This is a genomic window from Streptomyces turgidiscabies Car8 (assembly GCF_000331005.1).
In the GTDB taxonomy this organism is placed as follows: domain Bacteria; phylum Actinomycetota; class Actinomycetes; order Streptomycetales; family Streptomycetaceae; genus Streptomyces; species Streptomyces turgidiscabies.
In genome coordinates this window covers 1-49,267 of sequence record NZ_AEJB01000630.1, presented here as the reverse complement: position 1 = coordinate 49,267, position 49,267 = coordinate 1, and the positions used below count along the sequence as shown (strand labels likewise).

Here is a 49,267-nt window from a genome sequence, read left to right as displayed (position 1 = left end):
CCGCACCGCCCCGGCCCCGGTGCCGACCGCGCCCCGCCGCGCGGTACGGCGGTGGGGTCGGGGGTGTGCCAGGCACAGTCGGCGGCACGGCAGGCGCACCATGCCTCGGCGCGCGGCCCGCCGCCCGAGCGGACGTGGGCCAGGTGCATGTTGATGTGTTCGACGGCGGCCTTGCGTCCCGTGGCGGCGCCGCCGGGAAGACGTTGATCGGCGCAGGTCTGGCGGGAGCAGGAGAGCCGGACCGCGCCGGCGGCAGGGCGGCCGTCCGGGTCCAGACGCACCGTCCACACCCGCCCCGCGACGCGCTCGTCCTGCTGAGTGCCGGCCTCCACTGCCATGTGCGTACTCCCCGTGTTCCTTGATCCGTTGCGTCAGGCAGTCCCCATCATCGGGGATAGCGGACGATCAGTCCCGGTAAAGGAAGTTTCTGACCGGAGTGCGCGTGTCGGCGGACACGGATGCGGGCACTGCGGGCTCCTGAACCGGGCCGCGGCAGTTGGCCAGGGCTCAGAAACGGTGAGGATCGCGGAACTTGACGCGTCGGGTGCGGGGACGACGGACTACGGCACGTCGCGGAGAGGCGGGAACCGTCGGCCTGGATGTGTCCCCGGGTCCGGCTGTGACCGGAACCGGGGACGGAACTGCCGGGCTGTGGCTCAGGCGTCGATGATGACGGGGATGATGAGAGGCTTGCGGCGGTGGGTGCGGAAGGCCCAGTTCGCCACCGCGCGGGCGATTAGCTTTTCGAGCTGGTGTGCGTCCCCGATACCTTCCTGGGCCGCGGTGGCCAGAGTCTTCTCGATGACGGGGATGACGGACTCGAAGGTGGTGTCGTCGTGGACGAAGCCCCGGGCCAGGAAGTCCGGGGTTTCGGCCAGGGCGCCGGTGTCGGCGTCGACGATGGCCACGACCGTGACGACGCCCTCCTCGGCAAGGGTCAGACGGTCCTTGAGGGAGGCCTCGGTGGCGCCGCCGACTTCCATGCCGTCCACATAGACGTTGCCCGCGGGCACCTTGCCGGTGATGGAGGCACGCCCGTCGACGAGGTCGACGACGACCCCGTCCTCGGCGATGACGACCCGCTCGGGATCGACTCCGGTACGGATGGCGAGGTCACCGTTGGCCCGCAGGTGACGCCATTCGCCGTGCACAGGCATGACGTTGCGGGGTTTGACGATGTTGTAGCAGTAGACGAGTTCACCGGCGCTCGCGTGTCCGGAGACGTGCACCTTGGCGTTGCCCTTGTGGACCACGTGCGCGCCCCAACGGGTGAGGCCGTTGATCACCCGGTAGATGGCGTTCTCGTTGCCGGGGATGAGGGAGCTGGCGAGCAGGACGGTGTCGCCCTTGCCGATGCGGATCATGTGGTCGCGGTTGGCCATGCGTGACAGCGCGGCCATCGGCTCGCCCTGCGAACCGGTGCACACCAGCGTGATCTTGTGGTCCGGGAGCTTCTCCAGCTCCTTCGTGCTCACGACCAGACCGGACGGAACCTTCAGGTAGCCCAGGTCACGGGCGATGCCCATGTTGCGCACCATGGAGCGGCCGACGAAGGCGACCTTGCGGCCGTGCTGGTGGGCGGCGTCCAGGACCTGCTGGATGCGGTGCACATGGCTGGCGAAGCTGGACACGATGACGCGGCGCGGCGCGGTGCGCATCACCTGCTCGATCGCCGGGTTCAGTTCACGCTCGGAGGTCGTGAAGCCGGGTACCTCGGCGTTGGTGGAGTCGGTGAGGAACAGGTCGACGCCCTCCTCTCCGAGGCGGGCGAAGGCACGCAGGTCGGTGATGCGCTCGTCGAGAGGGAACTGGTCCATCTTGAAGTCGCCGGTGTGCAGCACCATCCCGGCGCGGGTGCGGATCGCGACCGCGAGACTGTCCGGGATGGAGTGGTTGACCGCCACGAACTCGCAGTTGAAGGGCCCGAAGCCACGCCGGTCGTTCTCGCGCACGCGCACTGTGCGCGGGCGGATGCCGTGTTCCTTGAGCTTGGCCTCCAGGAAGGCCAGCGTCAGCTTGGAACCGACGACGGGGATGTCGGACCGCTCACGCAGCAGGTACGGTACGCCGCCGATGTGATCCTCGTGGCCGTGGGTGAGCACGATGGCCACGATGTCGTCCAGCCGGTCCCGGATCGAGGTGAAGTCCGGCAGGATCACGTCCACACCGGGCTGGGTCTCCTCGGGGAACAGCACGCCGCAGTCGACGATGAGCAGTTTGCCGGCGTGCTCGAAGACGGTCATGTTGCGGCCGATCTCACCCAGGCCGCCCAGGGCAATGACCCGCAGCCCTCCCTCGGGAAGGGGCGGGGCGGCTTTCAGGTCGGGATGCGGATGACTCATACCCTGACGGTACCCGGAGCGGGGGACAGGTTGATCCATTGCCCCGGTGATCTCTCACCACGATGCGGCCCGGCGGCGGTGCCGTCACGAGGTGCGGGAGAGCTGCCGTACAACCCTTTGCGGGGCCAAGGGGTCGCACCTTGTGTCCGAAGTGTTCCGGGGAATCCGGAGGTGGCCGCTTCGTGCCACGGGGACCTGCGCTGACCACGCACGCCTTTCGGCGTCTCCCGCTTCGGAGCACGTCTCAGCACGTGTCATGACACCGGTCACGACACGTGGCTCAACCACGACGAGCAGGGGGAACCACCACATGCGTCATCTCAAGAGCACCACTGCGGCACTGGCCTGCGCCTTCGCTCTCATTCCGGCCGGCATCGCCACCGCCGGAACCGGCCCGGCGCCCGCACCGACCGCCCGCACCACCACTGCGGCGGCCTCCACCGCGCCGTCCGCCGACGGCAACCCGGCGAGTCTGCGGGCCAGGGCGGCCGGGGTGTGCGCGGACGCCTATCAGATCGGCTCCACCGGCTACATCACCCGTGGGGGCAAGACCGCCGCGTCCGTCAAGCAGTTCTACTCGCCGTCCTGTGCCAAGAACTACGGCTACGTCTGGGTCTGGCAGAGCTTCCGCGACGCCGTCGGAGACTACGACGTGACCGCCGCTGTCTACAGCTACTCCCAGGACGAGGTCCTCGGCAAGCACTCCTGGACGAACACCGACGGCCAGGAGTTCTGGTCCAGCGGCACCAGCACAGTGAACGAGTGCACGGCGGGGTCGGGCACCGTGCGTGCCGCCGGTGACCCCGCCCCTGTGGGGGGTTACTCCAGCAAGCGCTGCTGATCCCACGCCCACGGCGAGGGAGGAGACCAGCGGCTTCCCCCGCCGGAGGGCCTGGCCGAAAGCGTGCGAGCCGGTCCTGCACCGCTGACACAGGGATCGGACGCCCCCCCCGGCGCCACTCCGCCGACCGGCTCACCGCGTACGTACGGTCTGTGGCTGACCGGCCACTGTCTGGCCGGTCAGAACTGATGTAGAAGTGAAGGCTGTGCGACGTCCGGTCGGCCCGTGCCTGGGGAGGGCGCAGTGGTCTGCCGAGCCGTGTTCGTCTTCGGTCGACCGTTTCAGGGGGGCATCATGCGCATACGTTTACGTGCCTGGATTCTGGTGGGTGCGGGGCTGCTGGCCGTGAGCGCCGGTCCGGCGTACGGGGCTGACGTGTCGTCGGGCGAGCCGGGGGCGGGGTCCGCGCAGTACACCGTGCGGGACCTCGGCACGCTGGGTGGCACCCGCAGCGAGGCGACCGCCATCGACGGCAACACGGTGGTCGGGAGTTCACAGACGAGCGGCGACGCTGCCGAACACGCCTTCGCGTACGACCTGCGCGGACACACCATGACCGATCTCGGCACGCTGGGTGGCTCCAGCCGGGCGACGGACGTGGAGGGAAACCACGTCGTTGGTAGGTCAGGCCTCTCCGCCGGCGGTCCCGCCCATGGATTCGCCTACGACCTCCGGACCCACCGGCTCGTGGACATCGGCACTCTCGGCGGCAGCAGCACCGACATCACCGGCCTCAGCGGTGACACCGTGGTGGGGACGTCGTCGCTGCCCGGCGACCTGGTGACCCACGCCTTCGCGTACAGCCTGCGCACCCGGACGATGACCGATCTCGGCAGCCTCGCCGGACCGTCGGGCACCAGCACCGCGGCGGCCGTCAGCGGTGGGATCGTCGTGGGCAGTTCCTCCCTGCCGGACATGCCCGCCACCACCCTGCACGGCTTCGCCTACAGCCTGCGTACCGGGTCGATGACCGACCTCGGCACCCTCGGCGGACGCTCCAGCACGGCCAACGACGTCAGCGGTTCAACCGTGGTCGGTCAGTCCCGGACGGCCGCCAACGGCTTGACCGGATACGCCTACGACCTGCGCACCGGAGTCCGCACCGACCTGGGGTCCCGCTTCCTGACCGCGCAGTTGGTCAGCGGGACCACGGTGGTCGGCGGCGACGGCCTGCTGTCCAGCTCGTTCGACCTCACGACGCACACGAGTGCCGTGATCGGTTCCGGGCGTGGTGTCACCGAGGTCAACCAGCTCGCCGGGAACGTCGTGGTGGGTGACAACTTCGCGCCCAACTCCTTCGCCTTCGTCGCCCGCGTCGGCAACGGCGAGTTCACCTATCTGCCCTCCCTCGGCGGTCTCAACTCCTCCGCGACGCAGGTCAATCGCCGTGGCGTCGTCGCGGGCAGCGCGGCACTTCCGCCCGCCGACCCGGTCACCGCCAACGGTCCTTTCCACGCCGCCGTCTGGGTCCCGCACGCGCTGGCGTAAGGGAGCGCGGCCGCGCGCGGCGGGGGTCGTCACGCCGGGCTGTCGCCGGCACAACCGTCCGGCGGGGAGAAGGGTCTTATGAGTGACCAGGCAATGGCGGGGGCGAACACAGAACCTCCGCAGCGCCTTTGTGGACGACGGGGAGTTGGCATGAAGACAGGTATGTACCTCAAGATCACGGTCGTGGCGGCGCTCACGGCGGCCACCGTGACCGTCGCCCCGGCCGCGGTCTCGGTGGCGGACGGTGCGGCGCCCGCCGTAGCGGCCCCGAACAAGGTCTCGGCTCCGGCCTGGCGCACCTCTCTCGCGGGGACGCTCTCCGACAACTCCGCGCTCTTCGACATCGCTTCGGTCGGTCCTGACGCCGCCTGGGCGGTGGGAGCCCAGTACGTCGACGGCGTCGGCCAGGGTGTGATCCTGCGCTGGAACGGCAGAACCTGGCAGCAGCAGTCCACCCCCGACGTGCCGGCGACCGGCGTGTGGCACGCCGTGGACGCGGTGTCCGCGCACGACGTCTGGGCGTACGGGTGGGACCAGGAGGGCGAGACCCTGGCGCACTACGACGGCAAGCGGTGGACGCGGACGCCACTGCCCGCGGAGCAGGGCTTCGGCTTCGCGAAGCTCGCCGCCGTACCCGGCAAGGTCTGGCTGGTGAGCGACACCGCGATCAACTCGTACGCCCATGGCGTCTGGCAGAGCACACCCCTGAAGAGCGGCGTTTCCATCAACGCCGTCGAGGCGCGGAACTCCCACGACGCCTGGGCGGTCGGGCAGTTCGCGTACGCCGGCCAGCCGGTCCGGTCCGTACTCATGCACTGGGACGGCCGTACCTGGACCGAAACCGCTCCGGCCGGCAGCAACCTTGTGGTCTCGGCCGTGTACCAGGAGTCCGCCCGCAGCGTCTGGATCACCGCTCTCACGCCGTACAACGAGGACGAACCGCAGCAGACCAAGGTGCTGCACTGGAACGGCCGCACCTGGCGCGACGTCACCGGGCCCGTCGACGGCCTGTGGGCCGATGCGATCACCGGCGACGGCAAGGGCACCGTCTGGGTCTCGGGCGACCCCTACGGCTACGAGGGCACCGCCCTCTACTGGCGCCTGCGCGGCGGCGTCTGGACCTCCGTGCAGGGCGACGCCGTCCCCGGCGGCCAGACCCAGTCGTACGAGATCGCGGCACTCGCTCCCACCGGCCGTACCGGACAGTTCTGGTCGGTCGGCTCCTACGGACTCATCACCGGCGAGTCCACGTCCGCGCAGTACGAACTGATCCAGCGTTCGACTCGCTGAACCCGTCCCAGGAGCAACGACCTGATCCGTAGGTGATGTCGGCCCGGCGCCGACGACGGGGCCGACATGACCTACGACGCGGGAACGACGGGTAGTCGGTCAGGCGACCAAGGGCAACGCCCCGCTCATCCCCTGCGCCGACCCCGTCGGAGTGTGAACAGCACTGGACGACATGTCAGAGCCGTGCAGCAAGATACGCGTACGCGCGTAGGAGGGGATGCTGTGGGAATCGGCTACAAGACGTCGTGGCTGGCTGTGCCCGACGGTGACAACGAGCAAGTCGCCGACGCACTCGGGTTGCTCAGGCGAGTGACCATGGACTGGGAGGCGGGGACCGACGCGGCGTACCGGCGAGGCGTCTTCGTAGCCTCTCCCGTGGACGGCTGGACACTGGCTCACGGCCGGATCCACCTCCCCTTCGGGCTTGAGGACTACGGCCCGTCCTTTCTCTCCTGGCTCCGGTCACTCGGCTTGCTCCTGAGCGACTTTCAGTTCTTCACCACCGACCGCATCGGTGATTGCCACGCCTGGGCGCGAGTGGAGGCCGGCCGAGTCGTCCGTGCCTACTGCTACGACAGCCACGCCGGTGGCGGGCCTCTGCGGCTCGGAGAGCCGACCGAGATCGAGCGGCGGCTCGGTGTGGGAGTCAGGGGCGCGGAAGAGGGAATGGCGTCCTGGGGCGAGGCCGAGTGGGACGACTGGTACGCCGCCATGCCGTCCGAGAGGCACGTCATGGCCGTCGCCAGGGACTGGGGAATCTGTCCTCTCGAGATTCCGGAAGCGCCACCGGCGGGCGACGGCATCTACGGCTTTCCACCCGGAGCCGAGTGACCTTCGGTACCGCGACAAGCGGACCGTCGACAAGCGGGCTCGGCTCCTCCCGTTGCCCGGCGGCGGGGCACCTTCGTGCTCTGCCGCCGGGCTGATTGTGTTCGTGGGTGCGGCTGCCTGAGCTGTACTCACGGTCGGTGCTGAAGCGCGATCCAGATTTTTCGGAGTTCGGCGGTCTGGGGATGTCGAGAACGTGCCATCGGCTCCGTCCCAGGAACAGCAGCGGCCACCACCGGCCGCACGAGGACGAAGGAGAAGCCCAGCATGGCGATTCAGCGGATGGACAACGTCGGCATCGTCGTCGAGGACCTGGATGCCGCCGTCGCGTTCTTCGTGGAACTCGGTATGGAGCTGGAGGGCAGGGCGGAGGTCGAAGGCCTCGTCGCCGACCAGTGCACCGGACTCGACGGCGTCCGCTGCGACATCGCGATGGTCCGGACCCCGGACGGTCACAGCCGGCTCGAACTGGCGAAGTACCGCAGCCCCGCGGCGATCAGCTCCGGCCCGCGCAACCAGCCGCACAACATTCTGGGCACGCACCGCGTCATGTTCGCCGTCGACGACCTGGCGGACACGGTTGCCCGTCTGCGCCCGCACGGCGCCGAGCTCATCGGCGAGATCGCCCGCTACGAGGACAGCTATCTGCTCTGCTACGTCCGCGGCCCGGAGGGCATCATCGTCGGACTGGCCGAGCAGCTGAGCTGAGGTGGAGGAACCGGGGACCGTAGGCGTGCTTACGGACGCGGCGGGCTCCGATGTCTACCACGACGGGCGGCTGGCCCAGGCGCACAACCGACGTAGCGGCTGGTGAAAATCTACCAGCGGTGGTGAGCCGGACCCACGCGCCCGACCCGGCGCGCTCCCTACCGTGGTGGACATGACGACACCCAGAGAGCGCCTGCTCAGCTCTGTGCAGATGGCGCACTTCGTCGCCCACGGCTCGCTGCGCATGGACGCCGTAGTGCCCACGGAGTTGAACACCGAGGCCATGGAGGTCTTCGCCGCCGGCATCCCGCCGGTGCCGTACGGCACGCCGGTTACCCAGGCCTGTCCCGAGGGTTCCTTCATGCGGCGCCTCGTCGAAGTGCCCGAGGTCGCGGGCGCGCTGCGCAGTCTCGTCGGACCTGAACCGAACATCGACCACCACTTCGTGCACGTCCGGGAGCCCCACGAGGGCGCGGCACAGCCTCTGCACGGGGACGCGGTCATCGACGTCCGCCCCGACGCGTTCGACGTGCAGCTCATGTACTACCCGCAGCAGGTGACGCTGGAGATGGGCGGCACGCTCAGCGTGCCCGGCAGCCATCTGCGGCGCACGAACGAGAGCGACACCGGCCGGTACCAGAACCTGCGCGGTCAGAGCCGACTGGTCTGCCCGGCGGGCACCGTGGTGCTTCTGCACCACGGCCTCTGGCACGGTGGCCGGCGCAACGACAGCGACACCCGCCGCTTCATGTTCAAGATCCGCTTCAATCCGACGGTACGGCAGCAGCGGCTGTGGGACACCTCGGACCTGTCGGACCCGCGTGTGGCCCAGGAGTTGAACACCGTGTTCCCCTGGTACGAGCAGGCGACCGGCCGCCTCGAACTCATCAACCGCGTCCTGCTGTGGCGTGCGCTGACCGGCGACGAGGGCTTCGACCTCGACCACTGGGTCACCCGCGTCTCCAACCGACCGCAGGAGGTCCCCGCGTGACCACGAACGCCCCGGCCCCCTCCTCGGCCCCTTCCTCGGTCCGCCAGCAGGTGCTGGTGCTGTACCCGGGCACGTCGGCCCTGGACTCCCCGGTCGTCGGCTGGTCGATCTACGACGGCACCGGCCGCACGTCCCCCACCACGGGCGACAGCGACGAGCCTCCCTACGAGACGGGCCTGGCCGCCCTGTGCGACGGCTGGCGCCTGATCCAGGCGTCTCAGCTGATCCCGCCGTATCCGGGGCACGAATACGACGTGTCGTTCCTGAAGCACGAGTTCTTCTTCGAGAAGCTCGTGGATCTGGACGAAGCAGGGCAGTGATCGCGCCGGGCGGGGCTTCGGCCATCGGCGTGGCACGCAGTCCGGACGGCCCACGCGACACCGCCTCGATATGAGGACGCAGCGGACAGCGGCCACGCCGTACGGCCGCTCACTGCCGGATGGACGCGTGCGTGACAGGGCTGAAACCCACGGGGCCTGCCATGGCTTTCGTGCGAAGATCTACAGGCCCCATCGGGCTCCACTCTGCCGCAGTAACGATTTCCCCGGAGCGTCCATGCGCCATGCCCAACTCCTCTCCGCCGCCGTCCTCCTGCTCTGCACTGCCTGTTCCGGCGGTCCGGACAGTGACTCGGGGCAGAGTGCGAAGCAGGCCCTGGATCACGGGGCGGCTGTGCGCGCCGCGATCGAGAAGGCGAGCGCGACCAGTGCCCGCGTGGACGAGCAGATCGAACTGCGGTCCGCCGACAGCCCCACGACGTACGTATTCGCCATCGCCGGCGCCTTCGACCTGGCGGGGGACAAGGGTCGGCTCATGGTGGAGCTGAAGGACAGCGGCATGGACCCCGTCGAGGAAATCTTCGCCGACGACACCGTTTACATACAGGGCTCGCGGGCTGTGGGCGAGGGCAAGTGGGCCTCGGCTGTCCGGAGCGAGGCCCTGACCAGCTATTTCCTGCGGGCGCCGCTGAACGACCCCGAGCACCTGCTCCGCCAGATGAAGGCGATGCGGCAGGTGTCGAACGAGGGCAAGGAGCAGGTGAAGGGCGTCCCTGCGGTGCACTACCGGGGCACGATCGACCATGCCACCGCGACGCTGCGGATGACGGCGAAGACGAAACAGGGACTGGATGACCTGCGCGAGAAGCTGGGTGACAACGTGCCCGTCTACGCAGACGTGTGGGTCGACGGGAAGGGACGTGCCGTCCAGGCCCGACTGTCCTACTTCGGCGGTATGAAGGCCATGACGACGATGACACTGTCGGACTTCGGAACGCCGGTGAAGGCCGAAGTGCCACCGGCCGAGCAGGTCGTCCCCGTGACGGCGGGCGAGGACGTCCTACTGGCCTGAGTGCCGGCGAACCATACACGGGGCTCTCTGCGCGACAGCCCGACCGAAGAAGATCGCGACATTGCTCATAGCTGCGGGTGAACATCACAGACAGCAGGGAGCCCCGGCTGGACGGGGGAGGCCAGCCGGGGCGGTAGGTGGTGGCGTGCGGAGGGCGGTCGCCTCGCGGCGAAAGGCTCCATGGGGCTTCAGCCGAACGATCTTCCCCATGGGCTATGGGTGAGGCCCGGGGACACTGTCCCCTCCGCAGCCACATACAGATGAACCGTCAACCACCCCTGGATGTTCCGCCGTCGAGGCCACGTGGCGTGTGAACTGGGGCACCCTGATTGTCTCGGGCACCATCGGCATGAGAATCCAGAGCGCACGATCGAGCCGACACACATGTCGCACTCCGGCGCCCTGGGATGAGGGTGATCCGCGGCTTGCGCTCGGATAGCGTGCCCGCATGATGGGCTCCCAGCGCACCGACCACACCCGGCCGTACCCCCTGTGACGGACGAGGTCGGCGTGCGCCTGCCGCGGCTGCGCCTGAAAGACGTTGTGGTGCGCGGCACACGCCCGGGGACTCTTGCCGTCGTCCTGCTCTGTGCGGTCGCGGCCTTGTCACCGGCCATCATGGACTGCGGGGGAGCTCAAGCGCGAGAACGACGGCGATGAACGGGACCGTACCTTCGTACCTTCGTACCTTCGTACCTTCGTGGCAGACGTGAGGCCGACGTCTACGATCAACTGGAGCGCTGTGGGGCCGCCCGCACCCCGGCTATCGAGGAGGAAAGCAGAACATGACCAGGCAACGCGATCGGTGGGCAGAACTGACAGGCGGACAAGCCGGCGAAGAGTATGCCGAGCGCTTCGCGAAACTCGCCGCGTCGGGCCACGACATTCACGGTGAGGCCACCTTCTGCGCCGCACTGCTGAAGCCCCCCGCCCGAGTACTCGACGCCGGCTGCGGCACCGGCCGGGTCGCGATCCGGCTTGCCGAACTGGGCTACGACTGCACCGGTGTCGACGTCGACCCCTCCATGCTCGCCGTCGCCCGCCGCGACGCCCCGACGCAGGAATGGCTCCACAGCGACCTGGCCCGCCTGGACACCCTCGGCCTGGATCCGGACTTCGACCTGGTGCTCGCCGCCGGAAACGTCATCCCCCTGCTGGCCTCCGGCACCGAACCCACGGTCGTCCGACAACTGGCTGCCGTACTGCGCCCCGGCGGACTGCTGGTCACCGGCATGGGACTGGACGCGGCACACCTGCCACTGCCGGACCCGACAGTCACCCTGCCGGACTTCGACCACTGGTGTACCCAGGCCGGCCTGATTCTGCGCCACCGATACGCCACCTGGGGCGGAGATCCCTACCAGCAAGGCGGCGGCTACGCAGTGAGCGTGCATGCTCGTCCCACCGCCTGAGCTGGCCAGGGCACCGACGAGCTGACGACGCACAACTGCAGACGATGCAGCGGGGCTGTTCCCACACCCCGGGTCCACCGCCCTGTTGGGTGTGCCCCGGGTGGGAAGGGTGGGAGCCGCCCGGCGGGACGCGACCCACTCGGCTGCCTCAGATCCTGGTGTCAGCGACGAGGGTGGGGGAGAGGTGTCCCGCCGCAGCGCGGAGGTCCGTATCACCGATCTCTCATCCCGCTGCTCTCGCTGGAGCGTCTTCGGTGGCTCACCGACGCGATCAAGCTGGGAGCCGTGCTCTGCACGCCGCCGAGACCACTGCAGCCCTGCCGCCGGACGCGGTACAACCGCCGCGGCAAGCCGAACCCGCCGTGGAACTGCAATTGGGTGTGCCGGTCGTCATCGATGAATTGCACCGGGTGTCCGTGGCGGGGTGCCGGAACCGTGATCGAGGCCGACGACGCGGCGGTCGACGGTCCGGTCCATGAAGCGGCGAACGGTGTATCGCTGGCGACGGTCGGAGAGGAGCCAGCGGTCGATGTCGTCCTGGTGCAGCAATGCGATTCGCGTGCCGTTCTTTGCCGGCGCAGTCGAAGACGTCTCGACACCGAGGGAGGTATCAACCGCTGTGTATCCGGCCGTCGACGGCCCCGTGGTTCGCACGGCCGCGACGGCCCCGGTGGCCGATCGCTCAGGCCCATTACGTCACCGCCGGTGGAGAGGTCGCCGTCGGCGTTGTGGCGACTGGCGCGAGCCGCGATCGTGAGCGGGCCGGATATCGCATGATGGGCCGAGCACATCCAAGGGCTACGCACGGCAACGAACCTCCGCGTGCAAATGCGTCGCCGGGACCGAGATGCCGTTGCCCGCACGATGTCGACCTGACCACCGTCGTATCCCTGAGGTGCGGAACCACTGATCGCAGCGCACCATTTGGAGTAGGGGACCGACGAGTTGTGCGGGTGGTTCTGACGAGCCGTACGGGTGGGGCTTCGGCCACGGCAATCTGGTTCCATTCGCTGCTGAGCCTGCGGAGGAGTCGCCATGCCGATGCTGCTTATCAAGGGCTTCTACGACATCAAAGGCTCGCAGCCGGACGGGGACACGGTTCATTTCACGGCCGACGACCCGTCGCAGTGGAGCCTGGTGGGCGGCGGGCTCGGCCGCGCCGTCGAGCACAGCGCAGGGGGGCGCGCGAAACTGCGGCTGGACGCGATCGACGCGCTGGAGACGCACTACGGCGCCAACCGGGTCCACCAGCCGTTGCAGTTCGCTCACGCCGCACGCGACGAGTTGTTGAACTGGCTCGGCTTCACCGATGTCCAGCGCCAGCCGGACGAGAGCGTCACCGCCACGACTCCGGACACGGTTCCTGGGTTCGTACTCACCCGCGGTTCCGATGTCCACGGTCGTTGCATCGCTCTGGCAGGGCGCGGAACACCGCCAGGGACCAGCGGCCTGGAGATCGACGTCGACGTCACTGTGCTGAGGACGACGGTCAACCACCATCTGCTCACGACCGGGTTGGTGTACCCGACGTTCTATCGCAGCCTGTTCACCAGCCTGCGGGTGGAGATGGCCACCGCCGCAAAGCAGGCTCGAGAGGCGGGGCGGGGTCTGTGGCCGAGCGATGTCACGACGACCGGGGCGAAGATCACTGGCCTGGCCTCGCTCACGGAGGACGCCGTGCTGTTGCCGAAGCTGTTCCGCCGCTTGGTCGACTACCTCGAGCTCGCCATGCCCCTGACGTGTGTCCCCGCCTACCTGGCCGGTGCCAGGGACCGCTACTCCATCCTTTCCACCGGTGAGCGCTGCGTAGGCCTGCACAGGGTCGTGGAGGTCACGAACGGCCAGACCGTGCGGATGACACATCCGTCCGAGGACCTGCTGTTCGAGGACACCTGACAACTCGGTGAGAACGGCGTCTCGACGCCACGCCCGATGCGCTCCCGGCTGGGCCCGGGTGCCACCGGCAACCTCTTCATCGAGGACTGACAGGCTGCGTCGAGCCCGGCCAACCTGTTCCCCGTCGACCGGGGCTACGGCCATCGCCACCTCCACCGGAAACGGGAACCGTGACGACAGGTGTCTGCCGAAGCGACGACGTGACCGATGGCGACCAGGAGACCCCGCAACTCGTGAGGGTGAAGGTCTGCGGTGGCAGCGCGACTTTCGACATCTCACTGCCGGTCGGTCAGCCGGCCGATCGGTTGCCAGCCGACCGGATCGGCCAGACGCAAGGAGGTGCCGCAATGAGTGAGCCGGGTACCGTGGCGCTCCGGGTCGCGCACGAGGGATCGGTCGAGGCAGTCGCCTTCAGCCCGGACAGCATCCGCTTCGCCGGAGGCGGCAGCGATACGTTGCTGCGGGTGCGTACGGTCGGTATCGGCGCCGCGTTGGACGTGGCCGTCGACGGATCCGTCACCGGCATCGCTTTCAGCCCCGACGGCAGCGAGCTCGCCGCGGCCGACTTCGAAAAGGTTTCCCTGCGGGACAGCTCGACCGGCTCGGCAGTCTGGGAAGGCCCGCTCGACCCGGGCAACTCGGTGAACACCGTGCAGTTCGGTCCGAACGGGCAGCTGATCGCAGCCACCGACACCCTGGTCGCCGTGCTCGATCAGGCCACCGGGACGATCACCCGGCGGATCACCGTCGAACGGCCGCTGATCGCTGGTGTCGACCTGAGCCGGGACGGCACCCGGGTCGCGCTGGCAGTGGACGAACGGCACGGCGGCGACCACCGGTCCGCCGGGTCCGCGCGGGTGGTGGAGCTGGCCACCGGCACCGAAATCGGCCGACTGACCCCCGACAACGCCGTGTTCGCGGTCGCGTTCAGCCCGGACGGCAAGCTGGTGCTGTGCTGCTCCGCCGACGACACCACCCGGATGTTCGAGGCGCAGGACGGAGCACAGGTGTGGCCGACCCCGGAGGATGTCGACGACCAGATCACCTCCCCCAACTGCCTGGCGTACGACCCGAAGGGCAAGTGGACCGTGGTCGGAGGTGCCGACGGGTTCGCCCGGGTCCTGGACGCGGACACCGGCGTCGAGAGGGGCCGGGCACCGAAGCTGACCCCCGGTGCCCCGGACCCCGGGTTCGGAGCCGTCACGCAGGTGGCGTTCAGCCCCAACGGCAGGCTGGCGGCCAGCGCCTCGATCGACAACGTCGTACGGCTGTTCAACATCGACGGCAAGGAGCTGTACGCCGTCACCACCGAAGAGGTGCTGACCATGCGGTTCAGCCCGAACGGCCGCTGGCTGGGCCTGGGCACCATGAACGACGCGCTGGTCATCGACAACGGCGAAGCGAACCAGACGAACCAGAGGTGAGCGGCCATGGACGCCCACGAACTCCTGAACCAGGTGACAGGCCAACTGGGGGCGCTCACCCGGGACGCCGTGGACGGGCTGGTCCGCTCGTTGCCCGCACTCGGTGAGGATCCGTCCGCCGCCGGCACCGTCCTCGCCGGCCGGCTGCTCGCCGTGCACGACCAACTGCCCCCGGGCAACTCGCTGGTGGAGCTCGTACGGGAGATGCTCGGCGATCTGGACTCCGCATCCCCCGTACGCCTGCACGGCTGGCGGCGGGCACCGGGCGCCCAGCTCGGAGTGGCACTGGTGCTGACGGACCCGTCCGGACCGACCGCCGGGCGCGCGGTGCTCGGAGTGACCCCGGACGGGCCCGTGTTCGATGTGGTGGTCACCCCGGGGACGACCTTGAACCCGTCCGCGGCCGGCCGGGCACCCTGGAGTGCGGAGGTGACCATCGCCGCCCCGCAGGGCTGGGATGCCGCCTTCGGCCCCGGCCTGCCCACCGCGCTGCCCGGCGGCACCGCGACGATCCGGCTGCGGCGCACCGGCCGACTGGCCGCCGGAATGGCCGACGGGCCGGGGGTCAGCGTCGACGGCATCGCACTGACCGTGACCGCGAGCCCCGGCACGCCCGCCGCCGCGGAACTGGAGTTGCAGGGCTTCAACGCCGCCGTCCTGCCGGCCGCCCTCGCCAGGCTGCTCGGCCTCGGCGGGGCCAGCCCCATGGCCGGCCCACCCCCGCCGATCACCCTGCGGGCCGACCGGGCAGAGGGTCTGCGTTTTGCCGGCGGCGCCCTGCGCGTCCCCCTCCCCATGCGACTGAACGCCCCGCTCGTGTCCACTCGGGGCGCCGCCCTGGAGCTGCTCTCGGACGGCGGCGAGCCTCGCCTGGCCCTGTCCTTGTCGGCCAGCGCCGGACTGCCGGGTCTGCCGCTCCGCGTCCATCTGGACGGGGCCGGGATCGAGCTGCCGATGGCGCTGTCCCCGGCCACCCGGCCGGGCCTCGACCCGAGCCGGCTGCGCGAGCTGTTCCCGGACGGGATCGGAACCGAGCTCAACGTGCCGCCCATCTCCGGCGGCGGCCTGGTCCGGCGCACTCCCGATCAGGGCTACGGGGGCCTGATCTCGATCGACCTGGGCGTGCTGCGCCTCCAGGCGGTCGCCCTGTTCCGGCCACCGGACGGAAAAGGCTCACCGACCAGCTTCCTGGTGCTGCTCGCCGCCCAGTTCCCGCCCCCCGGCATTCAACTGGGCCTGGGCTTCGCGTTGGACGCGGTCGGCGGACTGGTCGGCGTCAACCGGCGCGTCGACATCACCGCGCTTCAGCAGCTGGTCGGCGACGGCAACGCCGACCAACTGCTGTTCCCGGACCGCGCGGTCGAGCGCGCCACGGAGATCATCGGATCCCTGGGCTCGGCGTTCCCGGTGGCCGCCGGGCGGGTTCTGGTCGGACCGATGGTCCGCATTACGTGGGGCGGCCGGATGGTGTCCCTGTCCGGCGCGCTGATCCTGGAGCTGCCCGCCCCGGCCCGTGCGGTGCTGGTGGGACGGCTGCTGGTCGGGCTGCCCGACCCGGTGGTGCCGCTCATCCGCCTCCAGGCGAGCGTGCTCGGCCGTATCGAACCGGCCGTCCCCCTCGTCGAACTGCTGGTCTCGCTGTCCGGCTCGTGGATCGTCGGGCTCGCTGTGCGCGGAGAGATGTATCTCCTCGTACGAGGCGGCCAGCAGCCACAGTTCGTCCTGTCCGCCGGCGGCTTCCACCCCCGGTACACCCGCCCCGCCGGGGTGCCCGCGCTGCGCCGGCTCCAGGTCGATCTGGCCCCGGGCAACGGCTTCGGACTGCGTATGGAGGCCTACTTCGCCATCACCTCCAACGCGGTGATGTTCGGCGGCCAGGTACAGCTGGACGCGTCGATCGCCGGCTGCGGCGTGCAGGGCTGGCTCGGCCTGGACGCGCTGTTCGTCTTCGACCCGGTGTTCGCTTTCTCGGTCCATGTACGGGCCGGGGTGGCTGTGCGCGCGTTCGGGCGCCGACTGGCGGGCATCGGGCTGGACTTCACCCTGGAGGGACCGGCCCCCTGGCACGCCTTCGGCACCGGCAGCATCTCGGTGCTGTTCTGGGACGTCGAGCTGGACTTCGACGTCCGCTGGGGATCGGCGAAGGCGGTCCGGCAGGAACCCGGACGCAGTCCGCTCGACGCGCTCACCCCCGAACTGGCGAAGACGACGGCCTGGGCGGCGGAGCGGCCTGCCGCCGAACGTACCGCGCTGCTGTTCACCCCCGAGGCCAACGAGAAGCTGAACCAGGGGAGCCTGGTACACCCCGACGCCACCCTGCGCCTCACCCAGCGGGTGGTACCACTGGGCGTGCCGATCTCCCGGTTCGAGCGGCGGCCGGTACCGGCACAGACCTGGACGGTCAAAGAGGTCGCCCTCGGCACACCCCAGCCCCCCGACCAACTCGTCTCGCTGCCCGAACGATTCGTCCCCGGCGAGTTCTTCGACCTCACCGAGGACCAACAGCTCACCGAACCCGCGTTCGTCAGCCACGCCGGCGGGCTGCGGGCGCGTGTCGACGGCGTCCAGGTCGGTGACGGCCACCGGGTCGACGACACCTACGAGACGAAGTACGAACCGCCCCTGCCCGAACGGCAGTTCACGGTGTGGCCGGGGTTCTTCCGGCGCGAGGCCGTCTTCGCGCTCGGCGCAGCCGAGCGGCTGGCGAGGTGGCGCACCCCCGAAGCGGTCGTCAAGGTACGTCCGCCCAGGCTGAGCGTCGCCGCCGCCGCGACCCTCGAACCGCTGCTCGACGACGTCACTCTGGTCAACGCCACAACGGACGCCTGGGACGCCGTACGCGGACAACTTGCCGAACGACAGGACGAGTTGCAGCTCGTCGAGACCTGGGAGCTACGGTCGTGAGCACGCGCTGGTTCTTCTCCTCGGCACGGGTCGGCGCCGGCGCCTCGGCCAACGGCCAGGCTTTGCACACCTCGGTACGGTTCAACCGAGACATCGAGGGCCGCCGCGAGGAGCCGCCACCGGTGACGGGACCGACGCTGTCGCTGGTCGGCCCCGGAGACGTGTTCGGTTTCGACCGTGGCATGGTCGTGCGGGAGGAACCGCCGCCCGGCACGTCCGACGCCGCGGAGAACGTGCTGGCAACCGTCGAACTGGCCCACGCCGACCTGCCCTGGCTGCTGTCCCCGGGACCGGCGTCCACCGGGAGCGGCCCCACCCCGCAGCCCTGGATCGTGTTGATCGTGCTGGCCGAGGACGAAGCGGCCCCACCGCGCCAGGCCCACCCGCTGCCGGTGCTCACCGCCCCGGTCGCCGCGCTGCCGCCGCTGGCCGAGCGATGGGCGTGGGCGCATGTGGAAGCACGCCTTCCTGACACCGTCACAGACGGCCCCGGCGCGAAGCGACGGGTCGAGCAGGGGGGCCGCGACCACTCGGCCGATGTCGTCGCACGGCTGATGTGCCCGCGTCGGCTGCTCCCGGACCGAGGCTGGATCGCCGCCGTGGTCCCCGCCACCGCAGCGGGACGGGACGCGGGCCTCAGGGCGACGGCTGTCGGAGCGGGCACGGCGGACGCCTGGCCGATTCCCGGCCGGGACACCGTCGACCTGCCCGTCTACCACTGGTGGACCTTCCGCACCGGGCAGGCGGGCACCTTCGAGGAGCTGGCCCGCCGACTGCGCTTCCGGCCCGCCGCCGAGGCCGGACTCGGCACCCGGACCATCGACGTCGGCAAGCCCTGGCCCGCCGAGGAATCCCCCGGTCCCGCCATCGTGCCCATGGACGGCGCACTGCGGGCGCCCGGCACCGCGGCGCCGGAGACCTGGAGCGATCCCACCGCTCAGGAGCGCTTCCAGGGCCTGGTGCGGGAACGTGTGGACGCACCGGCCCGGCAGCGCGAGGAGGCCGTGGACGACCAGGACATCGTCGCCGTGGGCCCGCCCCTCTACGGCAGCCACCACACCGGAGAACAGGCCGTGCCCGCCGAGCCGGAGAGCTGGCTGAGCACCCTCAACCTGGAGGTCCGCCGGCGGGTGGCCGCCGCGCTCGGCACCCGGTACGTGCAGCTGGAGCAGGAGTTCCTGATGGCGCGCGCCTGGGAGCAGGTCGGTGAGATCCGGGAGGCCAACCGCCTGCTGGCGGCCGGTGAGCTGGCCGCTGCCGCGGCCGAGCGGGCCCAGCACAAGCACCTCGACGCGCTGGGGGTGGCCGATCTGGTCACCGTCATGGCGCCGGTGGGCGGACGCGTGCCACTGGCCGCCGCCGGACCGGAGGCGAAGACCCTGTCCGCCATGCTGGCCGCGACCGACAAGGTGCCCACGGGAGCCGCCAGCACCTCGTTCGCACGACTGATCCGCGCGGGCGGCGCGCTGGCCCGGCGTGCCCAGCGCGGCGTTGACGGCGAGATTCCCGGCGACCAGCAGCCCGACCCCGTCCTGCTGCGGGGCCTGCAGGACATGGGCATGGACGTCGAGGGACTGTCGGGCGAACTGCGAGACCGGATCAGCCCCACGCGGCTCCAGATGCTGCGGATGGCCGATCGTGTCCCCGGCGACTTCTGGGATCAACGCACGCAGGCCGACGCGCGCCCGCTGCGGCCGATCATGGCCCATCCGAAGTTCACCGTGCCGATCGCCGAGGAGCTCTTTGCCCGCTGGCCGGAATGGGCGCTGCCCGGCATCGGCGCGCTGCCCCCGGACTCGGTGACCCTGCTGGAGACCAACCCCGAGTTCATCGCCGCACTGCTGGTCGGGCTGAACCACGAGTTCAACCGGGAGCTGCTGTGGCGGGAGTTCCCCACCGACCAGCGTGGCACCCCCTTCGCCCGGTTCTGGCCGAGCGACGACGCTGATGTCGAGGAGATCGCGCTGTGGCCGCGGGAGGCCCCGCTCGGCAGCCAGTTGCGCACCGGCGGCGAGGGCAACCTGGTGCTGCTCGTGCGCGGGGAGCTGCTGCACCGCTTCCCCGGCACCGCCCTGCTCGCGGTACGCGGCGCCGCGGGCAAGCTGCCCGAGGCGTTCGACGGAGTGCCGGCCACCCCGCTCGCGCTGGACGAGTCCACCGTGCTCTACCTGTTCTCCGGTCTCGACGCCGAACGAGCCCGTGCCGAGGACTTCTTCTTTGTGTTCCGCGAACCGATGCGCGGCACCCAGTTCGGGTTCGACACCGGTGAACAGCCCGCGCAGATGGAGTCCTGGGCGGATCTCACCTGGGACGGCGTCCATGTGACAGCGGTGGGTTCGTCCGTCTGGGCCACGCCCCCGCCACCCCCAACCCACCGCCGCCCGATCCCGCGGTGTGGGGCCGGGACGCGGCCGACATGGCCCGGATCGCCTTCCAACGGCCCTTCCAACTGGCCTTCCAAGCCACCACGTTGCTGGGTCGCTGAGCACGCACCGAGGACAGGAGCACCTCGCCATGAACGACGCGTTCGCCGCTCGCGCACAGGTGGACCGGGCCCGCACCGAGGCTGACGCCGCGCAGGCCCTCGCGGACGAGCAGCATGCCGTGGTGCGGCGCCTCCAGGACCACATCCGGGCCGGCTTGCCGGACCCCCTCCACATCATCGGCCAGCGCCCCAGCCCCGAACTGCTCGTCGAGGCCGAGGCGGCCCTGCTGGAACTCCAGCGCAGAGCGGAGGAGCTGAACGCCTTGGCGGCCGACGCCGAGGAGGAACTCACCCGCGCCCTGGGCGAGAGCCCGGCCCTGTTCCCCGACGACAACACCGCCCCGATCGCACTGCTGCCGGTGCGGGTGGAGACCATCTGGTGGGAGCCGCGCACCCTGCGAGTGCGGATCTACCCGGACGACATCCTGCTCACGGCCTTCGACCCCCGGCTGACCCCCGGCGAAACGGCGGTCGCCGCCGGATACTGGCGGAACCCGGGCCCGGAGGCCTGGCAGCGGGTGCTCACCGAGCTGCGCCCGGCCCGCGCGTCCTGGGCGGTGCGCGCCGCCCGCCCCGGCGCACCGCCGCCGACGACGCGCACCGACGACCCGGGCCAGCACCGGCCGCGGACGGTCGCGATGCCGAAACGCTGGCGCTTCCTCGGCCTGCTCGACGGCCAGGTGGTGGTGGACAAACCCGGCCGGCCGGTGCCCGATCCGCTGCCGATCGGCCTGCTGCGCGCCGAGGAGGAGGGCTGGGAGACCGACTGGTTCGAGGCGGTCAAGGCCGGTATGGGCATCGAACTGATCTTCCCGCCCGACGGCACCGAGCACCTGGACGAGCTGCTGGTCGTCGGGGTGCGCGACGACTCGGCGGCTGTCGGCGCGACCCGGGTGCGCGACCTCCTGCACGGCCACAGGTTCGGCGGTGGCCTTGGCCTGCTGCCGTCCGGCACCGCCACCAACAACACCCCCCGCACCCGCTCCGGCTGGTCCTCGGCGCCCGCCTACCCGGGCCCCGACCCCGACCCGGAGGTGGGGGAGAGGCCGGTCGCCGACGCGCTGGCGACGGGCATGGGTCTCCCCGACGCCGGCTTCCTGCGCGGCTGTTCCGGCGCAGCCGACCCGGAACCCTCGGCCGTCGCCGCGCTGACCCTGCTCACCTGGCCGACGCTCGGCAAGGGTTTCGCCGAGGCCGCCCTGAGCACCCTCGACCTGGGCACCCGGCAGGTCACCGGTGTGGCACCCGGCCGGCCGTGGCGTGCGGTCCGGGAGCATCTCGCCGAACATGTGCGCGGTCGCGGGCCGCTGCCGACGCTGCGGGTGGGGCGCCAGCCGTACGGCGTCCTGCCCGCCACCGCACTGGACGACTGGCGTGCCGAACGCGTCGGTGACGTGGACGCGTTGATCGCGCCCTGGCTGGAGCGGCTCAGGGAGCGCTGGCGGGCGGCGGTGAAGGGGCAGAACGCCATCGACCCCATCCCCAGAGTCCAGCCGGGCATGCCGGTCGACGGTGTCGCGGTGAGCGCGTTGCAGCGGCTGCCCGTGGCGACCGGGCTGTCAATGTGGCGTATGGACAGCCCGGCGAGGGCCGTGGGGAGGACCGACCGTACCGAGCCCCCCTCACGGCTGGGCCTGCCCGGTCTGGCGCCCCACGGGATGCTGCGCTGGACCACACGGGGCGACGGCTTCACCTCCTTCGGCGGGGACCTGGACAAGAAGACCGGCGTCCCGGAGTTCGTCGCCCGGCTCACCCCGGACCAGGAGGCATTCCCGGCCCGGGCGGCGGCCACCGCGGACTATCTGAAAGCGGTGCGCGACTTCCTGGCGGGCGAGCTGGACGCCGAGGGCTACGACGAAGCGTGGCCGGTGGAGTTGTCGACGGGCCGGGAGACTCCACCCCGCCCCAGCACGTTCTTCGACCTGCCCGGCGCCCAGGAGGAGCCTGTGCCACCCGAGGACCACGGGGAGCCACCGGACGACGGCGAGCCACCGAACGACGGGGAGCCGGAACCCGAACCGGACGCCGGCGGAATGCTCGACGCCCTGCTGTTCCTCCCCAACTGGGCCTTCTTCCAAGGTGACGACGAAGGCACGGACGACCCCGTGCGCCAGGCGCTGGCCGTCACCGCCGACGTGGACCAACTGGTGGCCGACGTACTGGAAGGGCTGAGCGAACAGGAGCGCGCCGAACGGGTCGCGGCAGCCACCCGGGCCGCCGCAGAGCTGCCCCGGCTGGAACAAGCCCTGCGGACCCTGGCCACCGTCGAGGTGACCCGGCTGCCCGAACTCCTGCTGGAGGTCATCGACGTCCACTCGCACCGGCTGGACGCCTGGATCACCTCGCTCGCGTCGCGACGGCTGGCCGCGCTGCGTTCGTCCGGCGTGGAGGGAGTGCGGTTCGGCTGTTACGGCTGGGTGGAGGACCTGCGTCCCCCGGTGCAGCGGGAACAGATCGACATCGTGCTGGACGACGTGGACACCACCGCCGAAGTCTCCGAGAAGGACGGCTACATCCACGCTCCCTCGCTCCAGCACGCGGCGACGGCGGCCGTGCTGCGCTCCGGCTTCCTCAGCGACCCCGACGAGCAGACCTACGCCGTCAACCTCACCTCGCGCCGTGCCCGCATCGCGCGTTGGCTGCTCGGCGGCGTACGCCAGGGCCAGAACCTGGGCTCCCTGCTGGGTTATCGGTTCGAACGGGCCCTGCACGACAACGAACTGGACCACCTCGTGGAGCGGTTCCGCCGCCGCTTCCCCCTGCCGGTCGTGCCCGAACCGCAGGCGGAGCAGCCGGCGGCGGACCTGTGGGCGCGCAGCGCGGAGGCGATCTCGGCACGCAACGTCGTCGACGGCATGGCCCTCGTACGGGCCGGGGCCGGTGCTCCCGGGCTGGCCGGCGTCCCGGACGACGACCTGGCGGCGGTGACCCCACTGTGGGAGGAACTTGCCGACGCCCTGGACGCGGTGGGCGATCTGGTACTGGCCGAGAGCGTGCACCAGCTGGTGGGCGGCAACCCCATCCGCGCTGGCCTGACCGCCGACACCCTGGGCCGCGGCGAGGACGTACCGGACACCTTCCGCGTCCTGAACACCCCGCACCGGGCACGCGCACTGACCCACCGGGTCGCCACGCTGCTGCCCGCCGCTGTCACCCCGGCCGGCTGGCCCGCCGATCCGCTCGCCAAGCTGCAACCCGCCCTGGAGTTCTGGGTCGCGCATCTGCTGGGCCCGGCGGCAGGCTGGACGCTGACCGGCACAGTGGGCCAGGAGTCGTTCACACTCACCGCCGACAGCCTGCCGCTGGGCGCGCTGCGCACCGTACTGGACGCCGCCTCCGCCGAACCGGCCGGGCTGCGCCGCGCTGTACAGACCACCAAGGGCGTCGCGCCGGACACCCCGGTCACCTTCAGCGGGCCCGGCTGGAGCGGTCTGCGGGGCCGCGCGGTCCGGATCCGTTCCCTGCTGTCCACCGCCCAGCCGCTGCTGCCCGCCCACCTCCCCGAGGACTCGGCCGGCCGTACGGTCGACACGACCGGGCTGCGCACGCGACTCGCCGCCTTCGCCGAGAGCGGCCCGGCCGGGGCCGAGCTGCGCGGCCTGGCGGCGGAGCAGGTCACCCCGGAGGAGGCCGAGTCCTGGCTCTCCCGGGCCCGGACGCAACTTGCCGAGGTGCTCGGCGCGGAGATCCCTCTCCTGCCCGACCTCACCGCACCGGCCCCGCCCCCGGCCGGCCGCGCCGACCTGCCCGGCGCCGACCTGGAGGACTGGCTGCGGCGCAACGCGGCCGTACGACCGATGGTGCGCACCCTGCACGAGACACTGCTGCTGGCCGCAGCGGGCACCGACCGGGTCGAGCGGCTGCGCGCGGCACAGCACCCGACGAGCGCGGCCGACGCCTGGATCGGCGGCACCTTCCCCGGCGGGCAGCGCCCGCCCGCCACCACCCACCTGGTCTGGCACGCACCGGCCGACACCCCGCCGGGCACGGCCATCAACGGCCTCGTACTCGACGAATGGATCGAACTGCTGCCCGGCTCCGATCAGCCGCCCCCGTCGGACGGAGCCGCGCCGCAGACCGAACTGACCGGTGTCGCCTTCCACTACGACCGCCCGGACGCCAAGGCCCCGCACAGTGTGCTCATCGCGGTGCCTCCGAACCTGGAACGCGGCTGGACCTCCGACGGCCTGGTGCAGGTAGTGCGCGAGACCCTCGAACTGGCCAAACTGCGCGCCGTCGACCTCGACGACCTGCCGGAACTGGACGATCTGCTCCCCGGCATCCGGATCTCCCCCCATGGCGCGACCGGTCAGGCCCTGTCGAGGATCGAGACCCGCCGGCCGGGCACCGACCCGGAGGGCCCCTTCATGCTGGAGCCCCGCCACCGCACCTCCGACATCGAAGCCGGACTGGCCGCCCGCGTGCACGACCCGCTGTGGCTGCTCACCCGGCAGTGGCAGTTCGGGGAGTTCGCCGCCCAGGACGCCGGTTCCCCCGCAGTGGTCCGCATGGCCGGCGCCAGCTCGCCCATCGACGCCTGGCGGCCGGGCGGGAGCACGGACTGGGTGCCCTACGACCCGCGCCTCGGGCCGTTGGACAGCCACGTCGAGGACGAGCCCGTAAAGGCCGACGAACGGTTGCGCGCCGAGGGCGGTGCCGCCCTGCTGCGGATGTCCGACGACGCCGGGCTGCTCGCCGCCGCCCTCGCAGCACTGGCACCCCACCGGCTGCGGTCCGGCGAGGCGGACACAAGCCTCATCGGGTGGCTCGACGGCCGCCTGCCCGACGCCGCGTCGGTAGCGGCAGCCCTGGACGCGGGCACTTTCGACGGCGGACCGGACGCGCGGCTCGGCGAGGTGGCCGCCCGCTGGCGAACCTGGTGGGCCGGGCAGCTCGCCGAGCGCGGTCCGGACTGCTTCGACCCGCACCGCTTCGAGTACGGCGCCGAACTCTCCACCGGCGGAACCGTGCTGCGCGCCGAGGAGTACCAGGGCGACGGCCTCGACTGGTACAGCCTGGACGTGCACCCCGACCCCGGTGCCGAGGCGGCACCGCAGGGCGAGCGCATCACGTTCACCGAGGAGGGCCTGCCCTCGACGATCCGCTACGGCGGACTGCCCGCCGACCGGTTCTGGGAGATGGAGGACGCGCGCGTCGACCTCGGAGCGACGGACGTGTCCACGCTGGACACGGGCCGTCTGCTGCTGATCTCCTTCGCCACGGTCTTCGGCAACGACTGGTTCCTGGTGCCGTTGGAGGTGCCGACCGCTTCCCTGACCGTCCTGGACCAGCTCCTCGTGCGTGACGTCTTCGGCCGTCACCATCTGGTCCGGCGCGCAGGCCACGACGATCCTGCCTGGTCGATGTTCACCCTGAGCAGCCCGGAGCCGGACCACCCGGCGGCCTCCGGACTGCTGGTCCTGCCCACCGAACGCGGCCAGACGGGCCAGCCGCTGGAACGAGTGGTACTGGCCCGTGACGAACTGGCGAACCTGGCGTGGGCCGTCCAGCACCACTACACCGACGGCCGGGGCGAACAGGTCGACCGCCGGGACCGGTGGGCCCGCACCGCGCCCCCCGAGCCTGCCACGGCCGGAGAACTGCCCGCCTACGCCGTGCAGAGCATCGTGCCCGACTACTGGTTCCCGCTCGTCCCGGAAGCGGTCGGCACCGCGCGGATCCGCTTCCGGCTGGCCAGGCTCACCGGCCCCGGCCTCGACTCGCGCCCGGAGGGTCGGCTCATCACTCCCGGCCTGTGGATGCACGAGGAAGAGGTGCCTCGGGACGGCGTGTTCGTCACCCGGCGCCCGGTGCTGGCCCGCTGGTTCGACGGCTCCTGGCACAGCTGGGTACGCAGGGAGAAGGCCCCCGGCACCGGGGAGAGCTCCAGCGGCCTGGCTTTCGACACGGTGCGGCCCACGGAGCCTTGGCCGTGAGAGACAGTCCGTCATCCGACTCACCCCGCCACACCCACGGCCGTTGTAGCGGAGTCAGTCGATCTTCAACGTTCCCCGGGCCTCGGCAACGTTCCCGGGGTCTCGGCGCAGATCGAGATCCAGGTCAACTCCTTCGAACCGATCACGTACGGGACCGTCTCCGCCCGGCTGGAGACCGCCGTGTTGGGCAGCATGCAAAAACCGGCCACTCTGGCGGCCAACGAACCTCTGACCGCCCTGCCGTCCGTGGGGCTGGGACTACCGGTTACTCGGCCTGCCCCGCTCGGCCGCCACCAGGGCGTTGAGGACGCGTCGGGTCTTGTTCTCGGGGTGCTCGGAGAGCGCCACCCCGTGTCCCCGCACCGTCTCCTCCAGCTTTCGCTGCTTGTGCTCGGCCCGCGTGGTGAACCTCTGGGCGTCGTCCTCGTCCTTGGGCTTTACCCGGATCGAGGTCTCCAGGAACTCCAGACCTGCGACCGACCACGCCTCCAAGTCCACCTTCAGGTCCCCGAGCGGAACGTCGTCGACCTTGGTCGCGCGGATCGGACCCAGCGCGACCAGCCCGCCGAGTTGGACGGCGGGAGCGCAGGCGTGCAGGAACTGGTTCTGCACCGCATCGATCGGCGCGGTGGGATCGGCTCCGGGAATGACCGCGTCCAACAGCGCTCCTGGTGCGTGACCGTGCACCAGGGAGGCGGCCAGAACACGGTGGTTCACCGACCAGTCCTCCTCGATCCTGTAGGTGAACGGCTCGGCGCCGAACGGGGCGGAGAACCGGCCGACCAACTGCTTCCGGGTGCATGGACGCAACTTGACGGTCAGATCGTCCGGACCGCCACCGGTCCTGAACCGCACGATCACGCCAGCGTCCAGCAGCCGTACCTGGCCCTCGGCGGCGCCGTCCCGGTCCTCGGCGAACCAGATCTGGCGGGTTGTCATCAGGCCGTGCGCTGCGCCCAGGAGTGACAGAGCCGCCGCCACGTCGCTCTCGATGTTGACCTTGATCTCGACCGGCAACAGATCCATCGCCCCGCTCCCTACCGTCTTCTGTACCTTGCCCGGGCGCCTTGCAGTGCGGCTGGACAAAGGAAAGGAGTCGAACGCCGTGAGCTGACCCTGCTCCTCCCACGACTGGGCGTCGCTGCTGCCCAGCCTCGATCGGGCCCGATCCGCCATGACCGGAAAGGGACGAACTCAGGGGTGGGGCTTGAGTTGTACGCAGAGGTCATCTCCGTAGGGGAGAACCATCGTCCTGTCCCGGCCGAGCTCCCGGCCCGGCGTGACCAGGAACAGTCGCCAAGCCGGGTTGCGTGACCCCGGTGGGGCAGCGCTGCCTGAGCTCAGGCAGCGACAGTGAACCCGTGTCGACTGCCGAGCGCGGCGAGGGTGGACTCGCCCGGGATGCCGTCAGCGTTCGCTCCGGTGAACCCCTGTTGACGCTGGAAAGCCGCGTAGGCGTCGACGGTATGGGACCCGAAGGATCCGTCACCGCCGAATGTCGGGTCCAGCAGCCCCTCTGCGACCAGGGCAGCCTCCACAGGTCTGACGTCCGCCGGGAACGTCGTGTGCCCCTGGGCAGCGCCCGGGTCGGTGTGTGCGGCAGCGACGACGTGAGACAGGCTGACGCTGACGCCGGCGGGTGAGATGCCGGGCCGTGGAGCGCCCTTCTTCACCCAGGCCTCGAGCGGGTCGCCAGGGCATTTGGTGGCGAAGCCGTCGCGGTGCCCTTTGATCTCCGCTCCGGCGCCGCCCTTCTTTCGCAGCAGGTCGATGGCGTCGCGAATGCCGGCCAATTGAGCTTTGGTCGGATGAACGAGACCGGAGTCGCCCACCATGGCGCACACTGAGTAGTGGTTCAGGTTGAGCTGGTGATTGCCGTTCGCGGCTTGCAGTTTGTGCAGACCACGCCCTTCGAAGACGTGTCCGTGCGGACATACCACGAAGCTGTAGGCGATGTCGGAATAGTTCTCGGTGTGGTTCGCCAGATGAGCAGCCTGGATGGCCCGCACTCGGCCGGTGCACTTGGGGTGGTTTTCCGGTTTGGTGAGATCAGACGGGACGGGGGCTCCCTCATAGTGGACCTTCACGCCACGAGTGGACGCGACATGCACGAGGGGCGAACGGGGCGGTTTGGCCCCCCAATCCGCACGAGTGACGAGACGCATTCCTCACTCCCTTGCGTAGTAGCGGATAGACACCGCCGCATTGGCGACACAAAACCTCGGACCTGCGCTCCAGAGAGCACGGCGGTTGGCTTGTCTGCCAAGCCTGCAGTTCAAAGGTTTCGGTGCGCCGTTTGACTCCGAGCGGTCGGTGTCACAGGAGCTGGGCGGGTCTGTGAGGGCGCAAGAACCTGCGATTCCCACGGACCTTGCGAATCTCACCGCAGACCCGACGGCAATGCTCGTGGCTAACGCGTGGAACATATGTAGCGTCTTTATCAGGGTGCATCTGCACCCTCGGAGAAGTCAAGCAATGCGATCGGCGGCTGAAAGTCGGGTGGGCGCCCGCGTAGTTGCTCGACGGCACGAAGCAGATCCTTTACGACTGCACCGCCATGACACGCCATGACGACGGACAACCGGCCCACCAGCACCGGAACCTGGACGACCCGGACGGCAACCCCACAGCCATCCATCTGGCGCGACAGGATGTTCGGCCTGACGGTTCGTAGGCAGACCCACAACAGGGCCCGGTGCTCCGTTTGCCCCGTTGCTGACACGGTCATACGGTCGAAGTAACGCATATATCGCGCATCGCAGCCTCGCTCTCCATGGTGGCGAGACCGAGAGGCGCCCTGATCCGCTATGTGTATACGCGTCGTTGCAAGCCGTCCCCCGAGCCGGGGATCGGCGGCCGGCCCTGATCACCGAACCGATTTCGTAATGGGCCATGGAGGCATGGCCCCGATGGGAAGTTGGCGGGCATAGGAATGCGAATGAAACTGACCCAGCTGCGAGCCCTCGTCGCACAGGTGGGGTTCACCGGCAGAGACGTCAATATTGCGGCGGCCGTCGCCATGGCGGAATCCCGAGGTGACCCGGCCGCTGTCGGGGACGAGGGGTTGGCCGACAACAAGTGGGGGCCGTCCTTCGGTCTCTTCCAGATACGCTCCCTCAGACACCCAGAGCAGTTCTCACCCCCGGACTCGCTCAGAATCTCCGGAAAGCTCAAGGACCCGCACTACAACGCCAAGACAGCAAAGGCCATCAAGGACGCACACGGCTGGAGACAGTGGTCCACGTTCACGAACGGGGCCTACCGCCAGCACTTGGATGGCGGCACCGCTGTATTCGAGCCGTTCCCTGGTGCTTCGTTCTTCCACACTGGGCAGAAGTCTTCGATCATCACCGCGATGCACCATCGGCTTGTCACTGAAGGATGTAATCGGTATGAGTCTGGCCGTGGCGCCGACGTGTGGGGTTCGGGGGATACGAAGTCCTTCGCCGCCTGGCAGCGGAAGCTCCACTTGACAGGCCGCGATGCCGACGGTGTCCCCGGCAAGTTCAGCTGGGACATGCTGCACGTCCCCAACGTCTGAGCCGGTGAGAGGCCGGCCGCGGCGGTCAGGGGTGCGGAGTGGTCACGGGCCAAGGGGAGAGTCGTGCCCGCCGAGGGCGGGGTGGGCCATGGCCCTTGTCATGTCAGGCGGTGGGGCGATCGCTCCGGCGAAGTGCTGGTTGCCCAGATCCGCCCGCAGGGCCAAACCCGGAGGCTTCGGAGGACAGCCGCTCGTCGAGACCCACCCCCCTCTGCGGAAAATGCCTGGCAGGGTGTTGTCGCAGGCAACTGGGTGGGGACGGCGGGCCGCATCATGCCGTCGCCGAGTGCGCGGTGTGGGGCGGGAGGGCACCGGATCGGGCGATTTGGAGCAACGCATGTCGGGCGCCTGCCGGGGCGAGGCGAAGACCGACGCGCCCGCGACGCCTACGTCATCGCCGAGACCGCCCGCCACCGCAGCGACTTCGCCACGATCGACGTGCCGCCCAGCTGGCCGCCGATCACGCGCTGCTGCCCCACCCCGTACCCACCTCGTGGCCGACCGGGTGGCGGATGATCAACTGGTGTTGCTGACGCGTTACCAGAGGGTCGGCCGCGATCCGTCGCCGAGGCCGGGCGAGGCTGACGGCTGGCTGACAGGCCGTCAGTGTGGCGCGACGCAGACGCAGTCGACGCGGCCGCGCTGGAAGCCGCCCAGGCCCAGCAGACCGCATTCCCTGGCGAGCATGTCGCCGGGCAGATCGTGGCCGACCTGGCCCTGGAGGAACGGCTGAGGCGGATTGAGCAGCAGATCCGCGAGGCTCGTTCCGAAGCCATCACCAGGCGGGGATCATCGAGTCCGTGCCCGATACCCGGCCCCGAGTTCATCATCGCGGCCGGCGACCTGGCGTCGGCGGTCGGGCTCGTGCCCGTCCCGCGTGGTTCCGGCCACGCAGACCAGCATCATCCGCGAGGTACCGAACCGGGACTTCTACCTCAAGCAGCGCGGGGAGGGCTGCAGGCACGTCCAGGCGTGCTGTGGGCGTTGCTGCGTGAGGGACGGGTCTTCACCTCCGCTCCTCCGGTCACGCAAGCGGCTTGACTTCGCCATTGAGACTCCTGATCGTCCACCTACGACGCCGCTAGGCGGACTGGCCGACCCAGCGGATCCGGCGTCAGGATCGCTTAGAGTGCAGGTGCCGACAGCGTCGTTGCTTGCGTGAGCACATAGTCGGACTCGTTCCGCCAGCACATTTACTCGGTAAACACCCGCACCGCCGCATCCTCGGACGAGGTCTGCAGAGAGAGTCCGCACTCACCGGTGTCGGTCACCTGGTCGGCCTGGAGCGGGAAGCCGGTGAACTCGATCCAGGCGACGCCTGAGTCACCGTCGTCCCAAGTGATCGTGCCCTGCCCGAAGAAGCCGTTACTTCCGGACGGGTCGGTCACGGCGACCGTCAGAGAGTTGGCCACGCCCTTGGGGTTCTCGGCCTGGATGTCGACGGTGAGCTTGACCCCGGGACTCGCGAGTGCCGTGTCCGTAACGGGCGCCAGGCTTCCGACATTGAAGGCGCTTCCCAGTCCGGTGGAATTGGTGCCGGTGACCTGGAGAACGGCCACATTGAACGTCTGAGGGCTGACTGAGACTGTCGCCATGATTGCGCCTCCTTCGCCTCAACCCCAGAATCCGACAGCCTGTCCGGAGTTGCAACACGGTGTGTTCTGATCCACGGTGAAGGTGCGAATCGCTGGGTCGTGATCCCATCACGCGAAGGAGAACCGCCATGGGAGAAGACACGGACCTGACGCCCACTCTTGACGATCTCGTGGCGGACTCCGTTGAGTTGTCGCCAGTCTGGGGTGCCTGGTGTCCCGACGAGGAGAGTCAGGTCGCTCAGGACCTGGCAGCCGAATCGGACGGAACCACTGCCGCTGAAGAACATAATCTGGCCACGGGCCACACCGCCGTCGGCACGCTCTCGCTGCCGAACGCGCTCGCGGTCAATACCGACATCCAGCTGTTCCCATTCCCCTTCTGTTTCCGCTACAACGGCCGTCCCTGGCAGTCCATGACCCTTCTCGCGCCGGGTGCCGACGAGGCCGCGACGACAGCCGGTCAACTCGTCAACCTCCTCAACCTGGCGGCCACCGGGAAAGGCTTTCCGGCCCTGTTCTCGGCGACGAGCGGCATCTGTTCTGCCTTCTAGCCCAATGCCGTTGCTTTTGGCGTGGGCGTAGGCTGGTCGGCAGTGGGTCCCGGGGGTGGTTGGGGTGGCTGCGAGCGCGTTGGACTTATCGGGTCTTGGTCTGCTGACCTGGGTGTACCCACCGGGGTTGGTGGACCGGGTGGTGGCTGCGTGTGGTCGTTCAGAGCAGCGCAGGCGGCTGCTTCCTGCGCGGTTGGTCGTGTACTTCGTCCTGGGGCTGGCGCTGTTCTCTCCTGCTCCCTATCTCGAGGCCATGCGGCATCTGATGGCAGGTCTGCGGGGGTTGGGGCTGCTGGGCAACTGGCATGTTCCGGCGAAGTCTTCGCTGTTCAGAGCCCGGCAGAGGCTCGGTTTCGAACCGTTCCAAGTGCTGTTCGCGGCGACCGCGAAGCCGATGGCCGATGAGTCGACGCCTGGCGCGTTCTGGCGGGGCCTGCGGCTGCCGGCCGTCGGACGGAACTGGCTGGGACGTCTCGGACACCGAAGCCAACCGGGCCGCCTTCGGCCGTCCCGGCAACGGCCGCGGAACAAAGCGCAGTGCCTTCGTCCAGGTGAGGATGGCGGTCCTGGCGGAGGTAGGCAGCCATGCGGTGCTGGACGCGGAACTCGCAGGCTGCCGCAGAGTGCAAGTCACTCGCGTCGGCCGCCTGTCCAGGTCCTGCGCCGCGGGCCAGCTGGTCCTGGCCGACCGTGAGTTCCTCGGTGTCCCGCTGTGGCGCGCCTTCACCGCCACCGGAGCTGACCTGCTGTGGCGGGTGCCGGCCAACCGTGTCCTGCCCGTGCGCAAGTTACTGCGTGACGGATCATGGCTTTCCGACATCCACGCCGGCACCGACCGGGCGAAACATGTCCCGGTGCAGGTCCCCGTCATCACCTACCAGCTCAAAGACGTCGGCGGTGCCGCTGCCGCGGTCGACCACCGCCTGGTCACCACACTCCTAGATGATCGATTCCAAGGGGTAGCGGCTTTGAGTGGACCGCTACGATCAGGGCCTTGGGTGCGGGGGCTGCGGGGGAGGTCGTTTTATGGTCGGTTTGGCGGGTCTGGGACGTCGGGGCGCGCTCGCGCTGGGCTTGGCGACGGTACTCGTGGCGTGTACGTCGACTGCGAAAAGCACAGACGGCAACGAAGTCCGTACGGACTCTGAACCGCTCGAACGTCGGTTCGCCACGCTCGGCCCGCTCTCCGACGCACATTGGCTTGGCGTCGTGCTGGGTACCCCCGATTCGAGGGTTCCGGGTCCCACTGATGTTCGTGTGGTGGGCTTCGCCCAGCTGCGAGCCGGTGCCGTTGCCTCCATTGTGGGGGCATCGCAGCTAGGTTTTCAGCCCGCGAAGCCAAACCAACTGCCGGAAGCACTAGTGCAGTTCATGCCCAAGAGGGCCAGGTGGGTCCGGAGCGAGTCCTTCGACCGTCAGGTGACGGGCGAAACGTATTCCGGGGTGTTCTACTTCGACCCGGGTGCGCACTGGGTCTACTTCGACACGATCAATCCGAGTGTTGCCTCCAGCTCCGGAACGTGATCAGGTCCCCCGGTTCGGCCACGCAGACGATACGAGGGCGTCCAAAGTCATCTTGTGACGAACGACCTGGACACCCTCGCGACCGCACTCTACGTGAAGACCGGCGACGTGCTGAAGGACTCGCCGCAGTGCAGCCCGTGGCGGCCAGCGGTGGGCATTGCGCCGCAACTCACGATGCCGAGCTGGTGACTTTGGCGATGATGCAGGCCATGCTCGGCTTCACCTCCGAGGCCCGGTGGCTGCGGCACGCCCGCGCCCACCTGCGGCACCTGTTCCCCTACCTGCCCCACCGCCCGGCTACAACAAGCGGCTGCGCAAGGCCGCCGAGCTCATCCGGCGCGTCACCCGCGCGATGGCGGTCGACACCACGCTGTGGACCGACGACGTGTGGGTGGTGGACTCCACGCCCGTCGAGTGCGGGCGCTCCCGCGAGACCGCCAAACGCTCCGACCTGGCCGGATGGGCCCAGTACGGCTACTGCGCCAGCCACAGCCGGTTCTTCTGGGGGCTGCGGCTGCACCTGGTGTGCACCCTGCGCGGCCTGCCCGTCGCCTTCGCCCTGACCGGCGCCAAGGCTGACGAACGCGAGACCCCGCTGGACCTGTTCGCCGTCGAGCCGCAGCTCATCGACGAGCGTCCCGGCCAGACGCCGATCGGCGACAAGAACTACTTCGGCCGCGAGTTCGAGCAGCAGCTGGCCGAGCTGGACATCCGGCTGTTGCGGCCGGCCCGCAAGGGCGAAGCCGAGCGGGCCGGATCACAGCTGTTCAAACCGCTGCGGCAAGTCATCGAGTCGATCAACGAGACCTTCAAGGGACAGCTCGACCTTGAACGCCACCGCGGTCGCACACCCGCAGGTGCGGCGGTCCGGGTCCTGCAGCGCATCCTCGCGCTCAAGGCCGCCATCTGGCACAACGACCACACCGGCCAGCCGGTCATGCGCGCGCTGACCGCGTACGACCACTGAACCCCTTGGAATCGATCATCTAGACGCCCGCCGCCATCCCGCCCGGCAACTGGCCGCGCTCTACCGTGAACGCTGGGAAATCGAATCCGTCTTCGCCGAGATCAAGACCTTCCAATGCGGCGCGAAGGTGGTCCTCAGCAGCAAAACACCCGACGGTGTCCTCCAACAGATCTGGGCCCACCGCCTGGTCCACCACGCATTGCGGGAGCTGATGCTGAGAACCGCGGCCACCCGCCAACTCGACCCGGACCGCATCTCTTTCACCGAAACTCTGCGCTCCGCCCGGCACAGTGTGACCCTTACCCCGGGCGGCTTTTCCCCCTGAGCTCCTGGTCAGAGCACTGCACTTCCTCCAAGAGGACCTGCTGGAAAGCTCCTGCCGACCAGACGGCTCCGCAGTCAGCCTCGTGTCGTGAAGCGCAAGATGTCCAACTACTGGCTCAAACGGGCTGAGCACTACACATGGCCCCAGCCCACCCACACCGGCACGCAAGCCATCCGCATCAAACGACCCCAACCTCCAGACCCGTAAAGCAACGGCACTGCCTTGAGAACGAGAGGCCGATCGTCTCGGTTCCGTGCGGGACGCGACCCTCGCAGCATCAACCGGGACGGACCGAAGTGCAGAGACGGCCGTGAGGACAGGTCAGCGGACGCGGCAACCCGACGGACTGTACCGGCGCGGGTCCCTGACATCTGTCAGGGACCCGCAGGGGCCCGCAGCCCTCTAAGTTGCGGTACGCACCCCCTCTGCGAGTCGATGACAGCCCGACCTCACAGAGGGTTCCTCCGCAGCTAGTCCCGTCTTCACTCCCACCACTCGAGTCCCGCAGGAGCAACCGACCCCATGCGTATCAAGCGACCTCTTCTCGGCGCGATCGGGTCTCCGACCCTGGTGCTGGGCTCCGTCTGCGCCTCCGGCTCCGCCCAGGCGGCGTCCTCCGCCTCCTCGACCGTCTCCCCGACGATCTCACCAGCCGCCCCTTCACAACTGGTGCCTGCCGGAGACCACGTCGACTGTGACACGGGGAACTTCTGCGCCGCAGTCTGGGACCCCCGCAGGCCAGTGGCGGGTCTTCTTCCTGTACGACTGCAACCGCCGCTACCTGTCGAACTGGAGCGGCACTGGCGAGGTTATGAACAACCGGACCGACAACGCCGAGGCGACACTTTACGGCCAGAACGGCAACGTGATCCAGACCTTCCGGGTCGTCAACGCTGACGCGCCCGACGTGGACAGGGATCCGGTCTGGTCGATCCGCAACTGCTGACCAGGCAGCTCCAGGCGTTACTACCGTTACGACTGAACCTTCCCTTGATCGTGCTCATCCGGTGAGACCGAGTTCGCGTAGGGCGTCGGCGGGGTGGTTGCGATAGTGGTCGTGGGCGGCTGCGTTGGCGGCCTCGACAATGCGGGTCGGCTCCCGACGGGCCTTCGTCGCCCAGGCGGCCGAGGTGTGTTCACTGAACTGGATAAGGCATCCATGCAGTTCAGGAGGAGTGCTGCTAGCTTTCCGGCATGGGTCAAGCAGGTAGTCCTGAGAGGACGCCAAGTCCCTTCTCTCTCGGTTCCGCTCTCGGTTCGGCATCGCCCGTTCGAGGTACTGACTGTCGTACGGACCCACTGCTCGGCATGCACATGCCGGGATGCGGGGCACAGGACGAAGACCGTACCCGAGTGACCTGTCGGACGAGCAGTGGACATTGATCGAGCCGATGATCACGTCCTGGAAGCAGGGCCGGGTGAGCCGTTCGGCGACCGGAGACTACGGGCCTGTGACCTGAGGGGAGGGCGTGAACACGATCTTCTACCAGAACCGGACGGGCTGTCAGCGACGCTACCTGCCCCATGACCTGCCCGCTTGGTCGGCGGTCCTCTACTACTTCGTGCTGTGGCGTCAGGACGGGCTCGACCAGCGGATCCAGGAACTCCTGCGCTGCCAGGTACGGGAGGAAGCGCGTCGATTGGAGACCCTGTCCGTCGTGATCATCGACACCCAGTCAGTCCGCGCGGCCCCAGGTGTCCCGAAGACCACGACGGGACTGGACGCCAGCAAGAAGGTGTCGGGGCGCAAGCGGGGAGTGGCCGTCGATGTCCTTGGGCTGATCGTCGGCGTCGTGGTGCTGTCCGGCTCCGACCACGACAACACGGCCGGCACCGCCCTGGCGGACCAGGGCTTCAAGGACGAGGTGCTCATCCACGGCGCGTTGATGGACGTCGACGCGTCGAGATCGTACGCCGCAACCCCGAGGACCAGGGCAAGGGCTTCGTCCCGCAGCCCAGGCGATGGATCGTGGAGCAGGTCAACGGCACGATGCTCCACCGCCGCCTGGCCCGCGAGTACGACCACCGGCCCGACGCCTCCGCCTCGCGTGTCTGCTGGGCCTCCATCGCGAACACGGCCCGCCGCCTCCCCACACCCGCCCCGCCTGGCGCGACACTCTCGGACTGGCCGCCTGAACGTTGTCGAACTCCTGGCGGACCTCCAGGCCCGGTGCGACGAGACCAAGGCCCGGACCGACGAACTACGCGACCAGGTCGCGCACTTGACCTCCGTCCTGACCGAGACCGAAGCGCGACTCGCGGACCTGGCCACCACGAAGAAGGTCATCACCGCATGCGTCCCACCCGGAACCGAGCCCGAAACGCCCGAGACGAACACCGCCTACCAGACCATCGTGAGCCTTCAACCAGCACTCCGACCAAGCATTCAGAGCCCGTGAGCTGCACGAACTCCTCGGGATGCCCACCGACGAGGCGACCGTCAACATCACCCGCAGCCGCCTCCCCCATGAACCCCAACTTCCCCTGCAATCACAGACTCCACGTCACAAGGGGAGGGGCGATATGTACATCCCTACGAAGAAGAGCCCTTTCACCGCCCAACCTGACGCCGTAACGGGCGCGTTATCGATCACTAGACGTCATGTGCCCCCGGTTCGATCACCTCCCTGTGTCGACGATGTGGTACTCGACGGGCCGCCACTTGATCAGCTGGCGGTCATACCCACGAATCGGTGTTCCACAACCGGTCAGAGGCGGTCGAAGCGACACCTTTTTTTGCCACCCCCACCCTGCCCGCCCCACCTCCACAACAAAGGATCGCGCCATGCCCGCACGCAACCCTGAACAACCAAACCAACCGGATCGGCGGTCTGCCCCTGTGCTGACAGTGAGACCTGATATGACACGTTCCAGATCGGCCGCCCGCGGCATCCTGGTGACCCTACTGACCGCTGTGGCGCTGCTGACCGGCCTGCTCAGCCCCCTCGTCCCGGCCGCGCGGGCGGACGACCCGGTGTGTACAAAGGTCACCATCATCGGCGTGCGCGGGTCCAGTGAGGGCTACGTGGGCCCCTACGGGATGGGTGAGACCGCGGGGCCCGCTGCACAGGCCGCCGCCGACCTCCTGGTGTCCCACTACGGGCACGCCCGCTCCGACATCTCGACCACCTCTCTGGTCTACCCCGCCGTCGCCGCGAGCGACGTCCTCAACTGGTGGGACTCGGTCAGGACCGGCGCGGAAGCGCTGGACACCCTGGTGACGAACACCTACCTACGCTGCCCATCGACGCGGATCGGCCTGGTCGGCTACTCACAGGGTGCCGGCGCCATCAACATGGGGATGCACCTGATCTCCGAGCGTCACGGTCACGTTGCCCAGGCCGTCCGCGGTGCCCTGCTCATCGCCGACCCGTTCCGTGACGGACGCCAGTCCTACGCACAGAACATCACCGCCGACGGTCGCATGGTCGGTGGCGTCGGGCTGCGCGGCATGCTGCGCCGACAGGCGGTGCCGGTCAGCTTCCAGGGCGTCACCCGCGACATCTGCCGTGACGGCGACGGAGTGTGCGGCACGATCTTCGAGGAGACAGTGCAGTCCGTCATCCAGGCGAAGCTCTCCGAGGCCACCCACACCAGCTACATGAACTGCTGCAACGGCTTCAACATCCTGCGCGAGTACGGCCAACAGCTCGGCTGGCGCCTCGCCCAGAACCCTGACGGCGGCGGTGGCACCGCGCCTGTGCCGCCCACTCCCGCCTGGAACCCCGGCAAGGACTGCGGAGTCACCGTCACCGCCCCGACCCAGGCCGCCGGATACGCGGTGCAGGCCGCATGCTCGCAGGTCGCGGCCGGCACCTGGTACACGTGGGGTGGAGGACACGGGCCGACGCCCGGCGCGAGCTACGGCTTCGTCGACGTCTCCGACCCTGAGCGCAGCAAGAACGACCCGTACCGCAAGGGCTTCGACTGCTCGGGGATGGTGCGCTGGGCCTGGTCCGTGGCGGTCGGCCACGACATGGTCGGACAGCGGACCGCCGCCCAGGAGTTCGCACTGCCCGCCGCGGCGCGCTTCACCGCGGCCGACGGCACCGCGCCCCTCAGACCGGGCGACCTTGTGTTCTGGGGGTCCCCCATCACCCATGTGGCGATGTACCTGGGCAACGGCAAGATCGTCGAGGCTCGCGAATCCGACACCAAGATCATGGTCACGGACTTCACCAGCCACCGGAACTATGCCGGCGCGATCCGTCTCTCGGGTGACGCGGCGGCACCAGGCACCGGCGGTCCCAACAGCACCTGGGGCACGGACGTCAACGTCCGTTCCGCTCCCGCGCAGAGCGGCACGATCGTCACGACGTTCGCCGGCCCGACAGCAATCACGATCAAGTGCCAGAAGCGCGGCGGGACCGTGACCGCCGAGGGCTATACCAACGACGCCTGGTCGTTCCTGCCTGACTACGGCGGCTGGGTCAGCAACATCTACGTCCAGGGCGCGGCCTGGCTCGACGGCGTCCCGGCCTGCGACGGCGACCCCGGAGGTGGCTCAGGGCGCCACAGTACCTGGGGCACAGGCGTCAACGTCCGCCCGCTGCCCTCCCGCGGCGGCACCCCGGTGGCTACCTTCTCCGCACCGATGTCCATCGCGATCCAATGCCAGAAGCGGGCCGAGTCCGTCGTCGCGGAAGGCATTACCAACGACGCGTGGTCCTACCTGCCGGAGTACCGGGGCTGGGTCAGTAACATCTTCATCCAGGGCCCGGCCTGGCTCGACGGCGTCCCGGCCTGCGACGGCAACACGGGCAGCGGCTCGGGCCAGTTCAGCACCTGGGGCACAGGGGTCAACACCCGTCAGCGTCCCAGCGTCTCGGCCTCCCTGGGCCCTGTGTTCTCCGGCCCGACCCGCGTGACCGTCTCCTGCCAACAGCACGCGGAATCGGTAACCGCCGAAGGCATCACCAACGACGCGTGGTCCTACCTGCCGGACCACCAGGCGTGGATCAGCAACATCTTCATCCAGGGCCCGGCCTGGCTGGACGGGGTCCCCTCTTGCGGCAGCAGCGGGACACCGGTCGGCAACACCGGCCAGCGGACGTGGGCCTCGAACGTCAAGGTCCGCAAGGACTCCTCCACCGCTACCGATGTCGTGACCACCTTGACCGCTCCGACCGCCGTGCGGGTGACATGCCAGATCCAGGGCCAGTCGATCACAGCCGAGGGCATCACCAACAGCGCCTGGTCCTACCTTCCGGACTACGGCGGCTGGATCAGCAACATCTTCCTCCAGGGCCCGGCCTGGCTCGACGGCGTCCCGGCCTGCGGGACCACGCGACCGGGGAACCCGCCGAACATGACGTGACGGCTCTCCCACACTGATCGTCGGCGGGAAACCTGCCACGGCCCCTGTCTCACGCAGTGCCGCGTGAGACAGGGGCCGCCGCCTCGTTCGTGCCGTCAGTTCGCCAACAGCTCGTTTCCGCGTGGCTACTTCAAGGGCGGCGGGCAGCCGGCGCGAGGTCGGCCGGCCACCGGCGTGAGTCAACCACCGACCCTTTGGCCACAGTCGAGCTTGGTGCCGACCCTGCAGGACTCCCGCGTATGTCTGCTTACGCTGCCGGGGCGGTTGCCCTGGTTACGCCCACCACCTAGATCTTCTTGCCGGAGATGGCCACCACGCGGCGGTGGCGGAGCGGGATCTGCAGTGCGGAGGAGTCTGTCGGCAGGCCGGTGTTGTGGCGTGGATGCAACTTGGTCTGTGTACGCCGTGACACCGGGCTCCACGCCGGTTACCTCGAACTCCACCACGACATGGGTGAGATCGGCGGCATTCTCGCTCCCGACCACCGAGGCCAGGGCCTTGGTGCTGAACTGTTCCTGGCGGGAGTGGAGTTCGCCCATGGCCACGCCAGTTTGCCAACGGTACGGGCGGGCAAGGCGACGGCGAACCTCGCATGCCTCCGCGCCCTGGAACGCGCCGACTTCGTCCCGGCTCCCGGCCCGGCCCGCCACACTCTGCCGGACGGCCGCGAGCTGGACAGCGTCGGTACCGGCACGAGGCCGCCACATCGACGTGCGCGAGGCATTGAGGGAGAAGTGGAGCGGCGGAGGAGCGAATCGCCCATTCCATCGGCCCCCCGGAGCTGAACGACTGGCGTTCCAGCGTGCCCCCGCTCGCACGCGGCGTCGAGGTGCCCGTGCCACTGCCGGCTCGGAGGCTCACCGTGCTCGGGGCCTGTCACGGCGGCGCCCTATGCCACGAACGGTGTGGAGCGGCGCGGTCAGCTTCGGCCTGGTCACTTCTCTGAACTCAACCAGCCTTCTCAAACCTCGTACTGAAGCTGCGAGGCGAGGGGCTGGAAAATTCCCTTGCCGTCAAGGGTGGTGATCGTTCTACGGTTGCTCCCCGTGACTACCGAGATGCCCTACCTGCCGCTTCCGATCGACCAGTCGGACGTGCGCTACGTCCACGGACCCGATTCCGCTCTACGGCCGGGTGTGCCGACCGGTGAGACGATCGAGTTCGAGTGGAGGGGCAGCGAGGTCTACCCGGGAACCTTTCGTAAGTTCTGGGTACACGTGCCTGCCCAGTACGACCCAGCGATGCCGGCGTCCTTGATGGTGTTCCAGGACGGATGGTGGTATCTGGACCCCGCGGGGGATGTCCGCGGCGCGATCGTCCTGGACAACCTCGTTCACCGCGGCGACATCCCCGTCACCATCGGCGTGTTCGTCGATCCTGGCGTCTTCCCCGATGCGGAGAATCCGAAAAACCGCAACAGGGAGTACGACGCCTTCGACCACCGGTACGTCACCTTCCTGCTCACCGAGATCATTCCGCAGGTTACGGATCGCTACGCCATCGCCCTGTCGCCGGAAAGATGGGGCATCTGCGGCGGGAGCAGTGGCGGCAACTGCGCCATTACTGCTGCGTGGTTGCGTCCGGACAAGTTCCGCCGCGTCATCGGATACCTCTCCAGCTTCGCGCAGATGCCGGACGGCAACCCCTACCCAGGCCTCATCGCCCGCGTTCCCCGCAAGCCGCTGCGCATTTTCATACAAGGCGCCCACCGCGACCTGCACTGGGATGAGCCGCAGCGGAACTGGCTCGCCGAAAACCTGCGCGTGGCAGCCGCTCTCGCTGAAGCGGGCTACGATTTCCGCTTGGTCCTGGGAGACGGCGGCCACAGCCCCAACCACGGCGGCGTCCTACTGCCGGATGCGCTGCGCTGGCTGTGGCGACCCTATGAAGATCGCCCGGCGGCTGACTGAAATGTGCTTCCACCAAGGCCCCTTGGGCCAGTTCAGTTATGCAACATCGCGTTCCCGGCCGTGATCATGCCGCAGCGCCCGGCTCAAGTCCGCAGGACCTAGTTGTAATGCGGCCGCAGGTGGAGCGAGTTGATGGGCGTCAGGTCCCGATACTCACCGTGGCCCTCCGGGATCGACGACGTGCAGTCGTTCGCGTTGTAGCTGAGGCACAGCTCGACCACCGCGCCGTCGTACTGATTGTTCAGTACCCAGTGGTTGCCGACCTGGTTGTTGAGGTTGTGTGCGCCGTAGGTGAAGTAGATGTGGCTCGGCGACACGGCCGGGTTCTGGTTCTGCGGGTAGACACAGACCGCGCCGTACGGGCAACCGGCCCAGTCGTCGGCTGCCTTGGCCTGAGCGGTGCCCGTAGCGAGCACGGCCGCGGTGACGGTCGCGAAGGCCAGCGCGGCCGTGCGCCTCAGTGTTCTGCGCATAATGTATTTTTCCTCTTCTGTGGGACTGTGTTCGGGTGATCCAAACCGTAGGAGAGGGACGGCCGGACGTGTCCTGACAGATGTCAGGGACGGCTGGGCAGGTGCAGTCCCCGGGGTCGAGGGGAAGGCCGCCGCAGACCCAGAGCGGAGCGGTTGTCGTTGGAATCCGCAACGTCCGGAACGCGAGGCCGGGAACGATGTCCGTACGAGCGCGGGTTGGGGCTCCTCGTGGCCGCGATCGTGACGGTGGTGGGTCCCGGCTGGCTGGCTGCCTTGCGATGTGTGCCGCTCCAGTCCGGCGCGAGCCCGACGGCGGAGGCGGGGCCGCGCGGTAGCGACTCGGTGACCCGCGACGGCAGCGAGGGTGCGGAGTTCGCTGTGGTGGATTACACCGAGGCCCCGGAGCAGGGTGATCGATGCGAAGCTGGAGCACCGTGCGCAGTCCGTGGCGCCGGCGGCTGCGGAGCCGACGGGGTGGGTTGAGGATCTGAATGTTGTGTTCCTCGCAGGCCGGGTCGTGGTGCGGTCTGTCCGTCGGTGTTGTTCGTCCGCGACGTCACGAGGACGAAGTGGGGCTACCCGCCGCCGCGGTGAGCGTCGGCTCCGGCAACGCCCACGGCCCGCATGCGCCCGCCGCCTGTGGGGTGGCGGTCAGCCGCAAATCCAGCGCCCGGTCCAGGCCCGCAGCCGACCAGGACAGCCGCTTGTTCACGGTGTCCGTCTCGGTGGTCGACTGGCGCAGGGTCCACGGACCGACAACCTCCGCCTGGCGCGCAGCGACTCCAGCGCTGTCCTTCGACGCTGGAAGGGCCATGTAGGTCGAGCGCCTGGGTTGCTGGGGCCTACTGGGCCTTGGCGTAAGACGGGTTGTTGGGGGAGGGGGGTGGGTACGGCGGCTGGACGGAGGCGCGTCCAACGCTGGCCGTCCCAGATGGCGCCGCCGTAGCCAACCTTCGGCCCCCGTTCCTCCAGCCTGAGCCTGAAGGCGCCGCTGCGGTCGTGACCGGCATCGGCCACGGTATGTGCCCGGCAACCTCCCCTGCGGGGTTTTGTCAGGCCAGTCGGCGGTCCACGATGCCAACGCCGGCGACGATATGTGGGGAGGCAGGGAGCAGCATGAACGCTGACGTTTCACCGGGAGACGACTCCGAGGACCGGGCTGCGACCGGGCCCAGGGGGTGCCGGGGAAGCCGGCGCCACGTTGTGTCTGTCGGCTCCATGGATGTCGCCCGCGCGGCCACCACCGGGCCGTGTCAGGCCGAATACAGCGGGCTGGGCTCCACTCGCCCGCTACCGCGAGACTCCCCGGCCCCTGGCCGGCCTCGTCAGGGCTGCGTTACGCCACTCGCGGCGGAAGGGGCGACGTTTCCGCCGCGTCCGGCACAGCCGGGCACGGGTGGCCGCCGGTTGGGGCATGTCGAGAAACGGGCGGAATTCGGCGAAGTCCGCGACCGGCGAGGCCGGCCACGGCGTGGACGCCACCGAGCCGTACGGCCGGGGAGTCCGAGCCGAGCTTGTCGAGGGCCAGGGAGAAGCGCTCGGTGTGGAGCCGGGTGGCTTCGCCGTGGACACCAGTCTCGTCGACGCGCTGGCGGCGACAGGCGGGCCCGGCCGAGCCTCAACAGACGCAGCTCTCGATCATCCGCAGTTGATCGCGGCCGCCGATTCAACGTCATGGCGCTGGAGACGACGTGCGGTTGCAGAGGAACCCGGATCGCCAGACTCTCCTTCGGGAACGCGGCCCGCGCCACCCTCACCGTCTCCACCGGGATATCCCCAGACCCCTTCGGCTGCATCGACATCCGCCCCCACCCCATACGACAACGTCGGCCTTCAAGACCACAACCGGGTCTTGAAGGCCGACCTCACACATGACCCCGAATAAACCAACAGCGTCGGTCATACGGCGGGGCCACTTGAACTTGACCGCGTCGCAAACACAGAGGCCCCGGGCATCGAAAAGCTCGCGTCGCAACCAGTGAGGAAAGAGCCACTTGCGAGACAGTTCTCAGCTCTGATAACTGAGCCTTGTTCGACTAAATGCCCAGTCAGCAGGAATTGCTCGCCCCGGGTGCTCAGCGACTCGCGCAGTTCGGCGACGGTGCCCACGGGCGGGTTGAAGCCGGGCACAGGGTGCGCGGCGTACTCCTGGCCGAGATGGCCGTGTTCGGGTCGGTGGCCTCCGACTCGACTGTGTCCGCCTCTGTCGACCAGCTGGCTGGCCCTGGCCGCGCTCCAGAGCGTGCGGTCCGAAGTCCGCGGTCGGCTATGGGTACCCGAAACGGCCCGCCAGTCGAACTGACGAGCCGTCACCAAAAATCTAGAGGTAGGGCTCCCAGAGGAAGTTGACCTGCGTGCCTGGCGGCACGGTGATCGAGCTTCCGTATCCGGTGCCGTCCGGTATCAGCTGCCCGTCATCCGGCATCCCGTAGAACGCGAAGGTCTGGTAGACGCCTTCGGTCAGGTCGATGGCGTATACCCCGCTGGCATCCGTGTAGGTCTCGTAGAACGCGCCATAGGTCCGCGGCTGGGGATAGAAGGTGACTTGAACACCTTCGACGGGGTTGCCTTGCGCGTCCTGCACCACCCCTTCGACCCGGCTGCTCTCCTCGGTGGTTTCCGTACTCCCGCCGCTGGATTCGTCTGTGCCGTTTCCGCCAGTGGCGTTCGGGTGCGGGGTGGTGACCACCTCGGTCGGAATCGGGATCGGGAAGGACCCCGGTCCGTCGTCCTTTCCCGAGTCACCGCAGGCACTGACGAGGAACAGCAGGGGGCACAAAAGTGCTGCGCTCAGTCGTGAGGCAGCGCGTGCTTTGTGGCTCGTCATGGTGAGCGACATCGCTCTTCTCTCCTTCTCCGATCATCCAGTGAACGGGCTGTGGGATGCGGCCTTCCCTCGTGCGCGCATCCCACGGCCGGCTTCGGCTACGCGCGGTCGAGGATGCGCTCGATCTCCCCGTCGTCCTCGTCCTGGGCCAGCCACCTGTTGCAGGGGAACGTCCATTCCTGGTTTGTGTCCTCGTTGCGGATGAAGATCCGGTCGAGGTACCAGCCCGGGAAGGGGAACTTGTTGTCGTGCCGGACCCGGACCCGCTGCAGGTCGCCGAGGTCGGCCAAGTGGAGCGCGAACGTGTCGACCGCTCCCTGTTCGAAGTTGTTGCCGGCGTTGTCAAGGTTGAGCTCGTCGCTGCCGTCCTTGTCGCCGTACAAGGTGATGTAGACGTTGGCGTCGGTGCCGGCGCCCGCGAGCGGACTCAGGTTTCCGGTGTGGACGTTGACTCGGTAGATCGCCATGACCCCTCGTTTCGTGCTGTGTTGTGGTCCTCGGCTCCGTGCTCCGATCGCCCGGCCGAGGCAGGTTCACTGTCGTCCGCCCAGGAGTTCGGCGGCATGAGCTGGGTGTCCTGGCGGGGGCGGGCACGGCGCCCGGCGTCGGGGGCGGTGTCCTGGGCACTGTGTCCCGCAGGACCGGGCTCCCTGCCTCATGCGCAGGCCTCGCGCATCGCGCACTGTTTCCTCCAACGCCGCGCCAGGAAAAAGGGGGCTTGCGGTGGCTGGCCGTCGAGGGGTGCGGTCCAGAAGAATGGGGGTGTGGCCGTGCGCGCGATCGTGTGGTCGGTGGTGGTGTCCAGCGCGGCGGCGGTCGGGTTCGCCGGCTGGGTCGCCGCCTTGCCCGACGGCGTTCCGCAGCCGCAGGGCGGCGATCTCGGTGAGACCCTGCTCGGCGTGGCGCTCTTCTCCTGGGCCGTCACCGGCGCCGTGGTGGCGTCGCTACGCCCGCGCAATGCGCTCGGTTGGTTGTTCCTCGCGCTGGGCGCGGTCGGTACCTGGCAGGCGGGGCTCGCGGCCTACGGCGGCTACGGCATGTTCGTCCCAGATACGGACTGGCCGGGGGCGCCCATGGTCGTTGCCGTGGCCAGCGGGGCCCATTACCTGGTGGTGTTCTCCCTGCCGACGGTCGTCATGGCGCTGTATCCGCGGGGCCGGCTCACGCGCAGGTGGCTGTGGTGGCCGGTCGGCGCGGCGGCGGTGGCCATCACCGTATTAACCGTATGCGCGCCCTTCGACTCCGCGGCGTATGACGACATCGTGCCCAGCGGCACACCGCCGGTGGCCTTCTCGCCCGCCGTGAGCGGGCTGGTCAACGGCACCTGCCTCGTGGTGATCGGTCTGTGCTCCGTGGTCGTCACCGGGCACACGCTGGCGCGTCTGGTCAGGTCCCGGCCTCCCGAACGCCAGCAGTTGGCATGGATGACGGCGGTGCTCATCCTCCTGCTGGCGCTTCAGTTCGTTCTCGGGCCCGCCGCACGTGCCTGCCTCATCGGTCTGGTTCCCGTGGCGGTGGCGATCGGCATCCTGCGCTATCGGATGCTCGGCGTCGAGGCCATCATGCGCCGCAGCTTCGTCTACGGAACACTCACGATGGTCGTCATCGCCGTCTACCTGCTGGCCACCACCGTGCTTGGGGCGGTCTGGAGCCGGGGCCCCCTGCCTGGTGTCCTTGCTGCCGCGGTCGTGGCCATCGCATTCACTCCGGCACGGGAGAGGCTGCAGCAGGCGGTGGACTGGTGGCTCTACGGCGCACGGCGCGATCCGTTGCGCGCGCTGTCCGGGCTGGGCGACCGGATGGCCGATGTCGAGGACCACGATCTGCTGCCGGCCGCGCTCGGCGCCGTACGGGAGGCCGTCCGCTCCCCTGCTGTGACGGTGGCCGACCCCGACGGGAACGTCCTGGCCACCCTGGGCCGGGTCCCGCCCGAGGGACACACGCTCCAACTGCGTCTCGCCGGAAAAACCTTGGGGACCATGGCCGTCGCGCACCGCACGCCCGGTGAACCCTACGGCGCGGACGACAAGCGGCTGCTCACGGCCCTGGGGCACCAGATCGCGGTGGTGGTCAGAGCGCGCCAGTTGACCGAGGACGTCGCCGCTGAACGGGACCAGGTCGTCGACGCGACCCGCGCTGAACGCGACCGGCTGCGCAGAGACCTGCACGACGGCCTCGGCCCGTCGCTGGCTGGCATCAGCCTCGGTCTGCAGGCCGCGACCGACGGCCTGTCCAAGGGGGAGATGACCTCGGTCGCGCATCTGGTGGAGCGCACCCGCGATGAGGTGAGCGGTGCCGTCGCCGAGATCCGCCGCATCATCGACGGCCTTCGCCCGGCGGCTCTCGACCGCTACGGGCTCGCCGAGGCCATTCGCCGGCGCGCCCTGTCCCTGGCGCCGTCGGTCGCAGTCGAGGTGCGGACGTCGATGCTGCCGGCGCTGGCCCCTGACGTGGAAAGCGCCGCCTATCGCATCATCGGCGAGGCCCTCACCAATGTCGCTCGCCATGCCGCCGCGCAACACGCCGACGTGGAGGTGAGCGCCGAAGGCCAAACCCTGCACATCACCGTCCGCGACGACGGAACCGGTATCCCGTCCGACCCCTCCGCAGGCGTGGGAGTGGCCTCGATGCGTCGTCGTGCCCAGGCAGTGGGCGGGCGACTCGTCATATCGCCCGCGGACTGCGGGACCGTCGTCACCGCCAACCTCCCCCTGGAGACGCCGCGATGAGTACGGACAGCCCGGTGCGTGTGGTAATCGCCGACGATCACCCCATGTTCCGTTTCGGCCTGCGCGCCGCGTTGACGAGCCAGGACGGCATCGAGGTCGTGGGCGAAGCGGAGGACGGAAATGCCCTGCTCGCAATGGTGGAGGACACGCGGCCCGACGTCGTCCTCACCGACCTCGCCATGCCTCACCTGGACGGAACCGCAGCCATCCGCCGGTTGCAGGACAGCCACCCCGGTACGGGGATCCTGGTACTGACCATGCACGAGGACGACGAGGCACTCGTCGGAGCCCTGCGGGCGGGAGCACGCGGCTATCTCCTCAAGGGCGCCGACCGTACCGAGATCGCACGTGCGGTGCTGGCCGTCGCCTCTGGAAGCGCGGTCTACGGTGAGGCCGTCGCCGGGCGCATCACCGCCTTCTTCACCCAGCCTCAGCGCCGGTACGCGGCGCAGGTTTTTCCCGAACTGACCGACCGCGAGCGGGAGATCCTCGAGCTTGTGGCCGAAGGGGACAGCAACCACGCCATCGCCCGACGCCTCTTCCTCGCAGAGAAGACTGTCCGCAACCATGTGTCGGCCATCATGAACAAACTCGGGGCCGCCAGCAGAGCGGCCGTGGTGGCCCGTGCGCGCGACGCAGGACTCGCGGGCCCGCAGGACGGTGCACGCGAACGTGAATGACGACACCGCTCCCGGGCGGGGAGGGTCATCTCATGTTGGCAGGGGGACCGGACATATACGTAGTGGCCCTTGCGGCTGCGCGCTCCGTATGTGCCGCTTCTACATCGCCCGGTGGGCATTGTCAGACCTCAAAGACCGCCGCAGCCCACCAACTCCCGCTCCCGACCCGGACGGGCAGCCTCCGGCCGATCCCGGCGAGCCGGCTGCGCCCCGGCCCTCGGACCAGACTGCGGGGGAGTGGGAGAATCCCCGCCTCCCGCTGCGGGACGAGCGGGCCGTCCTCGCCGGTGTGGTGGTGCGGGAGAAGCTGCGCACCACCACCGTCGTGCGGGGCCGGGCGTACGACGTCGTCGCGCACCAGCAGGCGGCGATGCCCGAGCAACCGCTTGCGCCCTCGGCCGCCGACCCCGAACACGACGACCAGGAGGCGGAGGCCGCACCTCGGGAGGCGATCGACCTGACGGCGCTGCGGGCCTTGCGGGAATCCCGCGCGGACATGTAAGCCCTCGATCTCACGGCCGAGCGGCTGCGCCACCTCCAGGACGCGTTCGCCAAAACGGCCGACGACTCCCGCGTCCGCGCGGACCGCTACACCGAACAGGACGACGCCGACGTAGTGCACCCGGTGCGCCATGACGACCAGCGGGCGCACCGCCCGCAGGAGCCCGGACCGCACCGTGGCCCGGAGGTCGGCCCCTGAGTGCACCCGATGCCGTGGTGCGCACCGACGATGTCCAGCATCCACTCCACGCGTGCAGCAGGGGGCGATCAGGGGCTGGCGGCCACCGGCCCGGCGCCACCGCGCGGGGCGCCGGTCACCACTGGATCGTCCCTGGGACCGACGGTGGTGCCTCCCGTGCCGTGACCGTCTCGCGTGCCGACGCGCGGACGTCGGGGTGTACGTGTCGGCGCAGGAGGCGGAGCTGGCCGCGC

General features: G+C 69.3%; 35 protein-coding genes and 4 pseudogenes. 28 read left to right on the top strand and 11 right to left on the bottom strand.

Going from position 1 to position 49,267, the window contains the following annotated elements; translation table 11 throughout:
• Together STRTUCAR8_RS44075 and STRTUCAR8_RS44070 are read right to left on the bottom strand one after the other, a co-directional pair.
• Positions 1-338 (bottom strand): annotated as a pseudogene (locus tag STRTUCAR8_RS44075) (hypothetical protein); the annotation flags it as partial.
• A gap of 318 nt (positions 339-656) precedes the next feature.
• Positions 657-2,342 carry a ribonuclease J gene (locus STRTUCAR8_RS44070; protein ID WP_006382950.1) on the bottom strand — a complete coding sequence of 562 codons (1,686 nt, stop codon included), beginning with the start codon at positions 2,340-2,342 and terminating at the stop codon, positions 657-659.
• A 310-nt stretch (positions 2,343-2,652) separates the two neighbouring features.
• Here STRTUCAR8_RS44070 and STRTUCAR8_RS44065 point away from each other — a divergent pair, with 310 nt between their 5' ends.
• The 14 genes from STRTUCAR8_RS44065 to STRTUCAR8_RS43995 all read left to right on the top strand — a co-directional run bounded on the left by STRTUCAR8_RS44065 (position 2,653) and on the right by STRTUCAR8_RS43995 (position 25,895).
• Entirely contained in the window at positions 2,653-3,183 is a 531-nt protein-coding gene (locus STRTUCAR8_RS44065; RefSeq protein WP_006382947.1) for a hypothetical protein, read from the top strand.
• A gap of 294 nt (positions 3,184-3,477) precedes the next feature.
• Positions 3,478-4,671: a hypothetical protein gene (locus STRTUCAR8_RS48575; RefSeq protein WP_143666501.1), complete on the top strand. Its 1,194-nt coding sequence runs from the start codon at positions 3,478-3,480 to the stop codon at positions 4,669-4,671.
• Positions 4,672-4,821: 150 nt separating this feature from the next.
• The gene (locus STRTUCAR8_RS44055) at positions 4,822-5,961 is read left to right on the top strand and encodes a hypothetical protein (RefSeq protein WP_143666500.1); all 1,140 of its coding nucleotides are present in this window, start codon (positions 4,822-4,824) and stop codon (positions 5,959-5,961) included.
• A gap of 222 nt (positions 5,962-6,183) precedes the next feature.
• Complete coding sequence (locus tag STRTUCAR8_RS44050; RefSeq protein ID WP_006382976.1) at positions 6,184-6,792, top strand: hypothetical protein; 609 nt, start codon at positions 6,184-6,186, stop codon at positions 6,790-6,792.
• A 264-nt stretch (positions 6,793-7,056) separates the two neighbouring features.
• A complete protein-coding gene (locus STRTUCAR8_RS44045; RefSeq protein ID WP_006382983.1) occupies positions 7,057-7,497 on the top strand; it encodes a VOC family protein in 441 nt (146 codons plus the stop codon).
• 172 nt (positions 7,498-7,669) lie between these two features.
• The gene (locus STRTUCAR8_RS44040; protein WP_179200543.1) at positions 7,670-8,488 is read left to right on the top strand and encodes a phytanoyl-CoA dioxygenase family protein; all 819 of its coding nucleotides are present in this window, start codon (positions 7,670-7,672) and stop codon (positions 8,486-8,488) included.
• On the top strand, positions 8,485-8,808 hold the full coding sequence (locus STRTUCAR8_RS44035; RefSeq protein ID WP_006382948.1) for a hypothetical protein: 324 nt from the start codon (positions 8,485-8,487) through the stop codon (positions 8,806-8,808). The genes STRTUCAR8_RS44040 and STRTUCAR8_RS44035 overlap by 4 nt, the downstream gene beginning before the upstream one ends.
• Before the next feature lie 235 nt (positions 8,809-9,043).
• Entirely contained in the window at positions 9,044-9,838 is a 795-nt protein-coding gene (locus STRTUCAR8_RS44030) for an SCO4651 family lipoprotein (protein ID WP_006382968.1), read from the top strand.
• A gap of 785 nt (positions 9,839-10,623) precedes the next feature.
• Complete coding sequence (locus tag STRTUCAR8_RS44025; RefSeq protein WP_006382940.1) at positions 10,624-11,250, top strand: class I SAM-dependent methyltransferase; 627 nt, start codon at positions 10,624-10,626, stop codon at positions 11,248-11,250.
• 1,035 nt (positions 11,251-12,285) lie between these two features.
• Entirely contained in the window at positions 12,286-13,146 is an 861-nt protein-coding gene (locus tag STRTUCAR8_RS44015) for a thermonuclease family protein (protein ID WP_006382942.1), read from the top strand.
• Positions 13,147-13,493: 347 nt separating this feature from the next.
• Positions 13,494-14,570 (top strand): WD40 repeat domain-containing protein, encoded by a 1,077-nt coding sequence (locus tag STRTUCAR8_RS44010; RefSeq protein WP_006382953.1) that lies wholly within the window; start codon positions 13,494-13,496, stop codon positions 14,568-14,570.
• A gap of 6 nt (positions 14,571-14,576) precedes the next feature.
• A complete protein-coding gene (locus tag STRTUCAR8_RS44005) occupies positions 14,577-17,474 on the top strand; it encodes a DUF6603 domain-containing protein (protein ID WP_006382965.1) in 2,898 nt (965 codons plus the stop codon).
• Complete coding sequence (locus STRTUCAR8_RS44000; protein ID WP_006382967.1) at positions 17,471-20,044, top strand: hypothetical protein; 2,574 nt, start codon at positions 17,471-17,473, stop codon at positions 20,042-20,044. Before STRTUCAR8_RS44005 ends, STRTUCAR8_RS44000 begins: the two co-directional genes overlap by 4 nt.
• On the top strand, positions 19,989-25,895 hold the full coding sequence (locus STRTUCAR8_RS43995) for a hypothetical protein (RefSeq protein ID WP_044473935.1): 5,907 nt from the start codon (positions 19,989-19,991) through the stop codon (positions 25,893-25,895). The genes STRTUCAR8_RS44000 and STRTUCAR8_RS43995 overlap by 56 nt, the downstream gene beginning before the upstream one ends.
• Before the next feature lie 65 nt (positions 25,896-25,960).
• Here the strand turns inward: STRTUCAR8_RS43995 and STRTUCAR8_RS55320 are convergent, their stop codons facing one another.
• The 3 genes from STRTUCAR8_RS55320 to STRTUCAR8_RS43985 all read right to left on the bottom strand — a co-directional run bounded on the left by STRTUCAR8_RS55320 (position 25,961) and on the right by STRTUCAR8_RS43985 (position 27,982).
• Positions 25,961-26,089 (bottom strand): hypothetical protein, encoded by a 129-nt coding sequence (locus tag STRTUCAR8_RS55320; RefSeq protein WP_267889072.1) that lies wholly within the window; start codon positions 26,087-26,089, stop codon positions 25,961-25,963.
• Positions 26,090-26,153: 64 nt separating this feature from the next.
• On the bottom strand, positions 26,154-26,921 hold the full coding sequence (locus STRTUCAR8_RS43990; protein WP_006382975.1) for a hypothetical protein: 768 nt from the start codon (positions 26,919-26,921) through the stop codon (positions 26,154-26,156).
• A 314-nt stretch (positions 26,922-27,235) separates the two neighbouring features.
• Positions 27,236-27,982: a peptidoglycan recognition protein family protein gene (locus STRTUCAR8_RS43985; RefSeq protein ID WP_234372691.1), complete on the bottom strand. Its 747-nt coding sequence runs from the start codon at positions 27,980-27,982 to the stop codon at positions 27,236-27,238.
• An 851-nt stretch (positions 27,983-28,833) separates the two neighbouring features.
• Between STRTUCAR8_RS43985 and STRTUCAR8_RS43980 the strand changes: the two genes are divergently transcribed.
• Entirely contained in the window at positions 28,834-29,436 is a 603-nt protein-coding gene (locus tag STRTUCAR8_RS43980) for a peptidoglycan-binding protein (protein ID WP_006382986.1), read from the top strand.
• Positions 29,437-29,773: 337 nt separating this feature from the next.
• Positions 29,774-29,871: pseudogene (locus tag STRTUCAR8_RS55500) on the top strand (IS110 family transposase); the annotation flags it as partial.
• 758 nt (positions 29,872-30,629) lie between these two features.
• On the opposite strand, the gene STRTUCAR8_RS43970 reads toward STRTUCAR8_RS55500, so the two are convergent.
• Complete coding sequence (locus STRTUCAR8_RS43970; RefSeq protein WP_006382985.1) at positions 30,630-31,031, bottom strand: hypothetical protein; 402 nt, start codon at positions 31,029-31,031, stop codon at positions 30,630-30,632.
• Positions 31,032-31,159: 128 nt separating this feature from the next.
• On the opposite strand from STRTUCAR8_RS43970, the gene STRTUCAR8_RS43965 reads away from it, so the two are divergent.
• The 9 genes and pseudogenes from STRTUCAR8_RS43965 (at position 31,160) to STRTUCAR8_RS43945 (ending at position 41,625) form a co-directional block, all read left to right on the top strand.
• Positions 31,160-31,582, top strand: a complete 423-nt coding sequence (locus tag STRTUCAR8_RS43965) for a hypothetical protein (RefSeq protein WP_006382938.1) — start codon at positions 31,160-31,162, stop codon at positions 31,580-31,582.
• 55 nt (positions 31,583-31,637) lie between these two features.
• Positions 31,638-32,276, top strand: a complete 639-nt coding sequence (locus tag STRTUCAR8_RS55945) for a transposase domain-containing protein (RefSeq protein ID WP_078507499.1) — start codon at positions 31,638-31,640, stop codon at positions 32,274-32,276.
• An 884-nt stretch (positions 32,277-33,160) separates the two neighbouring features.
• Positions 33,161-34,073: pseudogene (locus tag STRTUCAR8_RS43960) on the top strand (IS982 family transposase).
• Positions 34,074-34,083: 10 nt separating this feature from the next.
• The gene (locus STRTUCAR8_RS55940) at positions 34,084-34,398 is read left to right on the top strand and encodes a transposase (protein WP_078507498.1); all 315 of its coding nucleotides are present in this window, start codon (positions 34,084-34,086) and stop codon (positions 34,396-34,398) included.
• An 811-nt stretch (positions 34,399-35,209) separates the two neighbouring features.
• The gene (locus tag STRTUCAR8_RS55315; RefSeq protein WP_267889071.1) at positions 35,210-35,344 is read left to right on the top strand and encodes a hypothetical protein; all 135 of its coding nucleotides are present in this window, start codon (positions 35,210-35,212) and stop codon (positions 35,342-35,344) included.
• Between the two features lie 523 nt (positions 35,345-35,867).
• Positions 35,868-36,797: a transposase gene (locus STRTUCAR8_RS43955; protein ID WP_006382954.1), complete on the top strand. Its 930-nt coding sequence runs from the start codon at positions 35,868-35,870 to the stop codon at positions 36,795-36,797.
• Positions 36,798-37,258: 461 nt separating this feature from the next.
• Complete coding sequence (locus STRTUCAR8_RS52065; protein WP_006382970.1) at positions 37,259-39,715, top strand: cutinase family protein; 2,457 nt, start codon at positions 37,259-37,261, stop codon at positions 39,713-39,715.
• A gap of 368 nt (positions 39,716-40,083) precedes the next feature.
• On the top strand, positions 40,084-40,500 hold the full coding sequence (locus STRTUCAR8_RS50930; RefSeq protein ID WP_234372694.1) for a GNAT family N-acetyltransferase: 417 nt from the start codon (positions 40,084-40,086) through the stop codon (positions 40,498-40,500).
• A gap of 261 nt (positions 40,501-40,761) precedes the next feature.
• Positions 40,762-41,625, top strand: coding sequence for an alpha/beta hydrolase (locus tag STRTUCAR8_RS43945; RefSeq protein ID WP_044473939.1), 864 nt, complete (start codon positions 40,762-40,764; stop codon positions 41,623-41,625).
• 98 nt (positions 41,626-41,723) lie between these two features.
• On the opposite strand, the gene STRTUCAR8_RS43940 is transcribed toward STRTUCAR8_RS43945, so the two are convergent.
• The 5 genes and pseudogenes from STRTUCAR8_RS43940 to STRTUCAR8_RS43930 form a co-directional block, all read right to left on the bottom strand.
• Positions 41,724-42,098 (bottom strand): hypothetical protein, encoded by a 375-nt coding sequence (locus tag STRTUCAR8_RS43940; protein WP_006382973.1) that lies wholly within the window; start codon positions 42,096-42,098, stop codon positions 41,724-41,726.
• Between the two features lie 556 nt (positions 42,099-42,654).
• Positions 42,655-42,912: a hypothetical protein gene (locus STRTUCAR8_RS53045; RefSeq protein ID WP_006382977.1), complete on the bottom strand. Its 258-nt coding sequence runs from the start codon at positions 42,910-42,912 to the stop codon at positions 42,655-42,657.
• A gap of 639 nt (positions 42,913-43,551) precedes the next feature.
• Positions 43,552-43,701, bottom strand: a pseudogene (locus tag STRTUCAR8_RS54935) (pentapeptide repeat-containing protein); the annotation flags it as partial.
• Positions 43,702-44,418: 717 nt separating this feature from the next.
• On the bottom strand, positions 44,419-44,937 hold the full coding sequence (locus STRTUCAR8_RS43935) for a carboxypeptidase-like regulatory domain-containing protein (protein ID WP_006382972.1): 519 nt from the start codon (positions 44,935-44,937) through the stop codon (positions 44,419-44,421).
• A gap of 86 nt (positions 44,938-45,023) precedes the next feature.
• Positions 45,024-45,392, bottom strand: coding sequence for a PLAT/LH2 domain-containing protein (locus STRTUCAR8_RS43930; RefSeq protein ID WP_006382966.1), 369 nt, complete (start codon positions 45,390-45,392; stop codon positions 45,024-45,026).
• Between the two features lie 297 nt (positions 45,393-45,689).
• Between STRTUCAR8_RS43930 and STRTUCAR8_RS43925 the strand changes: the two genes are divergently transcribed.
• The 3 genes from STRTUCAR8_RS43925 (at position 45,690) to STRTUCAR8_RS54930 (ending at position 48,836) form a co-directional block, all read left to right on the top strand.
• Positions 45,690-47,654 carry a sensor histidine kinase gene (locus STRTUCAR8_RS43925; RefSeq protein WP_044473933.1) on the top strand — a complete coding sequence of 655 codons (1,965 nt, stop codon included), beginning with the start codon at positions 45,690-45,692 and terminating at the stop codon, positions 47,652-47,654.
• On the top strand, positions 47,651-48,334 hold the full coding sequence (locus tag STRTUCAR8_RS43920; RefSeq protein ID WP_006382969.1) for a response regulator: 684 nt from the start codon (positions 47,651-47,653) through the stop codon (positions 48,332-48,334). Before STRTUCAR8_RS43925 ends, STRTUCAR8_RS43920 begins: the two co-directional genes overlap by 4 nt.
• 118 nt (positions 48,335-48,452) lie before the next feature.
• Positions 48,453-48,836 (top strand): hypothetical protein, encoded by a 384-nt coding sequence (locus STRTUCAR8_RS54930; RefSeq protein ID WP_234372689.1) that lies wholly within the window; start codon positions 48,453-48,455, stop codon positions 48,834-48,836.
• Positions 48,837-49,267 lie beyond the last annotated feature (431 nt).

What these genes read in the sequence shown, in the direction of transcription:
- STRTUCAR8_RS43965 (WP_006382938.1), top strand. Translation starts at nt 31,160, where the DNA reads ATGGGAGAAGACACGGACCTGACGCCCACTCTTGACGATCTCGTGGCG.
- STRTUCAR8_RS43940 (WP_006382973.1), bottom strand. Translation starts at nt 42,098, where the DNA reads ATGCGCAGAACACTGAGGCGCACGGCCGCGCTGGCCTTCGCGACCGTC.
- STRTUCAR8_RS55315 (WP_267889071.1), top strand. Translation starts at nt 35,210, where the DNA reads ATGAACAACCGGACCGACAACGCCGAGGCGACACTTTACGGCCAGAAC.
- STRTUCAR8_RS43970 (WP_006382985.1), bottom strand. Translation starts at nt 31,031, where the DNA reads ATGGCGACAGTCTCAGTCAGCCCTCAGACGTTCAATGTGGCCGTTCTC.
- STRTUCAR8_RS44005 (WP_006382965.1), top strand. Translation starts at nt 14,577, where the DNA reads ATGGACGCCCACGAACTCCTGAACCAGGTGACAGGCCAACTGGGGGCG.
- STRTUCAR8_RS43935 (WP_006382972.1), bottom strand. Translation starts at nt 44,937, where the DNA reads ATGTCGCTCACCATGACGAGCCACAAAGCACGCGCTGCCTCACGACTG.
- STRTUCAR8_RS48575 (WP_143666501.1), top strand. Translation starts at nt 3,478, where the DNA reads ATGCGCATACGTTTACGTGCCTGGATTCTGGTGGGTGCGGGGCTGCTG.
- STRTUCAR8_RS44030 (WP_006382968.1), top strand. Translation starts at nt 9,044, where the DNA reads ATGCGCCATGCCCAACTCCTCTCCGCCGCCGTCCTCCTGCTCTGCACT.
- STRTUCAR8_RS44070 (WP_006382950.1), bottom strand. Translation starts at nt 2,342, where the DNA reads ATGAGTCATCCGCATCCCGACCTGAAAGCCGCCCCGCCCCTTCCCGAG.
- STRTUCAR8_RS43930 (WP_006382966.1), bottom strand. Translation starts at nt 45,392, where the DNA reads ATGGCGATCTACCGAGTCAACGTCCACACCGGAAACCTGAGTCCGCTC.
- STRTUCAR8_RS43920 (WP_006382969.1), top strand. Translation starts at nt 47,651, where the DNA reads ATGAGTACGGACAGCCCGGTGCGTGTGGTAATCGCCGACGATCACCCC.
- STRTUCAR8_RS44040 (WP_179200543.1), top strand. Translation starts at nt 7,670, where the DNA reads ATGACGACACCCAGAGAGCGCCTGCTCAGCTCTGTGCAGATGGCGCAC.
- STRTUCAR8_RS52065 (WP_006382970.1), top strand. Translation starts at nt 37,259, where the DNA reads ATGACACGTTCCAGATCGGCCGCCCGCGGCATCCTGGTGACCCTACTG.
- STRTUCAR8_RS53045 (WP_006382977.1), bottom strand. Translation starts at nt 42,912, where the DNA reads ATGGCCCTTCCAGCGTCGAAGGACAGCGCTGGAGTCGCTGCGCGCCAG.
- STRTUCAR8_RS43990 (WP_006382975.1), bottom strand. Translation starts at nt 26,921, where the DNA reads ATGGATCTGTTGCCGGTCGAGATCAAGGTCAACATCGAGAGCGACGTG.
- STRTUCAR8_RS55320 (WP_267889072.1), bottom strand. Translation starts at nt 26,089, where the DNA reads ATGCTGCCCAACACGGCGGTCTCCAGCCGGGCGGAGACGGTCCCGTAC.
- STRTUCAR8_RS43995 (WP_044473935.1), top strand. Translation starts at nt 19,989, where the DNA reads ATGAACGACGCGTTCGCCGCTCGCGCACAGGTGGACCGGGCCCGCACC.
- STRTUCAR8_RS44055 (WP_143666500.1), top strand. Translation starts at nt 4,822, where the DNA reads ATGAAGACAGGTATGTACCTCAAGATCACGGTCGTGGCGGCGCTCACG.
- STRTUCAR8_RS43980 (WP_006382986.1), top strand. Translation starts at nt 28,834, where the DNA reads ATGAAACTGACCCAGCTGCGAGCCCTCGTCGCACAGGTGGGGTTCACC.
- STRTUCAR8_RS44025 (WP_006382940.1), top strand. Translation starts at nt 10,624, where the DNA reads ATGACCAGGCAACGCGATCGGTGGGCAGAACTGACAGGCGGACAAGCC.
- STRTUCAR8_RS44065 (WP_006382947.1), top strand. Translation starts at nt 2,653, where the DNA reads ATGCGTCATCTCAAGAGCACCACTGCGGCACTGGCCTGCGCCTTCGCT.
- STRTUCAR8_RS44045 (WP_006382983.1), top strand. Translation starts at nt 7,057, where the DNA reads ATGGCGATTCAGCGGATGGACAACGTCGGCATCGTCGTCGAGGACCTG.
- STRTUCAR8_RS44015 (WP_006382942.1), top strand. Translation starts at nt 12,286, where the DNA reads ATGCCGATGCTGCTTATCAAGGGCTTCTACGACATCAAAGGCTCGCAG.
- STRTUCAR8_RS44010 (WP_006382953.1), top strand. Translation starts at nt 13,494, where the DNA reads ATGAGTGAGCCGGGTACCGTGGCGCTCCGGGTCGCGCACGAGGGATCG.